Here is a 55,484-nt window from a genome sequence, read left to right as displayed (position 1 = left end):
GCCGCCGTCGCCGGCGAGGCCCTCAAACCGGTCACCATGGAACTCGGCGGCAACGCGGCCCATGTCGTCTTCGAGGACGCCGACCTGGAGAAGGCCGTCGGCGCGATCATCAAGGGCTTCGTCTTCAACACCGGCCAGTTCTGCATGGGCGGCCCCCGGCTGCTGGTGGCGCGGCAGGTCTACGGCACCCTGCTCGGCATCCTCGCCGACGCGGTGCCCGGCGTCCCGGTCGGCGACCCGCGGGACGCCGGGACCGTGGTCGGCCCGATGGCGGGGGAGCGGCATCTGCGCAAGGTCGAGGAGTACGTAGAACTGGCCCGCAAGGAGGGCGGCACCCTCGTCTGCGGCGGCGAACGGCTCGATCTCGACGGCGGCTATTACTACCGGCCCACCGTCATCGCCGACCTGCCGAACGACTCCCGGGTGATCCAGGAGGAGATCTTCGGCCCGGTCCTCACCGTCCAGCCCTTCGACTCCGAGGACGAGGCCGTCGCGCTCGCCAACTCCACGCCGTACGGCCTCGCCTCGGGCGTGCAGACCGGGAACCTGGCCCGTGCCCACCGGGTCGCCGACCGGCTGGACGCCGGGATCGTCTGGGTCAACGACTGGGCGATGCTCGACCCGGCGGTCCCCTTCGGCGGCGTCAAGGACTCCGGCTTCGGCCGCGAGTACGGGCCCGAGGCGCTGGACGCCTACACCACCACCAAGTCCGTCGTCGTCTCGCTCGACTGAGCGCACCGCCGAGGAGATTCACGCGATGTCCATCCCCACCCGCGCCGCCGTCGTCGAGTCGGGCGGCGCCCCCTTCACCCTGTCCGACGTACGACTCGACGAGCCCGGACCGCACGAGGCGATCGTCCGGATGGTCGCGGCCGGCCTGTGTCACACCGACCTCGGTGTGGCGAGCGGAGCGCTGCCCTTCCCGCTGCCCGGCGTCCTCGGTCACGAGGGCGCGGGCGTCGTGGAGGCCGTCGGCGCGGCCGTGACCGGCGTCGCGCCGGGCGATCACGTCGTGCTGTCGTTCACCTCCTGCGGCGGCTGCCGCGACTGCCGGGGCGGCCACCCGGCGTACTGCGCGAGCTGGCTGCCGCTGAACCTCATCGGCGGCCGCCGTGCCGACGGCACCGGCACCGTCAGCCGCGCCGGGGAGGAACTCGGCGGCCACTTCTTCGGCCAGTCCTCCTTCGCCGAACGGGCGTTGGCGGACGAACGCAGCCTGGTCAAGGTCGACCCGGACGTGCCGCTCGCCTCGATCGCCCCGCTGGGCTGCGGGGTGCAGACCGGGGTCGGCGCCGTCTGGAACGTGCTGAAGCCGGTCACCGGCGGCACGGTCGTCGTCCTCGGCGCCGGAGCGGTCGGCCTGTCGGCCGTCATGGCCGCCGCTCTGACCCCCGCCACCGACATCGTCGCCGTCGACCGTGTTGCCGAACGCCTCTCACTGGCAAGGGAGTTGGGAGCCACCCACACCATCGACGCGACCGGCACCGACGTCGCGGAAGCACTCGCCGACATCACCGGCGGCCGGGGCGCCGACGGCGTCGTCGAGACCACCGGCAACGTCGGCGTGCTGCGCCAGGGCGTCGACGGGCTCGCCGCCCGCGGCACTCTGGTCGTCGTGGGTGCCCCGCCGTTCGGCACCGAGGTCGCCCTCGACGTCAACGGACTGCTCGGCGGCAAACGGATCGTCGGCCTCACCCTCGGCGACGCCGAGACGCAGACCTTCATACCGGCCCTGGTCCGGCTGGTGAAGCAAGGCCGGCTCCCGCTGCACCGCCTGATCAGCACCTATCCGTTCACGGACATCGACCGGGCGGTACGGGACATGGGCGCGGGCAAGGCGATCAAGCCCGTGCTCACGTTCTGAGCCGGCCCGCTCCTGCCGCTCAGTCGACCGTCAGGACAAGCTTCCCGGTCGTCCGGCCGGTGTCGCCCAGGGCGTGCGCCTCGGCGGCATCGGCCAGCGGGAAGGTCCCGGCGATCTCCGGGCGCAACTTCCCCTGCTCGACCAGGTCCGCGATCGCCCGCATGTCGGCACGGTCGGCGTCCACCAGCATCCGCACGGCCCGCACCCCGAGCCGCTCGGCCTCCTCGCCGAACTCGTCCGAACCGACCGGCAGGATCGAGACCACGACACCGCCCGGACGCAGCACCCGCAGCGACCGCACCGAGGTCTCACCGCCCAGGGTGTCCAGGACGACGTCCACGTCCTTGACGGCCTCGGCGAAGTCCGTCTCCCGGTAGTCGATCACCTCGTCCGCGCCCAGGCCGCGCAGGAACTCGTGCTTGCCCGCGCTCGCCGTGCCGATCACATACGCGCCGCGCGCCTTGGCGATCTGCACGGCCACATGCCCGACGCCGCCGGCCGCCGCATGGATCAGCACCCGCTGCCCCGGCCGCAGGTCGGAGTGCTCGACCAGCGCCTGCCACGCGGTGAGGGACACCAGCGGCAGCGCCCCCGCCTCGACGTGACCGATCGAGGACGGCTTGTGGGTGAGGGCCCGCACCGGGGCGACGGCGTACTCGGCGTGCGAGCCGTGCCCGAAGGGGTACGGCAGCATGCCGAAGACCTCGTCGCCGGGACGGAAGGCGGCGACGCCGATGCCGACCGCCTCGACCACACCGGAGACGTCCCAGCCCAGGACGAACGGCGGCTCGCCCAGGAAGCCGCCGCTCTCGCGGTGCTTCCAGTCGGTCGGGTTGACGCCGGCCGCGCGGACGCGGACCAGTACCTCGTTCGGGCGCGGCTCCGGGCGCTCGATCTCCACTTTCTTCAGGACCTCGGGACCGCCGAGGACGTCCTGGCTGATGGCTCGCATGGTGTTCACAGTGCTCATGGTGAAACAGCCTGCCGGGGTCCGCCGCTCCAGGAAATGGCATGATTGCCAACCTTCGATAGAATCGTGCCATGCGTGAACGACGTGGTGACCGACAGGTGGAACGGGTCGTGGTGCTGGCCCTGGACGGCGTCTATCCCTTCGAGCTGGGCATCCCCAGCCGGATCTTCGGCGCTGCCGACGGCCGGTACGAGGTGCTGACGTGCAGCGTCGACGGCGAGCCGGTGCGCAGCAACGCCGACTTCACGATCGGTGTCCAGCACGGCCCGGAGATCCTCGCCACCGCCGACACCGTGGTGGTCGCCTCGGTCGGCGTCGCGTACATCCCCGAGGAGCTGCCCGCCGAGGTCGTCGCGGCGCTCGGGCGGATCCGCCCGGACGCGCGCATCGTGTCGATCTGCACGGCCGCCTTCGTCCTGGCGGCGGCGGGCCTGCTGGACGGCCGGCGCGCCACCACGCACTGGCATGTCACCGACCTGTTCCGGCGCCGCTATCCGCAGGTCGAGCTCGACCCGGACGTCCTGTTCGTCCACGACGGCCGGGTCCTCACCTCGGCCGGCGCCGCCTCCGGCGTGGACGTCTGCCTGCACATCGTGCGCACCGACCACGGCAGCGAGCTGGCCAACGCGGTCGCCCGGCGCTGCGTCGTGCCCCCCTTCCGGGACGGCGGCCAGGCCCAGTACATCGAGCAGCCCGTCCCGGAGAGCGGGGCCGCCAGCACCGCCGCCACCCGTGCCTGGGCCCTGGAACGCCTCGACGAGCCCCTCGCCCTGACCGACCTCGCCGCCCACGCCCGGATGAGCCTGCGCACCTTCGCCCGCCGCTTCAACGACGAGGTCGGCCTCAGCCCCGGCCGCTGGCTGATCCAGCAACGCGTCGGCCGCGCCCGCCACTTGCTGGAGTCCAGCGACCTGCCGGTCGACCGGATCGCCGTCGAGGTCGGCTTCGCCACCGGCGCCTCGCTGCGCCAGCATCTGCACGCCGCGATCGGGGTGTCACCGCAGGCGTACCGCCGCACCTTCCAGGCGGCCGAGGTCCGCTAGCGCGGCGGTACGCGCCCTCAGGCCCCCTGCGCCGCGTACACCTGCGTGCCCCCCACATAGGTCCGCGCGACCCGGGTCTGCGCGATCGCCTCCGCCGGTCCGTCGAACGGGTCGCGGTCCAGGACCACGAGGTCGGCCAGCGCACCCACGCGCACCTCGCCCGTGTCGTCGAGGTGATTGGCGTAGGCCGAGCCCGCCGTGTACGCGGCGAGCGCCTCGGCGAGTCCGATCCGCTCGCCGGGCAGGAACACCGGCGTGTCGTCGCTGTCCGGCGCCACCCGGTTGACCGCGACATGGATGCCGTGCAGCGGATCGGGGCTGCTCACCGGCCAGTCGCTGCCCGCCGCGAGCCGTGCGCCGGAGCGCAGCAGGGCGCCGAACGGGTACTGCCACGCGGCCCGTTCGGGACCGAGGAACGGAATCGTCAGCTCGTCCATCTGCGGCTCGTGCGCGGCCCACAGCGGCTGGATGTTCGCGATCGCCCCGAGCCGCGCGAAACGCGGCACGTCGGCCGGCTGGACGACCTGGAGATGGGCCAGGTGAGGCCGCGTGTCGCTGGGCCCGTTGGCGGCCCGCGCGGCCTCGACCGCGTCCAGCGCGTCACGTACGGCCCGGTCGCCCAGGGCGTGGAAGTGGCACTGGAAGCCGAGCGCGTCCAACTCGGTCACGTACTTGGGCAGTTGCTCCGGATCGATGAAGCTGGTGCCCCGGTTGGCGGTGGCGCAGCCGCACTTGTCGAGATAGGGCTCCACCAGCGCGGCGGTGCCGGTCTCGGCGACGCCGTCCAGCATCAGCTTGACGCTGGTCGCGCGGAACCGGCCGTGACTCAACGCCTGACGTCGCTCGACCAGTTCGGGAATCTGCTCGGCACCGCGCTCACGGTCCCACCACAGCGCGCCGACGACCCGAGCGGTGAGCGAGCCGTCCCGCGCGGCCGCCAGATACGCCTGCGCCGGGTCGTCCATGCCGAGGAAGTCCCCGACCAGCGCGTCCTGCCAGGCGGTGATGCCGAGCGCGTGCAGATGCCGCTGGGCGTGCAGCAGCGCCGCCACCCGGTCGGCCTGCGTCGCGGGCGGGGTCAGCCGCCCCACCAGCTGCATCGCGCCCTCCTGGAGCGTCCCGCTCGGCGCGCCGGAGGCGTCCCGGTCGATCCGTCCGTCGGCCGGCTCGGGCGTGTCGCGGGTGATCCCGGCGAGCGCGAGGGCGCGGCTGTTCACCCAGGCCCCGTGATGGTCACGGTTGGGCAGATAAACCGGCCGGTCGGGCACCACCGCGTCCAGCAGCTCCTTCGTCGGCCTACCGCCCTCGAAGGCCTCCATCGACCAGCCGCCGCCGGTGATCCACTCCCGCTCGGGATGCGCGTCGGCGTAGGCGCGCACCGCCGCGAGGGTCTCGTTCGCCGTCCTCGTGCCCGTCAGATCGCACTGGGTGAGCTCCAGCCCGGCCGGCACCGGATGCACATGCGCGTCCTGGAACCCGGGCAGCAGCAGCCGCCCGGCGAGGTCCACCACCTCGGTCCGCGGTCCGGCGAGATCGTGCACCTCCTCCCGCCCTACGGCCGTGACGCGGTCGCCGGTGACGGCCACGGCGGTCGCGGTACGGCCCTCGGGGGTGAGGACGGGGCCGCCGGTGAAGAGGAGATCTGCGTACATGTTCCTTTTCCTGGTCGGGGGTTATCGGGAGGTGACGAGAAGCTGCGGCGCGTCGGCGTCGGTGCCCTTGCCGGTGCGGAAGTACGGCGACCTGCGCACCCACCGGGCCCACGCGGCGGCCACGAAGCCGGACGCGATCATCGCCAGGGGAGTGAACAGCAGGAACCACCCGTTGTCGGCGCTGACTTCGAAGTGGTCGGCGGAGGTGTAGAACGACCAGCCCAGATAGCCGCCGAGACCGAGCAGCGCGAGCGCGCTCAGCGTGGGCAGGACCACCGCGCGCACCCCCTGCCAGAAGTCCTCGCGCAGCAGGGCACGGAAGCGGACGGCGGCCGCGAGCGCGGTGAGGGCGTACGACAGGGCGACCACGATGCCCACGGCGTTCACCGTCGCCATGATCATGTCGGCCAGCCGGGGTATGACGAGTGCGAGGACCGCGACCGCGATGGCCAGCGCGCCGATCAGCATCGTGCCGACGGCCGGAGTGCCGTACCGCGGGCTGACCTTGGACCACACCGGCCCGAGCGTACGGTCCCGGCTCATCGCGAACATCCCGCGGGCCGTCGGGATCACCCCGGCCTGGAGCGAGGCGACGGCCGAGAACATCAGCGCGATCAGGGGCAGCGCCGCCCACGGCTGGGAGGCCAGCCGCTCACCGAAGAAGGCGAGGCCCTCGGGTCCATGGCCCACCAGCTCCTCCTCGGACAGGACCCGTTGGAAGGCGACCGAGCCGAGCAGGAACAGTCCGAGCATGGTGAACAGGGTGATGGTGCCGGCCCGGGACGCGTCGCGCGGGTCGCGCACCTCCTCGTTCACGGTGAACGCGGACTCGAAGCCCCAGTAACAGAACACCGACAGCAGCAGCCCCTGCGCCAGCGCGGTCGCCGACGGGATCTCGAACGGGTCGAACCAGCTCAGGCTGAAGGCGTGCGGGCCGGTGACGATGCCGTAGCCGCAGAAGCCCAGCAGGACGACGTACTCGAAGACCAGCAGTCCGGCCTGGAGCCGCGCGGCGGTGCGGATGCCGGTCACGGCGGTCAGGGTGACCGCCACCAGGACGACGATGCCGACGGCCGTGGTCTGAGCGGTCGAACCGGGGTCCAGCGCGAGGCCGCCCACCCGGTGCAGCCCGGCGTCGCCCGCCAGCTGGAGCAGGGCCGAACCGGTGACCGCGGTGGTGTACGCGAGGAACGCCACCACGGCCACGATGTTCACCCAGCCGACCATGAAGCCCAGCCACGGGGTGAGCGAACGGCCCACCCACACGTAGCCGTTGCCCGCGTTGGGCTCGACCTTGTTGAGCCGGGAGTAGGCGCCCGCGATGCCGAGGACCGGCAGGAACGCCAGCAGCATGATCGCCGGCAGATGCAGGCCGACCACGCCCGCGGTGACGCCGAGGCCGATGCCGATGCTGGTGGTCGCGGCCGTGCTGGACGCGGCGATGGCGACGCCGTCCAGGACACCGAGGGACTTGCGCAGCTCGGGCTGCGCGGGAGGGTCGACGACGCCGGGGGGCTGCTGATCGGACATGGCCGGATCTCCGCTCGCATCGGGGGGCCGGGCGGCCCCGATGAGCGGACATGAAACTGAACGGGGGCTTAACAGGTCAACGGTGTTGTCATAAGGTGCGGGGCACCGGACCGAGGGAGGCAGTCCATGAGCGAGCGAGTAGTCCCGCCCGCCGCCCGGCAGCGCAGGCGCCCCACCAAGCAGGGCGTGGTCCTGTCCGAGGACCTGATCGTCGAGACGGCCCTGCGGCTCATCGAGGAGCACGGCGCCGACGCCCTGTCGGTACGCCGCCTCGGCCGTGCCCTCGGCGCCGACCCCAGCTCGCTGTACCGGTACTTCCGGACCACGGACGACCTGATGCTCGCCATCGCCGACGAACTCATCGGCCGTACCCTGCGCACCTGGCGCCCCACCGGGGACTGGCACGCCGACCTGCGGGACCTGGGCCTGCGTATGCACGCCGGCGCCCTCGCGCACCCCCGGGCCGCGGTGCTCAGCTCGTACCGGGTGACCGGGCGGGCGTACGAGATCCAGGCCGTCGAAACCATCCTCGGCGTGCTGCGCCGGGCCGGTTTCCCCGACCCCGACGCGGTGCGGATCTACCACGTCTTCGTCGACCAGGCCCTCGCGCACGGCGCCCTCGACTCCGCGAGCGTGGCGATGCCGAAGGCCGCGCGGGACGCGGAGGCGGCCGTGTGGCGGGCGACGTACGCGCGCCTGCCCGCCGAGACCCACCCGCACATCGCGGCCACCGCCCGGCATCTCGTGGCCGACATGGCCCGCAGCTCCTATCCGGCGGCCCTGGACCTGCTGCTCGCCGCCGCGGCGAGCCGGCTGGCGGAAATCCGTTCCCGCTCCACGGACCCGGCGGCCACACTGGAGCCCTCCGTCAAGTCCGTCCCGTGAGAAGAGAGTTCGCCGATGGCACCGTCGTCCGCACGCCCCGCCGAGCAGCGCAAACGCGACACCCTGCACCGTCTGGAGCACGACGAGGACGTGTGGGTCGCCACCGCCGACGCGGGCGGCGGAGTGCCGTTCCTCGTGCCCCTGTCCTTCCTCTGGGACGGCTCGGCCCTGCTGCTGGCGACGCCCGCCGCCAGCCCCACGGGCCGCAACCTGAGGGAGACCGGCAGAACGCGCCTCGGCATCGGTCCGACCCGCGACGTCGTCATGATCGAGGGCACGGTCGAGACGATCACGCAGACCGAACTGTCAGCGGAGGAGGGCGACCGCTTCGCGGCGAAGACCGGCTTCGACCCGCGCCGGCTCACCACGCCCTACCTGTACTTCCGCGTCCTGCCGACCCGGGTGCAGGCCTGGCGCGAGGCCGATGAGCTGGCCGGCCGCGAGCTGATGCGGGACGGGAAGTGGCTGGTGGCGGACTGAAACGGCCTGACCTGGACACCCGTGGGGGACAGGGCGGCGGGGCACGACGTCCCGCGCCCAGGACTCCTGCGGAGGAACCATGCCAGTGGTGAAAGCGGGCTTCGTGGTGCTGGACTGCGCCGAGCCCGAGAAGCTCGCCGTCTTCTACACGGAACTCCTGGAAGGCGAGCAGACGGACGCGACCGCCAACCGAGTGGAGATCAGGGGCGCCGACGGGACCCGGCTCGCGTTGCGCCGCGACATGAACGCCACCCCGCCGAGCTGGCCGCGCCCCGAGAACTCCCTCCAGGCCCATCTGGACTTCGTGGTGGACGACCTGGACGAGGCCGAGCGCCGCATCGTCGGCCTCGGCGGCCGTCCCGTGGCGACGAGGGAGCCGGCGGGCCCGTACGAGGAGCGTGGCTTCTCCGACCCGGCCGGCCACTCCTTCACCTTGCGCCGCGTGTCGGCGACGGCACCGAAACAGGGCTGAGCCCGCACCTGGCAGAAGCAGGGTCACCCGCGCCCCGCGGGTGGCGTCCGGGCAGACGGGACTTCTACCCGGACCCCACCCGCGCCCCCCGGGGTCCGGGCAAGACGGACTGCGGCCCGGACCCCGGGGGCCGTTCCTCAGTCGCGGCCGCCCTGGTCCGCGACCGGCCATACGCCCGTCGAGCGTTCGATCGCCTTCGCCCCCGTGCGGTCCGCCAGGCTCCGGGCCACCGCGAACAGGGCGCCCTGGACGGCCGCCGCGAGCAGGATCTCGCCCCAGCCGCGCTCCCGGTCCAGTGCGTCGGGGGCGTCCTCCTCATGCCGGATCGCCATCCAGGTCTTGCGGAAGGCGACCCCCGCCAGCGCCCCGCTCGCCCAGCCCAGGGCGAAACCCAGGGGCTTGTAGGCCAGGGGGAGTTTCAGCTTCTTCGGCTTGTTGCTCTTCTTCGCCATGCGCGCCTGCGCCTCCTTCGTCGATCAGGGTCGCCCGGCCACCGGGACCCGCTCGGCCTCGGGCACCGGCCCGGGCGGCGTCCCGTCGCCGAACGGCCTGCCGCCCAGCTCCTCGCGGTGGTGCGGCGTCAGCCAGCCCGTCGGATCCGGGCCGAGAGGCACGATTCCGGTCGGGTTGATGCCGCTGTGCACCAGGTAGTAGTGCCGTTTGATGTGGTCGAAGTCGACGGTGTCACCGAACCCCGGCGTCTGGTAGAGGTCGCGGGCGTACGCCCACAGCACCTGATTCTCCGTCAACTTCCAGCGGTTGCACTTGAAGTGGCCGTGGTAGACGGCGTCGAACCGGACCAGCGTGGTGAACAGCCGGATGTCCGCCTCGGTGATGGTGTCGCCGACCAGATAGCGCTGCCCGGCCAGCCGCTCCGCCAGCAGCTCCAGCCGCCGGAAGAGCCGGTCGTACGCGTCGTCGTACCGCGCCTGGCCGGTGGCGAAGCCCGCCCGGTACACCCCGTTGTTGACATCCTCGTAGACATCCGCGATCACGGTGTCGATCTCGTCCCGCAGCGCCTTCGGCCAGAGGTCGGGCGCACCCTCGCGGTGCAGGGCCGTCCACTCGGTGGCCAGGTCGAGGGTGATCTGCTGGTAGTCGTTGGTGACGAGCCGGCCGCTGGGCACGTCCACGATCGCGGGGACGCTGACGCCGCCGGGGTAGCCGGTCTCCCGCCGGTCGTACGCCTCGCTCAGATAGCGGATGCCGAGCACCGGATCGCGGTCGCCGGGGTCCAGCGTGAAACGCCAGCTGCGGTCGTCCTGGATCGGGTCGGCGATCGCCAGCGACAGGGCGTCCTCCAGCCCGAGCAGCCGACGGGACACCAGGGACCGGCTCGCCCACGGGCAGGCACGGCTCACCACCAGACGGTAGCGGCCAGCCTCCACCGGCCAGCCGTCCCGCCCGTCCGCCGTGATCCGGTCCGTGAAGTGCGCCCTGGACCGCTGGAACGGCTTTCTGCCGTAATCGGTGTTGCCCCCGCCGCTCATGCCGGCGCTCCTCCCTGCCGTTTGCAGCGACTTGCGGCGTACGCCTCTCCCGGACGCCGCGCCACCGCGGTACCACGAGTCCGGTCCCGAGTCCCCCGATTTCCGCCGAAGGCACGGTGTGATCCCTGTCGATCTGGGGATTCGGCGTTAGATGAGCAGGACGAACGAGGCACCGCGCACGGACCGCAGGACCAAGGTCACCGTGCTGGTGGCGCTCACCGCCAACCTCGTCATCGCCGTCGCCAAGGCCGTCGGCGGGCTCTTCGCCCACTCCCCGGCACTGCTGTCGGAGGCGGCGCACTCCGTGGCGGACAGCCTGAACGAGGTCTTCCTGCTGGCCGCGCTGCGCCGCAGCCGCCGGCCCGCCGACGCCCGCCACCCCTTCGGCTACGGCAAGGAGCGCTTCTTCTGGTCGCTGCTCGCGGCCGTCGGCATCTTCGTGATGGGTGGCTGCTTCTCGTTCTTCCAGGGCTTCGAGGCGTTGCGCGGCGGAGGCGAGGAGCGGTTCAGCGGCTATGTGGCGGGCATGATCGTGCTGGGGGTCGCGTTCGTCGCCGAGGGACTGTCGCTGGTGCGCGCGCTGCACCAGGTGCGCCGGCAGGGCGGCCTCGCCGGCGGCCTGCGGGACCCGGCCCTGCGCACGGTCGTCGCCGAGGACGCCACGGCGGTGCTGGGCGTGACGCTCGCCTTCGCGGGCATGGCGCTGCACATGATCACCGGGCAGGTCGTATGGGAGGCGTCCGCCTCGCTCGCGATCGGCGCGCTGCTCGTCTACGTCGCCTACCGGCTGGGCCGCGACGCCCGCGACCAGCTGATCGGGGAGGCCGCCGACCCCGAGGCCGACGCCAGGATCCGTGCGCTGCTGGCGGCACAGCCGGAGATCGACAGTGTGGAGGCACTGTTCACCATGAAGACGGGCCTGGACACCGCTCTGGTAGCGGCCCGTGTCGATCTGGTGCCCGGTCTCGACAGCGAACAGGTCGAGGAAGTCGCCGTCCGCATCAAGCGGTCCATCGGCGACGAGGTGGCCGAGGCCGATCAGATCTTCCTCGACGTGACCGAACGCTCCGCCCGGGAGGCATACGGAAGCCCCGCCGCGACGGGGGAGCGCGGCGGGGCCTGACGCACGTGTGCCCGGCGTCGGACGGTTCATGCGCACCGGGTGGGAAAAAGTTTCCGGAGCCGGTCAGTCCTCTTCGAAGGGCTCCAGAACGAACAGCGGGATCACCCGGTCGGTCTTCTCCTGGTACTCCGCGTAGGGCGGGTACGCCGCCACGGCCCGCTCCCACCACTCGGCCTTCTCCGCGCCGGTGACCTCGCGGGCCTTCATGTCCCACGCGTGCGTGCCGTCCCTGAGCTCCACATGGGGATCGGCCTTGACGTTGTGGTACCAGACGGGGTGTCGGGGCGCCCCGCCCAGCGAGGCCACGGCGGCGTAGCGGCCCTCGTGCTCGACGCGCATCAGAGGCGTCTTGCGGATCTTGCCGCTCTTGGCGCCGCGGGTGGTGAGCAGGATGACGGGCATCCCCGTGTTCATGAGGGTCGTGCCCTGGGTGCCGCCGGAGCTCTCGTACAACTCGACCTGCTTGCGGACCCAATCGGTCGGGCTGGCCTCGTACTCGCCCTCAAGAGGCATGTCATCGGTCCCATCGTCGTGTCCTGTGCTGACTGACGCCGTCTTCAACACCGGCAGGTGCGTGATTCATCCTGCCGGTCCTACAGCAGCATCCTCACGGCCAGCAGCAGGATCACGCCGCTCGACACCAGCGCCGTCACCAGACGCCCCCGACGCCCCGTCAGCAGTCGCCCCAGCAGCGCCCCGCCCCCGGCGAGCAGCAGCTGCCAGCTGGCCGACGCGGCGAAGGCGGCCAGGACGAACACGCCTTGTTCCGGGAGGGAGACGGCGTCCGCCGCGCGGGTGCCGAGGACCAGGGCCGCGAAATAGATCACGGTGGTCGGGTTGAGCAGGGTGATGCCCAGCAGCGCCAGATAGGCGCGCGCTGGACTCGGGGGCGGGGGAGTGGAGCGGGTGGTGAGCCGCTGGCCGCGGTACTGGCGCACGGCGGTGACCGCGCCCCGGACCGCGAGGACCGCGAGGACCAGGGCGGAGGCCCAGCGCAGCGGCTCCAGCACCGGACGCAGCGCCGCGGCCGGCGCGGAGCCGCCGAGAGCGGCCGCGAGCGCGTAGAGCCCGTCGGCGGTCGCGACGCCGAGCGCGGCGCAGACCCCGGTCCGCAGGGACGTACGGGCGGTGAGGGAGACGAGATAGGTCGCGACCGCACCGACGGGGAGGGCGATGCCGTATCCCGCGAGCAGCCCCGCGACGAGCGCGGCGGTCACGACGTGGGAAGCGAGGGCCTCCACGGTCGGCCGGGCTGCTGCTGGAGGCGCACCGGACGAGCGGCGGCGGTCAGCGGCAAGAAGGCGAGGATCGTAGGCATGGCCGGATTCTGGGGGCGGCCGCGGCCCGCCGACAAGCGAATTTCGCGGGAGAGCAGCGCGGCACCGGTCCGGCGTCCGCCGGACCGAAGCTCTGTGCGACGATCCCCGGCCAGATTGTCCGCGCGCCTGATCTGGCCGAACTTGACGTCGTCAGCTAGATGCCCCAGGCATCTAATGAAGATCGGCACGACGCACTCTTCGTCTGTGAGGTCCTCCATGACGGACATGACGGAACCCCCCACCGTCGCCTTCCCCCAGAACCGCACCTGCCCCTACCACCCGCCCACGGCCTACGGCCCCCTGCGCGACACCCGCCCCCTGGCGCGCATCACCCTCTACGACGGCCGGCCGGTCTGGCTGGTCACCGGACACGCCCTCGCCCGCACCCTGCTCGCCGACCCGCGGCTGTCCTCCGACCGCACCCGGCCCGGATTCCCCGCGCCCACCGAGCGGTTCGCGGGGGTGCGCGACCGGAGGTCCGCGCTGCTCGGCGTCGACGACCCCGAACACCGGATCCAGCGTCGGATGATGATCCCCAGCTTCACCCTGCGCCGCGCCGCCGAACTGCGCCCGCAGATCCAGCGCGTCGTGGACGAACGGCTCGACGCGATGGTCGACCGGGGGGCGCCCGCCGAGCTGGTGAACGCCTTCGCGCTGCCGGTGCCGTCGATGGTCATCTGCGCCCTGCTGGGCGTGCCCTACGCCGACCACGACTTCTTCGAGGGTGAGTCACGACGCCTGCTGCGCGGGGCCACGTCAGCCGAGGTCATGGACGCCCGTGACCGGCTGGAGGCCTACTTCGCCGAGCTGATCGACCGCAAGCAGAAGGACCCGGAGCCCGGTGCCGGTGTCCTCGACGAGCTCGTCCACCAGCAGTTGCGCGACGGCTCCCTCGACCGGGAGGAGGTCATCGCCCTCGCGACCATCCTGCTGGTCGCCGGCCACGAGACGACCGCCAACATGATCTCGCTCGGCACCTTCACCCTCCTCCAACACCCGGAGCAACTCGCCGAGTTGCGCGCCGATCCCGGGTTGTTGCCCGCCGCCGTCGAGGAGCTCATGCGGATGCTGTCGATCGCCGACGGGATGCTGCGGGTCGCCGCCGAGGACATCGAGACGGGCGGCGAGACGATCCGGGCGGGCGACGGCGTGGTCTTCTCGACCTCGGTCATCAACCGCGACGAGTCCGTCTACCCCGACCCCGACACCATCGACTGGCACCGCCCCACCCGCCACCACGTCGCCTTCGGATTCGGCATCCACCAGTGCCTCGGCCAGAACCTGGCCCGCGCCGAGATGGAGATCGCCCTGCGCACCCTCTTCGAGCGCCTGCCGACCCTGCGGCTTGCCGTCCCCGCGGAGGAAATCCCCTTCAAACCCGGCGACACGATCCAGGGGATGCTGGAACTCCCCGTGACCTGGTAAGAGGCTCCGGTCATGCACAACGAAACGCACGAATCAGGCCATATCCACATCGAGATCGATCACGACGTCTGCGTCGGCGCCGGTCAGTGCGCCCTGGCCGCCCCGTCCGTGTTCACCCAGGACGACGACGGCTTCAGCGCCCTGCTTCCCGGCCGGGAGGACGGCGGGGGCGACCCGATGGTGCGGGAGGCCGCCCGGGCCTGCCCGGTCAGCGCCATCACCGTGTCCGAAGGGGGGAGTTGACGGCAGGAGCCCCGTCAGGCGCCCGCGCCCGTGAAGGGGCGCGGGCCCGCCCACGGGCAGGCGCGGGCCCCGCCCCTCGGCGGGCGCTGGACCCGCCCCTCAGCGGGCCGCCGCCACCAGTGCCCGCGCAGCCTCGCGCGCCTCGGCCGCAGGTCGCGTACCGCCCGTTATCCCCGCCGTGACCATCGCGCCCTCGGCCAGCAGATACAGCGGCCCGGTCAGCGCGTCCGGCAGTCCGGCGCCGGCCACCAGTGAGGCGAGGTAGGCGCGGAACGCCCGCTTGTGCGCCCGGACCTGGTCCGCCACCCGCTCCGAGCGGGCGCCCAGCTCGCCGTAGGAGTTGATCCAGGCGCATCCGCGGAAGTCCTCCTCGGCGAACCACTCCTCCAGCCAGTCGAAGACGGCGAGGATCCGCGCCTCGGCGTCCGGCTGCCGCTCCACATATGTGGCGAGGTCGCCGCGCCAGCGCACGTCGCGCCGCTCCAGATACGCCTCGACCAGTTGCTCCTTCGCCGGGAAGAGCTGATAGAGCCGCTTGAGCGAGACCCCGGACGCGCCCCGGATGTCGTCCATGCCGACGGACTGGATGCCACGCCCGTAGAACAGCGTCTCCGCTGCGTCCAGTGCCTGATCCCGGGCGGTTGCGCTGTCCATGTACGACCTCTCCTTGACGCGAGAACGTGCGTTCTCCTACGGTAGCAGCCAACGGGAGAACGTACGTTCTCTGTTCCCTCTCGCTCGCCCGCCGCCGATACACCCCGGAGGAAGACATGGCCGACCGCCCGCCCCTGCCCCCGTTCACCCACGAGACCGCCGCGCAGAAGGTGCAGGCAGCCGAGGACGCCTGGAACACCCGCGACCCGCACAAGGTGTCGCTGGCCTACTCGGAGGACTCGGTGTGGCGCAACCGCGACACCTTCGTCACCGGCCGCGCCGAGATCGTCGAACTGCTCACCGCGAAGTGGGCGCGCGAGCTGGAGTACGCGCTGCGCAAGGACCTGTGGGCCTTCGACGGCAACCGCATCGCGGTCCGCTTCCAGTACGAGTGCCGGGACGCCGACGGCCAGTGGTGGCGGTCGTACGGCAACGAGCTGTGGGAGTTCGACGAGCACGGCCTGATGACCCGCCGCGAGGCGAGCATCAACGACGTGCCGATCGAGGAGAAGAAGCGCCGCATCTTCGGCCCGCGGCCGGAGAACGAGCGCGGGCTCACCTTCCCGGTGCGCTAGGCCGGTTGAGTAGGGTTCCCGGGTGACCGAACAGGCCCGGAAACCCTTCCTCTACGTCGTCGTCTGCGCGGCCGGGATCGCCGTGGACGTCAGCAAACTGATCAGCGCCGCGCAGGAGCGGGACTGGGAGGTCGGGGTCATCGCGACCCCGGTCGCCATGAACGGCTTCTTCGACACCGCCGCCGTCGAGGCCCTGACCGGCCGCCCGATCCGCTCGGCGTGGCGCACACCCGCCGATCCGCGCCCCTTCCCACCGCCGGACGCCGTCGTCGTCGCCCCGGCCACCTTCAACACCCTCAACAAGTGGGCCGCCGGCATCTCCGACACCCTCGCCCTGGGCACTCTGTGCGAGGCGTACGGCCTCGGCGTCCCGATCGCCGTCCTGCCCTGTGTCGCCGACGCGCTCGCCGCCCACCCCGCCTGCGGCGACAGTCTGATACGGCTGCGCGCGATGGGCGTGCGTTTCGGGGACGCGTACACCGGCGAGGCGGGGGAGGACGGCAGGCGTCCGGAGTTCGGCTGGGAACGGGCGCTGGACCTGCTGGAGCGTGGCCCTGCGGCCGCCGGTTGACGAGAACCGGTGGGGCGCCGGACAGGGAATCGGCGGGTGTTGGGCACGACGACGTACGCTCCCCAGGTACCCCACCCCGAAGGCAGGAGCAGCAACGATGCAGTACGTGAAGCTCGGTTCGACGGGCCTGGACGTGTCGCGGATCTGTCTGGGTTGCATGACCTACGGGCTCCCCGACCGCGGCGCGCACGAGTGGACCCTCGACGAGGAAGCGTCGCGGCCGTTGATCCGCCAGGCGCTGGACGCCGGGATCAACTTCTTCGACACCGCCAACGTCTACTCCGACGGCACCAGCGAGGAGATCGTCGGCAAGGCGCTTCGCGACTTCGTGAGCCGGGACGAGATCGTGCTCGCGACGAAGGTCAACGGCCGGATGCGGCCGGGTCCCAACGGCGCCGGGCTCTCCCGCAAGGCCATCATGACGGAGATCGACCACAGCCTGGCCCGCCTCGGCACCGACTACGTCGACCTGTACCAGATCCACCGCTTCGACCCGCACACCCCGGTCGAGGAGACGATGGAGGCGCTGCACGACGTGGTGAAGGCGGGCAAGGTGCGCTACATCGGGGCGAGTTCGATGTACGCCTGGCAGTTCTCCAAGATGCAGTACACCGCCGAGCGGCACGGCTGGACGAAGTTCGTCTCGATGCAGAACCACTACAACCTCCTCTACCGAGAGGAGGAGCGCGAGATGCTGCCGCTCTGCGCGGACCAGGGCGTCGGCGTCCTGCCGTGGAGCCCGCTGGCCCGCGGCCGGCTCACCCGGGACTGGGGCACGGTCACCGACCGCAGCGCCAATGACAACTTCGGCAGCCGCCTGTACGTCGACAGCGACCGGGTCGTCGTCGAGGCCGTCACCCGCGTCGCGCACGAACGCGGTGTCCCGCGCGCGCAGGTCGCCCTGGCCTGGCTGCTGCACCAGGACACGGTGACGGCCCCGATCATCGGCGCCGCCAGGCCGCAGCACCTCGAGGACGCGGTGGCGGCGGTGGAACTGGAGCTGACCGACAAGGAGTTGGAGGAGCTGGAGCGGTCCTACGTGCCACATCCGATCATCGGTCACTGAAGCGCTAGTGGGGCCCGGACGGCGCGAACTCGCTGCCGCACGGGCCCGCCCCTTCACTCTCGCCCAACGGCACACGATCCCCACGCATCGACAACGTCCGGTAATACGCCCCGATCCGCTCGGCCGAACGCCCCACGTAGTGCCCGATGAACGACCGGCGGAAGCGGTCCTGCGTACGGTTCGGCTGCGACCCGTGCACCAGACTGCCGTTGAAGAACAGCACGTCTCCCGGCCGCATGTCGACGGGCACCGCCTCCAGACCGGGAGGCGGTGCGACGTACTCCCGAGCGAAGGACACCTCCTCGTCCGCGACCTCCGGGCAGAACAGGTCCATCGCATGGGTGCCGGGGACGACCTCCAGGCCGCCGTTGTCCCGGTCGATCACATCGCAGGCGATCCACGCCGCCACGCAGGTGCCCGGCTCCACCCGCAGATAGAAGTTGTCCTGGTGCAGGGCCTGGCCCCGGGCCCCCGGCGGCTTGAAGTAGAACATGCTCTGCGCCGCCAGCACCTCCTCCCCGAGCAGTTCCTCCAGCACGCCGCGCAGCCGGGGATCGAGCAGCACCCGCAGCGACAGTTCGTCGATCTCGTGCGGTTGCATCACCCGCGGGTACGCCCGCAGCGGATCGCTCTGCTCCGGCCGCGGCTCGAAATGCCCGGCCACCGGCCCGGCCGCGTGCAGCGCCGCGAACCGCTCGCACAGCAGGCCGATCTCGTCGTACCCGAACAGCCCGCGCACGACGGTGAAGCCCTGCTCCCTGAACCGGCGGAGCCCGGCCTCGGGCAGGATGGGGGCGCCGGCGGCGCCGATGTCCGTGGCTGTCATACGTCCACTCCTCGGTCGGGTGTCCTGTGCCTGTCACGCTAGGCCGAGGGACGTACCGGGAGGATGACCGTGAGCGCTGACGGATTGCCCGAGACTGCTGCCGAGCCCGGTGCCCCCGCCCCGCCGTCCGGCCTGGTCGTGGTCGGGCACTTCGACCAGCCGCCCGGGTACCGGGTCGAGCGGCCGCGCGGCGCGGACAGCTGGCTGTTCACCTGGACGACCGGCGGCCGGGGCCTGCTGCGGCACGGCAGCACCCAGGCGCGGGCCGCGGCGGGCGACCTGGTGGTGCTCGCGCCGGGCGTGCCGCACGGCTACGGGGTCGAACCGACCGCGTCCCACTGGGAGTTCTGGTGGGCGCACTGCCGGGCCCGCCCCACCTGGCGGACGTGGTTGCGCCCGTACGACGTCGGTGCGGGGCTGTACGTCGTCACGCCGACGCCCGACGCGGTGCACGGCCGCGTCGAGGCGGCCTTCCGCCGGATGCTCGCGGACGCCCGCTGGACCGGCGCGGACGCGCCGCCCGCACCGGTGGCGGGGGAGGAGCCGGTCGCCGTGGCGCATGGCACCGCGGCCCGTGAGCTCGCCCTGTGCTCGCTGGAGGAGGTCGTCCTGCTCACCGCCGGCACCGCGCGCAAAGCACCGGCCCAGCCAGGAGTCGATGCCCGGGTGCGGCGGGCGCAGGCCCTGATCGACGCCGACCCGGCCGCCCCGCACTCGGTCCGCTCACTCGCGGAACACGTCGCGCTCTCACCGTCTCGGTTCGCCCACCTCTTCACCGGACAACTCGGTCAGTCGCCGATGCGCGCGCTGCGCGAGGCACGACTGCGGCACGCCGCCCGGCTGCTGGAGAGCACCGGCCTGTCCGTGGACCGGGTGGCGGCCGCTTCGGGGTTCGCCAGTGCCCCTCATTTCAACCGGGCGTTCCGGGAGCGGTACGGAAGGCCGCCGGGGGCGTACCGGTCGGATGGTCCAATGGTTGACAACTGACTTGTGGAGGCCCGGTGAAGGCGAGCGCGTCCGCATGACCAGGCAGGAAAGTGGCAGGGCGGCTGCTCAATGGTTTCCGTCGCCGCCCGGAGCGTGATGAGTGAATACCGTTTCCAATTGTCCCGGCGGTATTTCGAATGATCGAGGCGCACTATTGACCACGCGTCAAATAGTGGTCGGCCCGCATGTAATGCGCAAGAACCGCAGTCGCTTGTTCTCTGCCCCTGACCTGTGCAAAGGTGTGCCTCGCTCCCTTACGTCTCACGCTTCACAAGAGCTGCGCCGGAGCATACCCCTTGGTATGGACCTTTTATACCGCATGCCCTCCGGAGGAATGCCGCCGTGCATGACGCAGGCCTGTCGAATTCCCCGAACGACGCCCGCATCTTTGAAGTCACGGACGCTCAACTGAGCGCCGAACTCAAGAAGTGGACGGGGGTGTCACCGGCGCTGCATCCGGTCGGTGAACTTCTCGACCGGCACTGGGAAGCGGGCTTCGCCTACGCCCGGCTGTGCACCGCGGACGCCCGGTCGGCGGGCATGCTGACCACGGCGGCGTTCACCCGGCTCTTCGGCGAGACCCTGCGGCAGACCGGCCCCACGGCCGCCTGGCGCCCCCGACTGCTCGTCACCGTGCGCCGAATCGCGGCCGAGTGGGACACCGACCGCAGACGGGAGTTGCTCCACCCCGAGCTGCGCTCCGAGGTGGAGGGCGCGGAGCGTGTCGCCGCCCGACTGCTGCCGCCGGCGGACCGCAGGCTGCTGTCCGGCGCCTTCCAGCGGCTACCCCAATCCGCCCGCTGTCTGCTCTGGCACACCGAGGTCGAGGCCGAGCCGCTGTCCGTGCCGGCCGGACTCCTCGGCCTCGACGAGGAATCCGCCCGCCTCGAACTCGACCGGGCCCGCGACCGGTTGCGCGAGGAGTGCCTCCAGGTCCACCGGGAGCTCGCTCCCGAGCAGGAGTGCCGCCAGTACCTGCGGATGCTGGACGTGACCTACCGGCGGGGCGGCATCGACATCGACCCGGATCTGCGCGGGCACCTCAACCGCTGTGCGCATTGCAGCGACACCGCCTGTCAGCTCACCTTCTTCAACGAGGGGCTCGGCGTCGCGCTGGCCGAGGCGGTGCTCGGCTGGGGCGCGCGGGACTACCTCGTGAAGAGAGCCGGCCTGACGGACGGGACGGCCGAGGCGGAGGCCGAGTCCGTGCCGCCGGCTCCGCGGCATGCGGCGGCTGCGCCGACGGCGATCGCGGGCGAGTCCTTCTTCGCCGACGCCGCCCCGCCCACGCGGCCGCGCCATGCGCCCGCGATGGGGCGGCCGCGCCATGCGCCAGCTCCACCGCGCCATGCGCCCGCCGCCGCGGGCGAGGGCCCCGCTCCCGCGGGCGAGTCCTTCGCACCGGGGGCCGAGTCCTTCGCTCCGGGGGCCGACTCCTTCGCGCCCACGGCCGAGGACTTCGGCCACGGGGCCGATTCGTTCGCTCCGGCGGGCGAGGGCTTCGGCCACGCGGGGGATTCGTTCGCTCCGGCAGCGGGGTCCTTCGGCCACCCGGGGGAGTCCTTCGCCTCGGCGGCGGAGTCCTTCGCCCCGCCCACCGAAGCATCCGCTCCCATAGCCGAGCCCTTCGCCCCCGCCGCTGAGGCGTTCGCTCCTGTGGGAGAGGCGCCCGCCCCCGGGGACCAGCCCCTCGCCGCGCCTGCCAGCCAGTCCTTCTTCGCCCCCGCGAACGAGTCTTTCTCCGCCCCCGCCAACGAGCCCTTCTCCGCCCCCGCGAACGAGTCCTTCTCCGCGCCGGCGAGCGAGACTTTCTCCGCGCCCGGGGCCCAGCCCTTCGCCACCTCTGCCAAGCAGTCCCTCTCCAAGACCACGAACCAGTCCTTCGCCACCGCCGGCAACCCCGCCTCGCCCGCGGAGCCCGGTCCCCGGAGGTCGCGCCGGGCAGACCGTCGAACCGAGGGCGGCACGAGCGGCGAAGCGGCCGGCGGCACCACCCGCACCTGTTCCGGCCGCGCCGCCCTGAAGGCCGCCCGCCGGGCCGCCCGGCGCCGCAATCTCACCGCCGCCGTCGCGACCGTCAGTGCCCTCGTCGTCCTGCCGCTGGTCATCTGGTCCGTCGGCGGGTCCGGTGACGACTCCTCGCCGACGGCCGGTGACCGCCCCTCCGAGGCTCCCGACACCGGCAAGGGCACGGCCACCAAGAATCCCTCCTGGGCGGGCGCCGCCGAGGCCGCGAAGGGCGATCTGCGGGGCCGGCTGCACAACATCGGTTCGGGGCTGTGCGTCGGCATCGTCGGTGGCAAGGCCGAGGAGGGGGCCGAGACGGAACTCGCCAAGTGCTCCTCGTCGCCCGGCCAGCAGTGGTCGTACGAGACCGACGGACTGCTCCGCAGCGGCGCCGACCCGGGCCTGTGCCTCGACTCCCACCTCGGCTACTCGGTGCGGCTCGCCCCCTGCACGGGCACCACCGACACCGAGAACGACTACATCCGCTACGACTTCACCCTCCAGGGCACCCTGGTGCCGCGCTTCGACCAGGACCTGGCCCTCACCCCTGCCGCCACCGACGGCTCGGGCGCCCTGGTCCTCAAGACCCGCGAGGACGACGGCGACGCCCAGCACTGGGTCATCGACACATCGCAGACGGAACTCCAACTCGCCGTCGTCAACTGGGACTCGGCGACCGAGACGCCGAAGACGGCCACGCCGGCCCCGACCCCGACTCCCAGGCCCGAGTCGTCGAAGACGCCCTCGGCCACACCGACCCCCTCCACGACGCCGTCGACCGCGCGGCCGGGGACCGTGAGCGCGTCCCCGACCGACGACTCGTGCTCCTACAACCCGTACTCCTGCTCGTGGGACGGCGACGACGGCTGGTCCGGCGGCGGATACGGGGGCGGCTACGGCGGCGGACACGGGCACGGTGACGGCCGTCGCTGAGCGGACGGATCAGCCCCCGGTGCCCGGTTGGACCACCGTCAGGAACACCGACGACTCGTTCCCGGCCACGGGCACCTCACCGGCCGTCCACGCCACCTTGAGCGGATCCCGCTCATCGGGCGGTGTCACCAGCAGCGCCTGCGGCAGCGCCGTACGGGCCCCGCTGATCTCGGGGCTGGCGAAGGTCAGCCCCGCCCAGGCGCTGCTGCCCGGCGTCAGCGTGACGGTCGTGGGTGAGTCGGGGGAGCGCTTGGGGTCCGGGCCGAGCTGTTTGCCGGCGGCGTCCACGAAGGCGGCACCGGGATAGCCGCGCACGGTGCACGTGTGACCGCCGGTGTTGGTCAGCACGATCGGGAAGTTGCGCTGTCCCGCGCCGGGACTGGGGCGGCCGATCGACGCCCGCAACTGGGAGGTGTGGCAGCGCGTTCCGGGGCCGCCCGACTGGGTCGCGGGGCTGGTGGTGTCGACGGACGTCGGCTCGGTGGTCGTCGGTTCGGTCGTCCCGGGCCCGCTGGTCGTCGGCGCGGTCGTCGGGCTGATGGTGCCGGCCGGGGTCTGCCCGGCGCCCGTGGAGTCACCGCCGCTGCCGCAGGCCGTGAGCAGACCCAGCAGCGCCACGGCGCCGAGGAGGGGAGTTGCTCGCTGTAATGACGGGAATACCCGTGAAGGTCCCATGAGTCACAAGTCCCCGTTCTGACGGCGGCTACTCACTCCTCGCCGAGCAGCCCGATCTCCGCCCAGATGGTCTTGCCGTCCGTCGTGTGCCTGCTGCCCCAGCGCTGGGTCAGCTGGGCGACCAGGAGCAGTCCGCGGCCGCCCTCGTCGAAGGTCTTGGCGCGGCGCAGATGCGGTGCCGTGTGGCTGGTGTCGGAGACCTCGCAGATCAGGGTCGCCGCGTCATGGATCAGCCGGAGCCGGATGGGGTGGGTGCCGTAGCGGATGGCGTTCGTGACCAGCTCGCTCACCACCAGCTCGGCGGTGAACGACGCCACGCTCAGGTCCCAGACGGCCAGTTGTTCCACGACCTGCTTGCGGATCGGCGCGACGAGCGCCGGGTCCGCCGGGATGTGCCAGGTCGCCACCCGGGAGGTGGGCAGGCCCTGGGTGCGGGCCAGCAGCAGGGCCACGTCGTCCGCGACGCCGCCGGGCGGGAGCAGGGCGTGCAGGACACGGTCGCAGGTCTCGTCCAGCGTGTCGGACCGGGACGACAGCGCGTCGCACAGGAGCGCGTGGCTGGCGTCGACGTCGCGCTCCCGGGTCTCGATCAGGCCGTCGGTGTAGAGCGCGAGCACCGTGCCCTCGCGCAGTTCGATCTCGGCGGACTCGAACGGCAGCCCGCCCAGGCCCAGCGGCGGCCCGGCCGGCAGCTCGATCTCCTCCGGCTCGCCGCCGGGCGGGACCATGACGGGCGACGGGTGTCCGGCCCGGGCCAGCGTGCAGCGCCGGGAGACCGGGTCGTACACCGCGTACAGACAGGTGGCGCCGACCTCGCCGGGCCCGGCCTCGGTGCCCGCCTCCTCGGACAGCCGTACCACCAGGTCGTCGAGGTGGGTGAGCAGTTCGTCGGGTGCGAGGTCGATGTCGGCCAGCGTGCGCACGGCGGTCCGCAGCCGCCCCATGGTGGCCGACGCCTGGATGCCGTGCCCGACCACGTCCCCGACGACCATCGCCACCCGCATCCCGGACAGCGGGATCACGTCGAACCAGTCGCCGCCCACCCCGGAGCGCGCCGCCGGAAGGTAACGGGAGGCCGCTTCGAGGGCGGCCGTGCGCGGCAGGGAGCGGGGGAGCAGGCTGCGCTGGAGGGCGAGGGCGGTCTCGCGTTCGCGGGAGTAGCGGCGGGCGTTGTCGATGCAGACCGCCGCGCGGGCCGTGACCTCCTCGGCCAGCAGCGCGTCGTCGGGCGTGAACGGCTGACGGTTCCTGAACCGGCTGAGCACGGCGACGCCGAGCGTGGTGCCACGGGCCTGGATCGGAACGGACATCGTCGTGTGGATGCCGTACTTCCCGATCCGCTCGGAGCGCGCCGGGTCCCAGGCCAGCCACTCCTCCAGATCGCCGGTCGACACCGCGGCCACGATGGTGTGGCCGGCCAGCAGCGCGTCGGCCTGGGGCGAGGGGGTGGGGTACACATCGAGATGGCCGGGCTTGACCACCGCCTCGGGGTTGCCCGGATTGATGGAGTTGTGCGCGGCACGGCGCAGGGTGATCGGTGCGGACAGGCGTCCGGTGGGGGCTTCGGCGCCGTGCTCCGGCGGATCCAGCAGATCGACGCTGACGAAGTCGGCCAGGGCGGGGACGCAGACGTCCGCCAGTTCCTGCGCCGTGCGGGTGACGTCGAGGGTGGTGCCGATGCGCACGCTGGCCTCGTTGACCAGCTGGAGCCGTTCCTGGGCCAGGTACTGGTCGGTGAAGTCGTGTGCCGCTACCGACACGCCGTGCACCCGCCCCTTGGCGTCCGTGATCGGGGCCATCCGGGCCAGCCAGGCATGGGTTCTGTCACCGCCGACCGGGATGTACGTCCGTACGTCGGTGCCCCGGCCCGTGGTGAGCACGCGCAGGAGCTGTCGCTCGATGTCGTGGCTCTGCCGCCGGCCGGTGAGTTCGGTCGGCCGCAGCCCGCGCACGTTCTCCTCGGACAGGCTGAGGACCTCGGCCATGACGGAGTTGATCCTGCGCAGCCGCAGCCGGTCGTCGTAGATCGCCATGGCACAGGGGGATTCCAGCAGTCCGACGTCATCCAGCGGATCGTCGGGCGGACGCGGGTCGTCGCCCTCGATCGGCGTGACCACGAGCCAGTGTTCGGGACCGTCCTCCTGCGGACGTACGCGGTGGGCCAGCAGCCACACGGCCACCGTGCCGCCGTCGCGATGGCGCAGGGTGAGGACGCCGTCCCAGCGCTCGCCGACCGGGGTGAGGGACTCGCGGTCGACCTCGTCCGCCAGCAGACAGGCGGCCGGGCGCCCCACGACCTCGTGCGCCGGATGGCCGAGGAGCCGCTCGGCACCGGCGTTCCACTCGACGAGAACGCCGCTGTCGTCGATGACCGCCCGGGCCGTCGCGGCCTCGTCGAACGGATAATCCGGGCTCATGATCGCCACTCCAACGCGCACACACACGGTGAACAAACATGCTCACTCGGGCTCCAGCCTAGTGCTTCGGGGACGTCCAGGTACTTCCAAGCCCCGACGAAGGCAAGGCGTCATGCGGCAGGCCGCGACGGCGCCGCGCTCGAAAGATGACCGTCCGAACCGTTGACGAGTGTCATGTCGCCGACAAGCATGGCAGCTATTCGACTTGGGAGCGCTCCCACGCCTGGGAGCGTCGTACGCACCTCACCCCGAGGAGCCCAGACGTGAAACGACGCAGAACCACCCTGTTGTCCCTGACGGCCCTGCTGGCCGCGGGCCTCACCGCGCTTCCGGCCGCCCCCGCCGGTGCCGAGGAGGTCGAGCAGCTCAAGAACGGCACCTTCGACGCCACCACCGAGCCGTGGTGGACCACCGGCAACGTCACCGCCGCCCTGTCCGACGGGCAACTCTGCGCCGACGTGCCCGGCGGCACCACCAACCCATGGGACGCCGCGGTCGGCCAGAACGACATCACGCTGGTGAAGGGCGAGTCGTACCGTTTCTCCTTCACCGCGAAGGGCTCGCCCGAGGGCCATGCCGTGCGGGCGATCGTCGGTCTGTCGGCGGCGCCGTACGACACCTACTTCGAGGTCACCCCGGAGCTGAGCGTCTCCGGGAACTCCTACTCGTACACCTTCACCTCACCCGTCGACACCCCGCAGGGCCAGGTCGCCTTCCAGGTCGGCGGCGGCGCGGACGCATGGCGGTTCTGCATGGACGACGCCTCGCTGCTGGGCGGTGTCCCACCCGAGGTGTACGAGCCCGACACCGGGCCGCGGGTACGGGTGAACCAGGTCGCCTATCTGCCCGCCGGACCGAAGAACGCCACGCTGGTCACCGACGCCACCGGCAGGCTGCCGTGGCAGCTGAAGAACGCCGCCGGGACCGTCGTCGCCCATGGCTGGACCGTGCCGCGCGGCACCGACGCCTCCTCCGCGCAGAACGTCCACTCCCTCGACTTCGGCGCCTATCGCAAGCCGGGCAAGGACTTCACGCTGGTCGCCGACGGCGAAGCGAGCCGCCCCTTCGACATCGGGGCGGCCGCGTACGAGCGGCTGCGGCTCGACGCCGTGAAGTACTACTACACCCAGCGCAGTGGCACAGCGATCCGCGACGACCTGCGCCCCGGCTATGCCCGCCCGGCCGGACACGTCGACGTCGCACCCAACCAGGGCGACGGCGCGGTGCCCTGTCGGCCCGGCGTGTGCGACTACGAGCTCGACGTGACCGGCGGCTGGTACGACGCGGGTGACCACGGCAAGTACGTCGTCAACGGCGGCATCTCCGTGTGGGAGCTGCTGAGCACGTACGAGCGCGAACTCCTCGCCCGCACGGGGGAGTCGGAGCGGCTTGGCGATGGCACGCTCGCCATCCCCGAGAGCGGCAACAAGGTCCCCGACATCCTGGACGAGGTCCGCTGGGAGCTGGAGTTCCTGCTGAAGATGCAGGTCCCGGCGGGACAGCCGCTGGCCGGCATGGCGCACCACAAGATCCACGACGAGCAGTGGACCGGTCTGCCGCTGCTGCCGAGCGACGATCCGCAGAAACGCGAACTGCACCCGCCGTCCACCGCCGCGACCCTGAATCTCGCGGCGACGGCCGCGCAGGCGGCGCGCCTGTACCAGCCGTACGACCGGCAGTTCGCGGCGAAGGCGCTGGCCGCCGCCCGCACGGCATGGTCTGCGGCGCTCGCCCACCCCGACCTGTACGCCTCGGAGAGCGACGGCATCGGCGGTGGCACCTACGCCGACAACAACGTCACCGACGAGTTCTACTGGGCCGCGGCCGAGCTGTATCTCAGCACGAGGGAGCGGCAGTTCGCGGACCACGTACTGAACTCGCCCGTCCATACCGCCGACATCTTCGGCGCCCTCGGCTACGACTGGGCCAGGACGGCCGCCGCGGCCCGGCTGGACCTGGCGACCGTGCCGAGCAAGCTGCCCGGCAGGGACAAGGTCCGCCAGTCCGTGATCAAGGGCGCCGACCGCTACCTCGCCACGCTGAAGGCACAGCCGTACGGCATGCCGTACGCCCCCGACGGCAACCTCTACGACTGGGGCTCCAACCACCAGATCCTGCACAACGCCGTCGTCATCGCCACCGCATACGACATCACCGGAACCTCGAAGTACCGTGACGGCGCCGTGCAGAGCATGGACTACCTCTTCGGGCGCAACGCGCTGAACATCTCGTACGTGACCGGCTACGGCGAGGTCAACTCTCATAACCAGCACGCCCGTTGGTACGCCCACCAGCTCGACCCGAGCCAGCCGAACCCGCCGGCAGGCACCCTCGCCGGCGGGCCGAACTCGAGCATCCAGGACCCCTACGCACAGAGCAAGCTCCAGGGCTGCGTGGGCCAGTTCTGCTACATCGACGACATCCAGTCCTGGTCGACGAACGAGCACACGATCAACTGGAACTCCGCCCTGACCCGGATGGCCTCCTTCGTGGCCGACCAGGGATGAGGACAGCCCCGGTCAGGGAGTGACGTTCTTGACCGGGAGGTCCTGGCTCGCGCCCGCCATGTAGTAGTCCTTGGGCGCGGAGAAGATCACGAACTCGTTGTCGTAGTCCCGGATCTTGGCGCGCACGGTGAAGTTGCCGCGCGCGTCGGTCGTGGTCTGCGCGTTGGAGGAGCTCTCGTAGTACGTCCGCAGGAACACCCGGGTGCCGGCGATCGGGCCGTGCCCGGCGGGCCAGGTGATCCGGCCCATGACGACGAGCGTGTCGCCCTCGCGTACCCGCGTCTTGTTGACGTGGTAGGCGAGGGCGCTGGTGACGGGCTTCACCTTGACCGTGGTGTCCGCGAACGCCATGTGGTTGTCGGTCGGGTCGGTGTCGTAGATCGCCCGGAACATCACCTCGTGCCGCGGGAACAGATACGGGCTGGGCGTGCTCTCCACCCGGTCCGCGGGGACGTCCTCCAGGGTGAAGTGCCCCCCGGCGTCCGTCCGGACGGTGCCCAGGCCGCGGGTCTCCCACTCGGTCGGGTCGATGGGGTCGCCCCACGGGTTCCAGGTGTCGAACAGCACCGATTCCTCGAGCTGGACCGGTGCGTCGGCGACGGGTGTTCCATCGGTGCGGGTCAGGGTGCCGGTCAGGTCGACCGTGCGGTGCGTGTAGTCCGTCGTGGCGGTGCTGGTGTCGAGCGTCACCACGTACTCGTCGCCGTCCGCCCCGTGGGCGGGCGGCACGACCACGGCCGTGGCCGCCAGGAGCAGGCCGGAGACGGCGGTCGATCGGACGGCCGTTGAGCGCATGAACACGTGAACTCCCTTGGTGTGATGGGCCGTTGTGTCGGTATCTGATGTGACAGCGGCGCATCACCGGGGGTTGTAGGGGCCGCCGGACGTTACGGCCCCGGTACACGTCGTTCAGCTGGTCGTCGTCCGCTCGTTTCCCCGCGGTTCGCGTTCGACGAGCTCGGCCGGCCGCTCATGAGCCGTGAGAGTGTGCAGCCGGGCCTGACTCAGCCGCTCGTGCACCTCGACGTACTCGCCGTGCGGCAGTCGCTTGATCACGCCGGTCTCCCTGCCGTGCAGCACCAGCTCCCTGTCGCTGTGTTGGAGGCCCAGACAGATACGGCGGGTGACGATGAAGACGATCACCGGGACCATCAGCACCGCGATCCGGATCGCCCAGGTCACTGTGTTGATCGACAGATGGAGCCGGGTCGCCACGATGTCGTTGCCGCCGCCCGCCAGCAGCACCAGATAGAGGCTGATCCAGGCCGCGCCGAGCCCGGTGCGGACGGGGCGGTTGCGGGGACGGTCGAGCAGATGGTGTTCGCGCCTGTCGCCCGTGATCCTGGCCTCCAGGAAGGGATACACGCCGATCGCGACCAGCAGGAGCGGGAAGACCACGACCGGGATCAGCACCCCGAGGACCAGCGTGTGGCCCCACAAGGTGATCTCCCAGCCCGGCATGATCCGGACCAGGCCCTCGGCGAAGCCGAGATACCAGTCCGGCTGGGCGCCGGTGGAGACCTGGTCGGCACGGTAGGGGCCGTACGACCAGACGGGATTGATCGTCGCCACGGCCGCCATCAGGGCCAGGGCGCCGAAGACCAGGAAGAAGAAGCCGCCCGCCTTCGCCAGGTACACCGGCATGAACGGCGCCCCGACGACATTGCGTTCGGTGCGCCCGGGGCCCGCGAACTGTGTGTGCTTGTGGTACACGACCAGCAGGATGTGCGCGACGACCAGCGCCGCCATGATGCCGGGGATCACCAGGATGTGCAGCGAGTAGAAGCGGGCCACGATGTCGTGGCCCGGGTACTCGCCGCCGAACAGGAACATCGACAGATACGTCCCGACGACCGGGACGGACAGCAGCGCCCCGTTCACGAACCGCATGCCCGTGCCGGACAGCAGGTCGTCCGGCAGCGAGTAGCCGAACAGGCCCTCGAACAGGCCGAGGAACAGCAGGGTCCAGCCGAACAGCCAGTTGATCTCCCGCGGCTTGCGGAACGACCCGGTGAAGAAGTGCCGCATCATGTGCGTGAGCATCCCGGCGACGAAGACCAGCGCCGCCCAGTGGTGCACCTGCCGCATCAGCAGGCCGCCGCGCACGTCGAAACTGATGTCGAGCGTGGAGGCGTACGCCTCGGACATGCGGACGCCGTTCAGCGGCACATAACTGCCGTGGTACGTCACCTCGTTCATCGACGGATGGAAGAACAGGGTCAGGTACACGCCGGTCAGGATCAGTACGACGAAGCTGTACAGACAGATCTCACCGAGCAGGAAGGACCAGTGGTCCGGGAAGACCTTGCGCAGATACTTCCGGCCCAGTGTGTGGATGCCGAGCCGGCCGTCGAACCAGTCCGCGACCCGCTCGCCTCTGCCGGGCAGCTCCCGGGTGGCGCTCATGCCTCCCCCCGGTGCACATGCGTGAGCTTCTCGGGGTTGCTCACCACGTAGACGCCGGACACCCGCTCACCGTCCGGTGTGAGGTCCAGGACCAGGACGGCGTACGGCTCCTCGCCCTGGAACAGCACCGCGGCGTCGTCGCCGTTGACCCGCCGGTAGCGCAGGTCCAGGTGGCCGCCCTCAGCGCCGCCCCGGCGGGCGAACGAGTCGAAGAGCCGGGCCGCCTTGTCCCGGCCGTGCACGGGCCGCAGCCCCGCCCGCTTCCGCTTGCCGCCGCCGTCCGTCCACACGGTCACGTCCGGCGCGAGGATCTCCATCAGCTCGGCGATGTCCCCGCCCACCGCCGCCCGCACGAACCGCTCCGTCGCCTCCCGCCGCACTCTCGGGTGCGCCTCGTACAACGGCCGCCGGGCGTGCACGTGCTCGCGCGCGCGATGCGCCAGCTGCCGTACGGCCGCCGGGCTGCGCTCGATAATGTCCGCGATCTCCGTGTGCGGGTAGCCGAACACCTCGTGCAGCACGAACACCGCGCGCTCCAGCGGGGTCAGCGACTCCAGGACCACCAGCATCGCCAGCGACACCGACTCGGTGCGCAGCGCAGGGTCCTCGACGTCGGCCGCCTCGCCCTCCGCGACCAGCGGCTCGGGCAGCCACGGGCCGACGTAGGTCTCGCGCCTCCGGCTGATCGCGGCCCGTCGGGTCAGGGCGTGGTTGACGGCGATCCGCACGAGATACGCCCGCGGGTTCTCGACACCGTCGAGCGGCGCGCCGCCGCCCCGCGCCGTCCACGACAGCCAGGTCTCCTGAAGGACGTCCTCGGTGTCGGCGACACTGCCGAGCATGTTGTAGACGACGCCGAACATCAGCTCACGGTGCTGGACGAAGACGACGGTCGCGTCGTCGGTGACGGTTGCGGGGATGTCGGACATGCGTGGGGCCTCCCGGTGCGCGCGCTCACTACTGCGAGGGCGGGCGGCGGCCGGAATGTGACATCCCTCGGCGGAATGTGACCCACGTCTCGGGCAGAGCGATCCACGGTCGGGCGGCCCGGCGGGTCTGATGAGGCGCCTTTGGTACCGGCGTACATGACACTTGACCTGCTGGTATTTACGCGTAAGTACCCGAGCGGTACCGTGAGGAGCATGCCAGCTCTCAACGTGGAGTTCAGCGACCGCGAGCTAGAGGACCTGCGGCAGATCGCCAAGGAACGCGGTACGTCGATGAAGGCGCTCGTGCGGGAGGCCGCAGCGGCGGACATAGCCCGGCACCGGGCGCTACAGGAAGGCGCCGAGGCGTTCCGCCGGTTCTTCTCGTCGCACGCCGACGAGTTCGCGGCCGCCTTCCCCGACGACGAACCGCCCGCCAAGGGCGAGGGACGAGCCGCCTGACCGATGGCACCCGTCATCCACATCGACGTGCCCTGGCTGCTCCAGCGGCACGAAGAGGTCCTGCCCGACCAGCCCACGATCAACGACTTCTCGGCGCTGGTCGCCGCCGTCGCCCGCCATCGCGTGGATCCGCCCCGACTGGGCATCGACTCCGACCCGGCTTGGCGGGCCGCCGCGCTGCTGCACACCCTCGCCCTGCTCAAGCCGTTGCCCTCGGCCAACGCCCGCTTCGCCTGCTCCGCCGCGGTGGCCTACATGTTCGTCAGCGGCGTCGGCATCGACCCGCCCTACGGCGCCCTCGTCGACCTGGCCCGTGACCTGATCTCCGGCAAGGTCGACGTGTACGGCGCGGCGGACCGGCTGCGGTCCTGGCAGATCTAGGGCCTGTCTGACAGGCCCTAGAGGCTCGCCCGCCGCCACGCGACGCCGCCCGGCCCGGCGGTCCCCGTTCCTTCCGCCCCGGGGCCGCCGACCGAGGGCGGGAGGAACGGGGTCGGCGGCCCATGGCGCGCAGGAGAGCCGCCGTCCTGCACGGGGCCTTCCGAGAGGGCCTGCTTCAGTGGACTACGCCGCTGGGTGCGCCGGGGAGCGTGCGTGGTGCCCCGGCGTGTGCGTCGGTTTCACACGGGGTGCATGGAATGCCTAAAGGTGGCGCGGGTGCGGCGAGTTGCCGCCGTATCTGACTTTCTTTCAATGGGGCTGATGTTGCTCAAGTGCCTTGTTGGTCATCAGTGCGCTGTGCAAGGGTGAAGTACCCGTGGGGGGTGGAAAATCCGTAGCTCATTCGTTCCGCGGGGGAACCGGTGCGGATGGGCGTCGGTGAATTCGTGCTCCCCGCGCACGCGTCGAAGAGGTACACACCAAGTCACCGCTCCTTTTCGGCGATCAGAACTTCTGTGTCTTGCGCGTGGGAAGGAATCCGTTCAGTGCCCACCCCCCACCCCCCTCGCCCCCCTTACCCCCCGCCCGGCGGCGTTCCCGAGGAATCCGACGAAGGGCTCGCCGCCAGACTTCGGGGCCGGCCGGACGGTGAGGCCGCCCCGTCCGTCGCGCTGCTCATGGCTCGCCACTGGCAGCCGGTCCATGAATACGCGGTGATCTGTCTCGCCACTCCGGCCGATGTCGTGGACCTGGTCACCGCGGCCGCGTTCCATCACGTCCTCGACCGTCTGGCGCTCGGCGAACCGGCCGTCGCGCTGCGTCCCCGGCTCCTCGTCGCCGTCCGCGACACCGTCCGGCAGTGGTCGTCCGACGATCGAATAGCGGGCGTTCTGCCGGAGCTGGGGAAACCCGCGGGCGGTCGCGGTATGCGTACCGCGAAGTCCATGACGCCCGAAAATCGGAAGCTTGCCGATCAGTCATTCCAGGCGCTTCCGGGACTTGCCCGATGTCTCCTCTGGCACACCGAGGTCGAAGCCGAGCCGATTGGCGTCCCCGCCGGACTGCTGGGCATGGATACCGTCACCGCCTCGGCCGCGCTCGAACAAGCGCGTGATAAATTCCGAGAAGGTTGTGTACATGCCCATCGGGAACTCGCGCCCACGAAGGATTGCCGGTTCTACAACCGTCTCCTCGACGTCCCGATTCGCCGCGGCGGGGCCCTGCTGCCGGATGTCCAGCAGCATCTGACGGAGTGCCGCTACTGCCGCAACGCCGCCGAACAACTGAGTCATTTCGAGGGCGGGTTGGGCGTCCTCATCGCCGAGTCGGTGCTCGGCTGGGGCGCACGCCGCTATCTGGACACCCGGCCGGGCCGCAACCCGGACGCCTCGGCCCGGGCGCGCGGCGCGGCCCGGCACGGCGCCGGCCGCCGTCGGCTGCTGCCGCGCATCCCCGCACAGCTGCGTCGGCCGCCGGGCGGGGCGCGCTCCTCACGGACGCTGCTGACGGGGGTGGGGCTGGCCTCGGCCGGCCTCATCGCGATCATGCTGGCCTCCGGCCTGCTGTCGGACGACGACGGCGTCGACCCCGCCGCCTCGGCCACCGGAGGCGGCACGGCGACCCAACCGCCCCCCACGGTGTCCACCTCGCCCCCCGGCACGGCCCAACTCCCCAACGCCCCCCGGCAGACCAGGCTGCGCAACGCCGAGGCCGACCTGTGCCTCGACATCAGGGGCGCTGCCGAGGCCGGGGCCGGGACGGAGCTGGCCAAGTGCTCGGACGACGACACCCAGCGGTGGTCGTACGAGAAGGACGGCCTGCTGCGCAGCGTGGCGGAGCCCGATCTGTGCCTGGACTCGCACGCGGACGCGGGTGTGGTGATCCTGGGCACATGCGTCGACGCCGACTCGGAACGGGCCGACGACGTGCGCTACGACCTCACCGTCCAGGGCGAGTTGCTGCCCCGCTGGGACGAACAGCTCGCCCTGGCGGCCACCACCGCCGACGCGGGCGCCGACATCGTCGTCAAGGTCCGCGACGGCTCCGAGGGGCAGCGCTGGCTGACCGATCCGGCGACGTCGGCGAGCCCCGGGTCGCTCTCCGGCGCCGAGGTGGAGACCCCGGGGGCGCGGGCGGTGCGGCTGAGGGAGGAGGACGCCTAGTCCGAACGGCCACGGCATCTTGTCGGGCGAACTCGACTGCGGTTCGGCAGCGCCGGTCAGGGGCGCGGGGAACTGCGCGACCAGCCACGACGGCGCCGCGAATGAGGGAGACGTGATGCGGCACCCGTAGCGGAGCGCTCAGTTCACGACGTCCCGAGGTGTCCCGCCGGCCAGGAAGTCGGTCACGTTCTGCACGGCGGCCAGGGCGATACGGACCAGGGTCTCGCGGGTGACACCGCCGGCGTGCGGGGAGAGCACCACGTTCGGGGCGCGCAGCAGACGCAGGGCCGGGGTGGGCGGTTCGGGGTCGAAGACATCGATGCCCGCCCCGGCCAGGGCGCCCTTCTCCAGTGCGTCGGCGAGAGCGTCCTGGTCGATCAGCGCGCCGCGCGCGGTGTTGATCACGAACGCCGTCGGCTTCAGCAGCGCCAGTCGCCCGGCGTCGAGCAGGTGCCGGGTCTCGTCGGTGAGAGGGGTGTGCAGGGAGACGTAGTCGGCAGTGCTCAGGAGTTCGTCGAGCGGGACGTGGCGGGCCGGGCCGAATGCGGCCTCCGTCTCCGGCGGCAGCCGGCGGCGTCCCGCATAGACGACGTTCATGTCGAAGGCGACCGCACGCCGGGCGACCTCCCGCCCGATCTGGCCCAGGCCCACGATGCCGAGCGTTTTGCCGCACAGCTCCGTGAGCGAGTTCTGGAGGCGGGGGAGCGCCCAGTCGGCCTCGACAAGTGCGCTGTGCGCGGGGACCAGTTGCTTGGCGAGAGCCAGCATCAGGGCGAAGGTCTGCTCGGCCACGTTCTGCGCCTCGGCGCCGCTGGAGCCGATGTTGCACACCCGCACGCCGCGCTCACCGGCGGCGTCCACGTCGACGTAGTCGAAGCCGTGGCTCGCGCACTGCACCAGCCGCAACTCCGGTGCGGCGGCGAGGTGTTCGGCGGTCACCGACGCGAGCGCGGTGATGACGACATGCGCCGAGCGCAGGGCGGCCGGGTCCTCGTCCGCGCTCTCCACGACGGTGACGTACGCGTCCGCGGGGAAGAGGGTGGCGAGGCCGGCGCCGATGCCACGGCCGCCGACGTGGGGCGAGACGACGGCGAGGACGTTCTGCTGGGCGGTCATGCGGTTTCCTCGATGAGGTCGGCGGGGCCGAGCGTGGCGGGGCCGGAGTGCCCGGAGAGGGCGAGGGTGAGGTCGAGTTCGGCCAGCAGACAGCGGATGACGTGCTCGACGCCCGCCTGACCGTCCAGGCCGAGGCCGTAGGCGTACGGCCGTCCGACGAGCACCGCCTGCGCGCCGAGGGCGAGCGCCTTGAAGATGTCGTCGCCGGTGCGGATGCCGCTGTCGAACAGCACGGTCAGCCGGTCACCGACCGCCTCCACGACGCGGGGCAGGGCGTCGGCCGCGCCGACGGAGCCCGCCACCTGACGGCCTCCGTGGTTGGAGACGACGACCCCGTCCATCCCGGCGTCGGCGGCGGCGCGGGCGTCGTCGGGGTGCAGGATGCCCTTCAGGACGATCGGGCCGCCCCAGTTCTCCCGCAGGAACGCCAGGTCCGGCCAGGTCTTCGCGGGATCCGAGAACATGCCGACGAAGTGCATCACGGCCGCGTTCGGATCCTCGTGCACCGGCTTGGCCAGGCCCGCCCGGAAAGCCGGGTCGGAGAAGTAGTTGGCCGTGCCCACGCCGTGCAGGAACGGCAGATACGCCTGGTCGAGATCGCGGGGCCGCCAGGCCAGCATGGGGGTGTCCAGCGTGACGACGAGCGTGCTGAACCCGGCCGCCTTCGCCCGGTTCAGGAAACTGCGGGCCACCTCCCGGTCCTTGGGCCAGTACAGCTGGAACCAGCGCTCGGCGTCGCCCATGGCCTCCGCGACCTGCTCCATGGGAGTGCTGGAGGCGGAGGACAGGGTGAACGGCACACCCTGCGCGGCGGCGGCGCGGGCTGCCGCGCACTCCGCGTCCGGGTGCATGATCGACAGCACGCCGATCGGTGCCAGGGCCATCGGGGCGGGCAGGGCGCGGCCCAGCACCTCGACGGACAGATCGCGTTCGTGCACGTCCCGCAGCATCCGAGGCACTATCCGGCGCCGCCGCAGGGCCGCCCGGTTGGCGCGGGCGGTGCTGCCGTCACCCGCGCTGCCCGCCACGTAGCCGACGGGGCCCGGACCGAGGCGCTGCTCGGTGAGCTCCTCCAGCCGCGTCAGATCGGTGGGCAGCCGGGGTACGGCTCCCGACATCCCGTTCAGATAGATCTCGTACTGGAAGTCCGCCCAGTGCTTGCCCATGCGTAGGCCCCGCCTCTCGTCAGTGAGAACGCGCTGTACGCCGACCATACCGACCGGTAGGCGGGGGAGTGGATCAGGGTGCGGTGACCGTGCCGTGCAGGATGCGGGCCAGTTCGCGCGGCTGGGAGAACATCGGCCAGTGACCGGTGTTCATGGTCACCAGTTCCCAGCGGTCGCTCTTGAGGAGTTCGGCGACGTCGTCACTCGGCTCGGGCCAGTCCAGCAGACATTTGACGTAGGTGGACGGGAACTCGGCGAGCGGGCGGGTCAGGACGGCCGGTTCGGTGAGCGAGGCGCCGGGATGGGGCGTCGCGTCACGAACGATCCGGGCGATCTGCTCGTCGGTGAGGTCCTGCTCCGCCAGGTCCTCGGCCGAGAAGGACGGCCAGAAGCCGTCGTTCGCCTCGATCGCCGCCCGGACGCCGTCGCTCGGCCACCCCCACAGGAACGACTTCCCGTCGGTCGGGACGCTCGCGTCGACGTACACCACCCGTGCCAGCCGGCCGCCGATGTGCTCGGCGGCCTGCCCGACCGGTATGCCCGAGTAGCTGTGCCCGACCAGCACCACGTCCCGCAGGTCGAGACGCTCCACCTCCTCGACGATGTCGCGCACATGGGTCTGCTGCCCGGCCGGTGTGCCCCGCTTGTCGGCCAGGCCGGACAAGGTCAGCGCATGCGCCCCGTGTCCGGCCGCCCGCAACTCGGGCACCACCTCGTCCCACGCCCACGCGCCCAGCTTCGCACCCGCCACCAGAACGAATTGAGTCATGAGAGCAAGCTAGCCGGTGGCACCGACAACGCTCTCGGCCCGCTGATCGGCGGCACCGGCACCTCGACGGTCCGCGCCAGCCGCGCACCCTCGGGCCCGTACACCGCCCGCGGTTCGGGGAACAGCCACAGCAGCGCCACGAACAGGGCGGCGGCCACGGCCAGCGACAGCGGAAGGCCGATGTCCACCCCGTTCGCCAGGTCGCCCAGCGGGCCGACGAACTGCCCCGGGATGTTGGTGAACAGCACACCGACCACGGCCGCCACCCACCACGCGGTCATGCCCCGCCAGTTCCAGCCGTGCGCGAACCAGTAACGGCCGCCGCGCTGACGGCGGTTGAAGACCTGAAGGGCGTCGGGGTCGTACCAGCCGCGCCGGGTCCAGTAGCCGAGCATCATCACGACCATCCACGGCGTGGTGCAGGTGATGATCATGGTGGCGAAGGTCGAGATCGACTGGACCAGGTCGAGCGCGAACCGCCCCACGAAGATGAACGCGATCGACAACACGCCGACCAGAACGGTGGCCTGCACCCGGCTGAGCCGCGGGAAGACCGAGGAGAAGTCCAGACCGGTGCCGTACAGCGCGGTCGTGCCCGTCGCCATCCCGCCGATCAGGGCCAGCAGGCACACTGGCAGGAAGTACCAGCCGGGCGAGATCGCCAGAAGCCCGCCCACGAAGTCGGGGGCCGCCGGATCGACGTACTCGGGGACCTTCGTGGCGATGATGCTCGCCGTCGCCAGGCCGAAGACGAACGGCAGCAGCGTCGCGATCTGCGACAGGAACGCGGCGCCGATCACCCTGCGGCGCGGGGCGGACGCCGGGATGTAGCGGGACCAGTCGCCGAGGAACGCCCCGAACGAGACCGGGTTGGACAGCACGATCAGGGCCGCGCCGATGAACGACGGCCAGAACAGCGACTGGGTCTGTGCGTCCGCGGAATCGGTGAACACCCCGGCGTAGGACGGGTCGAAGTCACCGGCGAAGGCGATGGCGCCGATCAGGAACAGCACGCTCGCCGAGGGGACGGCGATCTTGTTGACGAACAGCATGAAGCGGAAGCCGTATACACACACCGCGAGGACCAGCCCCGCGAACAGCGCGTACGCGACGACGTAGGAGAGGTTGCCGCGGTCCAGGCCGAAGAGCCGGTGCGCGCCGCCGACCAGGGCGTCGCCGGAGCTCCACACCGAGATCGAGAAGAACGCGATGGCCGTGAGGAGTGAGAGGAAAGAGCCGATCACGCGGCCGTGCACACCGAGGTGTGCGGAGGACGACACGGCGTTGTTGGTGCCGTTGACCGGTCCGAACACGGCCATGGGGCACAGGATCAGTGCGCCCACGACGACTCCGAGCAGCGTGGCGGCGAGACCCTGCCAGAAGGAGAGGCCGAACAGGATCGGGAAGGCACCGAGAACGCAGGTGGAGAAGGTGTTGGCGCCGCCGAAGGCGAGGCGGAACAGATCGAGCGGGGTCGCGGTGCGCTCGGCGTCGGGGATCCGGTCGACGCCATGGGACTCGACCTCCGTCAAGGAGGGAGCGGGGGAGGGAGGTTCGGGCTGAGGGGACACGGGGGCTCCAGCGTGGACGGGGCGGTGGAGCGCGTTGTGGCGCGGCGAGGGCGACGGACGGTGCCTGCCGCTGGGGTGTGCGAGCAGCGCGGATGCCGTCCTCTCGGGGATCAGCAGACCGTATGGCTGTGGGCAAGGCCCTCACCAGAGGACGGTTCATCCATCTTTGGTGCCGTAGGTGTACGGATCCTCCATCAGTCGGTGTCCGAGGATGTGTCCTCCGGCTCGCCGTCCGGCCCCTGGGCCCGCACCCGCTGGACGTTCTCCAGGGACTCGCGCAGCTCGCTCAGCCAGTCGTCCGTGTGCCGCTGGACCAGCCGTACACACCAGGCGAGGGCCTCGCTGCGGCTGCGCGCGACCCCGCCGGCGATCAGTGTGTCGAGAACCTGACGTTCGGGCTGGCGCAGCCGGGTCATCACGGGGGCGGCCACATGTGTGAACAGGGCCCGCTCCCCGCCGCACTCCACCCCCCAGGACACCTTCCGGCGGAACCGGTGCTCCGCCTCGCGGGCCACCTCGATCCGGGACTCCCGGGTGCGCTCCCGGAACTCCTGGATCCGGCCCTCCACGGCCGCCTCCCGCTCGGCGGCCGAGGCGCCCTCGGCCGTCTGGGGTGCGGGGATGCGGCCGATCACCGTGATCTCCTCGCGGTCGACCGTCACCTCGGTCAGCTCCTCGAAGAGGTCGTCCGGCAGGCGGCCGGAGAACCAGCCGCGCAGCTTCTCTCGTTGTTCACTGGTAATCATGTAATCACAATTACTCGACGACGAGGTGAACGCAAGGGTGTGGGGGCGTGTCAGCCGAGGGCTCAACCGGAATGTTTCAGGCCGATTAATCAGTGCGCGAAATTCGGCCACTTGGCCACTTGGAACGATCAAGAGGCGCCAAGTTCCGGCGTTGGAACGTTCGAACTCCGTTACTTCACGCCACTGATTCAATACGCAAGGTTACCGAAACCGGTGGTGTCGATGTGAGTTTCGGAGCCGGACTCGGCAGACTCCCGCTCGTCGTCCGGCACCGATCGCGCCGGATCGGCACACCCCCGACTCAAGCGGAAGGATGCACACAATGCGGAACACCGCGCGCTGGGCAGCGACCCTCGCTCTCACGGCCACCGCCGTCTGCGGACCCCTCACCGGATCCGCCCTGGCCGCCCCCGACGCCGCCCCCGCCTCTCTCTACGCCCCCTCGGCCCTGGTGCTCACCGTGGGCTACGGCGACAGCGCCGCCCTGTCCTCCCCGGCACGTGCGGTGACCCTGAGCTGCGCCCCGACGGCCTCGGGCACGCACCCCGCGGCGGGCTCGGCCTGTGCCGAACTGCGTGGAGTGAACGGGGACTTCGAGGCCTTGAGAGCCAGAGAGGGCGCACTGTGCACCAAGCAGTACGACCCGGTGGTCGTCACGGTGGACGGTGTCTGGCAGGGGCAGCGCGTCTCCTATGAGCGCACCTTCGCGAACGAGTGCGTGAAGAGCTCCTACGGAGCGAGCCTCTTCGCGTTCTAGGGACCGGGATCGCACGGTCCCCGAGCAGTTCGGCACGGGCTCGCGGATGGGGAGTGCGAGTCGAGCCGAGGAGACTCCTGCGATCTCGTATCGGGGGTCGGCCGGGCGGAGTGGGGCCGCCCGGCCGACACCTCGTTGCATCGCGTCAACGCACGTCCTCCCCGGGGATCCCGGGGAGGAGCGGGAAGCGGCCCAGTAGGCCGGCGCCGCGCAACAGCCGCCGTATCCGCGGCGCGTCCGAGACGATGCGCAGGCGACCGCCGTGGTTCCTGGCCCGTGTCTCGGCCCGGCAGAGCGCACGCAGCCCCGAGCAGTCGAAGAAGACCACCTGCCGCAGGTCGACCAGTACGTCCGCCTCCGGTTCGACGGCCGCGGCGTTCAGATGCTCGGCGAGCAGGGCCTCCGAGGCCAGATCGATCTCGCCCAGGACCTCGACGACCGTGAACGGCCCCCGTCTGCGGGTGCGGGCATGAGGATTCGCCGAGGGTGGCGTGGACCGGGTGGGGTCCATGGCGGGATCCTCGGTCGGATGGGGGGCGCGGTCGTCGGCGTCCGGCGTCATGTCCGCTCCACCTCGGCAGGGGCGCATTTGATCCGGGTTGTTACCCGTGGGCGGGGTTGAGCATCCCTGCGACGCTCCGCGCAAGATCTAGTTCACTCGACCAGGTGAATTTCGCCCGCAGGAGATTGACTCCCTCATGTAGGGCGGGGTGACCTCCGCCCCCGCCCGAGCTCCATATTCCTTGACGGACATATAACCGGCGAGGCATATTGGACTCATGTCCGACGACGCCTCCCTCTGGAGCGCCCTCGCCGATCCCCACCGGCGGGCCATCGTCGCGCTGCTCCTGGAGCGGCCGCGGTCCGTCGCGGAGATCGTGGAGGAATGCGGGCTCAGCCAGCCGAACACCTCCAAACATCTGAAGGTGCTGCGGGAAGCCGGCCTGGTGCGGGTGCGGCAGGACGCGCAACGCCGCGTCTACGCCCTCGACCCCGCGCCGATCGCCGCCCTCGACGCCTGGCTCGCCCCGTACCGGACGCTGTGGAACCGCAGCCTGGACGCCCTGGGCAGCCGTCTCGACGAGACGGCGCGACAGGCGCCGGAGGACACCTCGTACGACCCCGAGGGACCCACCACGAAGGACTGATCCACCATGACCGCCGACCTCACCGGCACCTACCTGACCCTCGACGACGGCCGCCCGGCCATCCGCTTCAGCCGCACCTATCACCACCCCGTCGAACGCGTCTGGCGGTTCGTGACCGACGCCGACGAACTGACCCACTGGTTCCCGTCCCGCGCCGAGATCGAGCTGCGCCCCGGCGGCACGATCAAGTTCGGCGGTGACCCGAACATGGAGGACTCCACGGGGCGCGTCATCGCCGTCGACGAGCCTCGCCACCTGTCCTTCGAGTGGGGCGGCGACGAGCTGCACTTCGACCTGGAGGCGCTGGACGCGGGCCGCACCCGCTTCACCCTCACCAACGTCCTCGACGCCGAGAACACCGCAGCCCGCAACAGTGCCGGCTGGGAGGTGTGCCTCACCGCACTCGACGCGCACGCGCGCGGTGAGCGCTTCGAGGGACCGCACGCCGGTGCCGAGGCCCCCTGGAAGGGGCTCTACGACGGCTATGTGGCCGCCGGATTCCCCTCCGGTGCCCCCATCCCCGGCGTGGACGCCTGACGGCTCAGGCCATCTGACGCCGCACCAGCTCGTGCAGCCGCCCGCCCGTGTCCGCGAGCAGCTGTGCCGGCGGGCCCTGCTGGGCGACCTTGCCGTCCTCCATCACGATCACGCGGTCGGCGTCCAGCACCGTGGACAGGCGGTGCGCGATGACGATACGGGTGGCGTTGAGGGCCCGCGTGGACTCGATGACGGTGCGCTGCGTCTCGTTGTCGAGGGCGCTGGTCGCCTCGTCGAAGAACAGGATGCGCGGCCGGCGGATCAGCGCCTGGGCGATCATCAGGCGCTGGCGCTGCCCGCCGGAGATCGCGCCGCTGCCCGAGACGATGGTGTGCAGCCCCATCGGCATCCGCTTGATGTCCTCGGCCAGACCCGCCATCTCGGCCGCCGCCAACGCCTCCTCCGGCGTGTACGGCTCGGTACCGCAGATGACGTCCAGGATCGACCCGGTGAACGGCTGGGCGTGCTGGAGCACCACCCCGCACTGCCGGCGCACGGCCGACTGGTCGAGCGCCGCCAGGTCCTGCCCGTCGTACAGCACACTGCCCGAAACCGGCTTGTCGAAGCCGATCAGCAGCCTCAGCAGCGTCGACTTGCCGCAGCCGCTGGGGCCGACGATCGCCACGAACTCGCCCGGCCGGATGTCGAAGGAGACGTCGTCCAGGACGAGGGGACCGTCGTCGGAGTACCGGAAGGACAGGCGGCGCGCCTCGATCGAACCGGTCAGCGGGCCCGGCCGGGTGCTCGCCGTGCGCACCTCCGGCGTGGCCTCCAGGACCGGCTTGATCTCCTCGAACAGCGGCAGCGCGGCCACCGCTGAGACGAACGCGCCCGTCAGCTGGGTGACGGAGGTCAGCAGCATCGTCACCGAGGTGTTGAAGGTGAGGAACGCCGCCGCCGACATCGTTCCGCGGGCCGGCCCCGCCAGCAGCATGAACATCAGCAGGGTGCACAGCGGCAGATACACCGCGCCCATCACCGTGGTGAGGTTCTTGATCCGCCCCACCTTCTGCTGGAGCTCACGGCTGTGCGCGAACTGCGACGCCCACGCCGCGTAGGCGTAGTTCTCGGCCGCCGCGACCCGCAGCTTCGGCAGTCCGCGCAGCGTCTGGAACGCCTGGTTGTTGAGCTTGTTGTTCAGCACCACAAGGCGTCGCTGCCAGCGCACCTGCCACAGTCCCAGCCCCAGGAACACGGCGGCGATGACGACGAGCATGCCGATCGCCGCCAGCGCCATCGGCACGCTGTACCAGAACAGCAGCGCCAGGTTCATCGCGCCCACCGTCACCGACGAGGCGACCACGGGGCCCACGCCGGCCATCAGCCGCCGTATCGCACTGATGCCCATGGCCTGGCTGGCCAGCTCACCGGTCGAGCGCTGGGTGAAAAACTTCGTGGGCAGCCGCAGCAGCCGGTCCCACAGGGCCGGTTGCAGCGTCGCCTCGATACGGCCCTCGAGACGCAGGATCGTCAGGTTCTGCAGCAGCATGAACGCCGCCGCCACCACACTGCTGATCATCACGGCCAGACAGAACTGCACGATCAGCCCGGTCTGCGCCTTCGGCACGAACTCGCCGAGCACCTTGCCGGTCGCGATCGGCACCAGCGCACCGATCGCGACGGTCACCAGGCCGCTGACCATCAGGTTGGTGAGGTCGCCGCCCGTGCCCCGCATGCTGAACCGCAACAGCCTCAGGGGGCTCAACTCACGGTCGGGCAGCGGGCGGTAGAACATCACCGCACGCGGCTCGAACTCCTCCGCGTTCGCCTTCTCGATCGGCGTCTCCCTGCCGGTCGCCGGATGCACGGCGACATAGCCGCTCCGCCGCCACAGCAGCGCGACCGGAGCACCCGAGAGCGCCCGGTGACCCACCAGCGGCCCAACGTTGTCCCGCCACCAACGTCCGTCGAGGCGTACGGACCGGGTCCGCACCCGTGAGGCGATGGCCACCCGCTCCACCGGGTCCAGCCGATCGCTCTCGGTCCCGCTCTGCGCGGGCTCGGACAGGGTGATCCCGGCCGCCTCGGCGACCAGCTTGCAGGCGGCATAGCTGGCGTCCGCGTCGGCGGCCGTCGTCCGCTTGTCGCCGCGCTTGCCGATGGACGCCAGCAGCGTCCGGTCGGCCTGCGCACGCACCGCCTCGCCCGCCTTGATGCCCTCGGCGGTGCGGTTCTCGTGGGTGCGCTCCAACTGCTCGATCCAGCGGTCCAGCGTGGTCAGCAGGCGGTACTGCTGGTCCACCATGGACTGCCAGACCGCCGGGTCCATCAGCAGATCGGCGGCCGCCTCCGCGCCGTACAGCGAGCCGTACTGCACACTCCCGGGCGGCACCTGCATCCAGAAGACGTCGTCGTCGGTGACCTCCGCCGCCCGCTCGGTGGCCATCGGCGCCTGGAAGAGGATGGTGAGGCTGCGGCCGACGCCGAGGGCGAGGGCGTACTCCAGGGGGCTCGTCTGCGGTGGGACGTACTGCGGGTTGCCGTACTCGTCGTAGGACCAGGTCTGGGTGTTCGCGGGCTGGTACAGCTCGCGCAGCCCGATGCGGTGCACGACGCAGTCCCTGAGCGGACGGGCGACCAGCGTGTGCTGCGGCCCCGGGACCGGGCCGAGCAGCAGCGAGCCCGCCTCCAGGCGGCCGAGGTGGTGCCAGTGGCCCTGCTGGCCGGCGTCGACGGCGAACAGGTCCACCGCGCCGGACGCGACCAGCCACAGCACCTGCGGGCCTTCGAGATCGATCCGGTTGAAGCCGGTGCAGTCGATGCGCGTGCCCATCCGGCCGAGCGCGTCGAGGACGAGGTCTCCCCCGTGTTCTCCTGCGTGGACGGAGGTCATCTCACCGCTCCCTGACCAGAGCCGCGTACGCGCCGCCGCGCGCCACCAGCTCCTCGTGCCGCCCGCGTTCGACGATCGTGCCGTGCTCCAGTACGACGATCTCGTCGCTGTCGCGCACGGTGCTCAGCCGGTGCGCGATCACCACACAGGCACAGCCGCGCTTGCGCAGGTTGTCCATCACGACCAGCTCGGTCTCCGCGTCCAGCGCGCTCGTCACCTCGTCGAGGACGAGGATGCTGGGGCGGCGCACCAGCGCCCGCGCGATCTCCAGGCGCTGGCGCTGCCCGCCGGAGAAGTTGCGCCCGTCCTGCTCGACCCTGCTGTGGATGCCGCCGGGGCGGCGCGTCACCACGTCGTACAACGCGGCGTCGCGCAGCGCTTCCACCACCGCGTCGTCGGGGATCGACGGGTCCCACAGCGCCACGTTGTCGCGGACGGTGCCCTCGAAGAGGAACACCTCCTGGTCCACGAAGGAGACGGAGGAGGCGAGGGCGCCGCGCGGGATGTCGTCGATGCGCTGGTCGTCGATGCGGATGACGCCCTCCCAGGGGGCGTACAGGCCCGAGATCAGCCGGGAGACGGTGGACTTGCCGCTGCCGGAGCCGCCGACCAGGGCGACCTGCTGGCCGGGGCCCACGGTCAGGTCGAAGCCCGTCAGCAGGGGCTTGTCGAGAGGGCTGTAGCCGAAGGTGATGTTCTGCAGCTCGACGTGGCCGTGCAGGCGACGCGTCGACTCGCCGGTGCCGGGGCGGCCGTAGAGCGGGTCCGCCTCGAAGTTCTCGACGTCCTTGAGACGGGCCACGTCGGCGGCGAAGTCCTGGATGCGGCCGGCGACTCCGTTGAGGCGGGTGATCGGGGCGGTGAAGCGAGTGACCAGGGCCTGGAAGGCGACCAGCAGACCGACGGATATGCCGCCCTCGACCGCGCGCATCCCGCCGATCCAGAGGATGAGGGCGCTGTTCAGCGTGGCGAGGGTGGGGGCGACGACGCCGAGCCAGGCGCTGGGCACGCCGAGCCGCTGCTGTTCCTCCAGCGTGGTGGCGTGCTGCCCGGCCCACTTGCGGAAGTAGCCGTCCTCACCGCCGGTCGCCTTCATCGTCTCGATCAGCTGAAGGCCGGTGTACGCGGTGTTGGTGAGCCGGGCGTTGTCCGCGCGCAGCTTGGCGGTGCGGGTGGCGCGCAGGCGGATGACGACACGCATGGCGACCACGTTGAGAAGCGCCACGCCTATGCCTACGAACGTGAGCTGCGGGTCGTAGGTGTAGAGGAGGATCGCGTAGAGGATGACGACCACCGCGTCCACGCCCGCCGCCGCGAGGTCGCGGGCCAGGGTCTCGGCGACGGCGTCGTTCGACTGGAGGCGCTGCACCAGGTCGGCCGGGCTGCGCTGGGAGAAGAACGTCACCGGCAGCCGCAGCAGATGGCGCAGGAACTTCGCGCTCGACAGGGTCGAGGAGATGATGCGGCCGCGCAGCAGGTTCGCCTGTTGCAGCCAGGTCAGCACCACCGACAGCGCGACGCAGGTCCCCATCGACGCGAACAGCACGCCCAGCAGGGAGGTCTGGCCGCCGATGAGGAACATGTCGATGTAGGTGCGGCTGAGCGCGGGCACCGCCGCGCCGACCACCACCAGGAGCAGGCTAGCCAGGACGGCGGCGGGCATCGTGCCGGCGGTGCCGCGCAGCCGGGCCGGCATCGCGCCGAGCACGCCCGGCTTGCGCCCGCCCTTGGTGAAGTCCTCGCCGGGCTCCATCACCAGGACGACACCGGTGAAGCTGCCGTCGAAGTCCTCCATGGGCACGAAGCGGCGGCCCTTGGCGGGGTCGTTGATGTAGACGCCGCGACGGCCGAACCGGCGGCCCATGCCGTCGTAGACGACGTAGTGGTTGAACTCCCAGAACAGGACGGCCGGCGTCTTCACGTCGGCGAGGGCGGCCGTGTCCATCTGCATGCCCTTGGCCGTCAGACCGTAGCTGCGGGCGGCCTTCAGCAGGTTGCTGGCGCGCGAACCGTCGCGGGAGACACCGCAGGCGATGCGCAGTTCCTCCAGCGGGACATGGCGGCCGTAGTGGCCGAGCACCATCGCGAGGGAGGCGGCGCCGCACTCCACTGCCTCCATCTGGAGGACGGTGGGCGTACGGACCGTCTTCGCCTTCCCCTTGGGGACCGGGCGCTTCGGCGGGGCGGCGCGACGCCTGCTGCGCGTCTCCTGTGCGGGGCTCACGGCAGCAGCCAATCGACGGGACGCTCGTCGGCCAGCCGGATCGAGGCGTCGGCCATGGTCATGGAGGTGAGGGAGAACGGCGGCCCGTCCGCGGACGACCACTTGTAGCCGCTCTCGGTGCTCGCCTTCTTGTCCAGCTTGACCAGGACGGCGACCGGCCTGCCGTCCTTGGTGAACTGCTCACCCAGCTGGCTGTCCCCGAGGAACGCGGCGATCTGCTGCGCCGACTGCGCGGAGCGGTCCACCGACTTCACATGGCCGCGCAGCACGCCGTACTCCTGAGTGGGCACGGAGGAGACCGTGAGGTCGACGGCCGCCTTGTCGGGGATGGACGCCGCGTTCTCGGCGGGGACGTACACCGTCGCGTACAGCGGGTCCTCGGTGCGGGCGACCTTCTCGATGGCGGCGACGTTCGCACCGGTGGAGATGATCTGCCCGATGGTGGCGGCGAGCCCGGTGACCCGGCCCGCGGCGACCGTGCGTACGACCGTCTCGCCCTCGGCGGTACGGACCTTCAGCACGGGGGCGTCGGCCGGCAGCTGCTTGCCCTGCTTGGCGAGGACCGCGGTGACCTGGCCGGCGACCGGGCTCTGGAGGATGTAGCTGCCCTGGCCGTGCGTGAGGATGGCGGGCGCGCCGACCGTGGAGGAGACCGAGCCGGTCACCGCCCACACGGACGCGGCGGCCATGACGACCACCGTCACGAAGAGGACCAGCCAGCCCTGCGGGCGGGCGAAGCGCACCGGAAGGTCGAGCTCCTCCGGTGACTGGAGCTTGGCGAGGGCCTGTTGGCGGAACTGCACGGAACTTTCCCTCACCTGAGGATGAGTGGAGACCGGCGCGCGGCGGCCGGTCGTGCTGCGGAGCGGTGCCTGGCTGTCCCACGGCACCCGAAGAGCCCCGGAGCCGGGGAACGGCTCCGGGACTCAGCGGTGACAAAAGGTGCGATCAGAGACCGGCGACCAGGCCGGAAACCGGGGCGGTGTTCAGGCCGGTGACACCCTCCACGGTGCCGACGACCGTGTCGACCAGGCCGGAAACCGGGGCGATGCCGTTGACGGCGTCGAGGGCGCCGTTCACGGCGTTGACCTGCAGGCCGCCGGAGACGTTGTCCAGCTCGGCGTCGGAGATCTCGACGGTCGCAACCTGGGGGGTGGAGTTCATGATGGAACTTCCCTTCCTAATGGGTATTTCACAAGGGGGAGCGGCCCCCTCTGGGGACAGATGACGGCCGCGACCGCGGGCGTCCGGCGCCCGTTTCCGGGAACCGTTCGTGGCCCCCGCGGTGCGATGGATCAAAGCACGCTGCGGGTGCGGCCTTCCAATCAAACGTAGGCCCCACCAGGGAACTTGAGCCCCAGGGGCCCCGATCCGTGCAGACGCGGGCACGTCTTGTCGGCGACTTCTTCACATGCGTCACAGCATCGGCTCGGACGAGCTGTTGCCCCGCCCGGGGAACCTCCCGTCGATGCGGTGGCGAATCCGACACTCCCGCCTCAAGGGGGTGACCGTCGGTAGCCCCCTTGTGCAGAACCTCGGCGCCCGGTGACTTGGTTGAGTATTGAATGTGCAGATTCCCTGAAGCCAAGATTCCGCTCGGGATTCTCCACCGACCGTTACTGACCGGTGGCAGATCGTGTCAGCCCAGAAGGGCGTACACCGTGCTGGCGCGGGCCGCGATTTCCCCTGAACTCTCGTCCGTCATCGCGATGTCGGCGAACGCCATACGGCGGCCCAATTTCGTCACGACCGCTTCGATCAGGACATCCGAACCGAGCACCGCGCGCTGGAACGACGTCGACTGCTGCACCGTCGTCATCGGCCCGTAGGCCCCGCGTGCCGCCGACACGGCGATCACGGTCGCGGTGTCGGCGGCGGCCATCAGCGCCTGCCCCGACAGCGCGCCGCCCTCCCGGGCCAGCCCCTGTGACCAGGGCATGCGCAGGATGACGCGGTTCTCCTCCACCGCCTCGACGGACAGCCCGAGCTGGAGCACCCAGGGGGCGAAGTTGGCGGAGAGGATCTTGTCGGCTTCGGCGCTGGTCATCGTCATATGAGGGATTGTTCCCGCCGCCGGACCCGGGGACGCGGTCCTTGGCCGATTCGGTGTGCCGAGTCGGCTGCGCGTAAACGGAATTGAACGCCCCACCCGGCCCGTGCGTACCAACTGCCAACCAGGCGCCCCGAAGAGTTGCCGCACAGACGGCGGCACAGACCCCGTCCCCCAGGAGGTCGAGAAGTTTGAGTCACAAGCGAATCCCGAAGCGCAAGGCCGCGATAGCGGCGGGCAGCGTGGTGGCGCTCGGAGCGGCGGCGATCCTGCTGCCGAACGCAAACGCATCGCAGGACGGCGCGTCGGACGACGCCGCGGCCCCCAAGACCCTCAAGTCGGCGGACGCGTCGGATCTCGCCTCGCAGCTGTCGGGACTGCTCGGCGACGCCTTCGCCGGTTCGTACTACGACGCGGAGAGCCAGCAGCTCGTCGTCAACGTCATCTCCGGTGACGACAACGACGTGATCGTCCAGGCGAAGAAGGCCGGCGCCAAGGTCCGCGAGGTCGAGAACAGCCTGTCCGAGCTCGCGTCCGGCGCGCAGACCCTGAAGTCCGAGGCGACCATCCCCGGTACGGCCTGGGCGGTCGACCCCAGAACGAACAAGATCCTCGTCACCGCCGACAGCACCGTCACCGGCGACAACTGGGACACGCTGGAGTCGACCGTCAACAGCCTCGGCTCGGGCATGGCGACCATCAAGAAGTCGGCCGGCACCTTCAAGACGTTCCTCTCCGGCGGCGACGCCATCTTCGCCGGTGGCGCACGCTGCTCCGCGGGCTTCAACGTCACCGCGGGCGACGGCACCCCCGCCTTCCTGACCGCCGGCCACTGCGGGGTTGCGGCCGAGCAGTGGTCCGACGCCGAGGGCGGCCAGCCCATCGCCACCGTCGACCAGGCCACCTTCCCCGGCGACGGTGACTTCGCCCTCGTCAAGTACGACGACCCGGCGACCGAGGCCCCGAGCGAGGTCAACCTCGGCGACCAGACCGTCGCCATCAGCCAGGCCGCGGACGCCGAGGTCGGCCTCCAGGTCTTCCGGATGGGCAGCACCACCGGGCTGAGCGACGGTCAGGTCCTCGGACTCGACGCCACCGTGAACTACCCGGAGGGCACGGTCACCGGGCTCATCCAGACCGACGTCTGCGCCGAGCCCGGCGACAGCGGCGGCTCCCTGTTCACCCAGGACGGGCAGGCCATCGGCCTGACCTCCGGCGGCAGCGGCGACTGCACGGTCGGCGGTGAGACCTTCTTCCAGCCGGTGACCACCGCCCTGGAGGCGGTCGGCGCGACCCTCGGCGACGCCGCGGGCGGCGGCGCGGGCGCCGGTGACGAGGCGGGTGCCGGCGAGGAAGCCGGTGCGGGTGAAGAGGCCGGAGCCGGCGAGGAGGCCGGTGCCGGTGAGGAGGCCGGTGCCGGTGAAGAGGTCGGCAACGGCAACGCCGACGGCACGGGCAACGGCCTCGGCGAGATCGTCGGCAACGGCGTCGGGAACAACTGACGCCCTGACACCGGCACACGGATCCCCGTGATCCGGGCTCATTCCGAGTGACGCGGACGCACGTGGTCCGGCCCCCCGGCGGGAGGGCCGGACCGCTCCGCTGTGTGGGGCCCTCGGCTCGGCATCTCTCGGGCCGCTCAACCCCGCGCACGCAACAGCAGCAGCGCCACATCGTCGACCCGCTCATGCACCGACGTGCTGTGCCGCACCAGCAGATCGGCGAGTTCGTCCAGCGGACGGTCACCGGCCTGCGTGAGCAGTCGGCCGAGGTCGGCGAGCGCGTCCTCGATGTCGACACCCGGGGACTCGATCAGCCCGTCCGTGTACAGCACGAGCACACACCCGGGCGTGAGGTCCACCTCCGCCGTCGGATAGGCGGGCGACCCGTCGATGCCGAGCAGCGGGCCACCGGCGAGGTCGAGCACCCGCACCCGCCCGTCCGGCCGCCTCAGCAGCGGCGGCGGATGCCCGGCACGGGCCATCACCGCCCGCCCCCGCGCCGGATCGAGCCACAGATACAGACAGCTGGCGAACAGATCGGAGCCGAGGTCGATCAGCAGCCGGTTGGTGCTGCGCATGACCTCCTCGGGAGAGTGCCCCTCGGTCGTGTACGCCCGTACGGCGGTGCGGATCTGGCCCATCAGCCCGGCCGCCGTGACGTTGTGGCCCTGCACATCCCCGATCACCGCCGCCGTCGGGCCCACTTCCGTCGCCACCAGGTCGTAGAAGTCGCCGCCGATCTCCATGCCCTGGGTCGCGGGCAGATAGCGCGCGGCCGCCTCGATGCCGGGCAGCTCCGGCAGCGAGTGGGGGAGCAGGGCGGCCTGGAGTCCGTGCGCGAGCTGGTGCTTGGCGTCGTAGAGCTGGGCCCGCTCCAGCGCCTGTGCGATGAGCCCGCCCAGACTGGTCAGGACCGCGCGTTCGTCCGCCGGGAAGGGATGCGGCTCGGCATAGGCGAGCACACAGGTGCCGACCGGCCGGCCGGAGGCGATGAGCGGCAGATACGCCCATGCCGCGAAGCCGTCGGGGGCCGCGTACCGCGACGGATACAGCCGCTCCAGCTGCTGCCGTGAGTCGAAGAACGCGGGCACGCCGGTGCTCAGGGCCTGGGTGCCCGGGGTCCGCTCGGCCAGCGGCAGCCCGTCGAACCGCTCCACGACATGCGGGTCGGGATAGCCACGATGGCCCAGGACGTGCAGCCGCCCCGACCGCGATCCCAGGACGACCAGCCCCTGGCTGCCGACTGCCGGGACGATCTCGTCCGCGACGAGCTGCACCACGTCCTGCACGCTCGCCGCCTCGGTGAGCGCGCCGGCCAGGCTCAGCACCTGGGAGATGGTCACCAGCCGGGACGGAGTGTCGCCGGGCTGGGGTCCGCGGCGCGCCATCTCCGCCACCGCCCGCGCCCTGCTGATCCGTACGCTCAGTCCGGTCGTGCTCGGATACATCCGGAAGGACAGCCAGTCGCCGGGCGGGCGCAACGCCACGAACGACGTGGTCTGCTGGCTGAACAGCGCGGCCCGGTAGCGGTCCTCGTAGACGGGGTCGTTGAGCCAGGGCACCGCAGCCCACAGCTGGTTGCCGAGCAGCCGGCTGACGGGGAGGCCGATCAGCTCGGCGGCCGCCGGATTGGCGAAACCGACCCGCCCGTTCAGATCGAGCGAGCACAGCCCGTACGGCAGCCGCGACACCATGCGCGCCGCCTCCACCGTGCCGAACAGGCCGGCCGAGCCGCTGAACGCGGGCCCCGCGATCAGATCGGGCTCCGGCAGGGGCGGGCGGCTCGCCTCGAAGGCCCGCTCCAGCCGCACCGCGAGCCGCCGGCAGGCGGCGGTCAGGTGGTCCCGGTCCCGGTCCGACAGCTCCGGCTTGTGCGAACCCGGCCAGGTCACGAAGATCGCGCCGTAGGCGGTGGTGTCGGTGGCCACGGGCAGTGCGGCCAGCGCGAACGGATACGGCAGCACGACGGCGATCCGCGGGAAGCGGGCCGCCATGTCCTCCTCGCCGGCGATCCAGACGAGCCGCCGCTCGCGCACCGCCTCGGCGACCGGGATCGGCGCGCTCAGGCCGACCCGCTCCCACGGCGCCGCGAACGCCCTCGGCAGCCCCGCCATCACCGCCATCTCCAGCACGGGCTCGTCGGCGGCCAGCAGATATACGCCACCGGAATGCGCGTGCACCTCGTCCATCATCGAGGCCAGCGCAAGCGACAGCAGCGGCCGGCCGACCCGCGTCCGCGCGGCCGCCGGCGCCTGGGCGGGTGTCTGCCCGTCGGACACGCCGACCACCTCCTCCGCGGAGCCGCGCGACGGGTCTCAGGGCTCAAATCTGCCTCCAGAAGGCCCGCGGCGCACGGCGAGCGGCGCCACGCGGGCCGCAGCGGGCCCGCCCATACCCCAGGGCCGTGTGCTCATGCCCCCACAGTCGATGCGCGAAGCGGCGTGCGGGCGCCTCGCGTGCGCCCCCGCGCATCCTGATGGCCGGATCTTCGTGCCCACAGCCGGTCGCAAACGCCAACAATGGGGCACGCGCTCAACACCATGAAAGCGACGGAAACGGCGATCGGCGAGCTGGAGGGGCGGCAGTGATCCGTGTCCTTGTGGTGCACGACGCGTGTCTGGTGCGTTCGGTGCTGGCGGAGTGGTTACGAAGAGAACCCGACCTGGAGGTCCACGACACCTCCTGGCGCAGCGCCCCCGCACGGGTGCGATCGGTGCGTCCCGACGTGTGCGCGGCGGACCTGGAGTACTCGGACACGTACGGCATTCCGCCGCTCGGTGAGCTGCGGGTCCGGGAGATCGGCCGCACGCCGCCGCACCTTCTGGTGCTGGCCTGCGCGAAGCGGCCGGGGCTGCTGCGGCGGGCCCTGGAGGCGGGGGCGCTCGGTTACGTGGACAAGGAGGGCTCGCCGGACCACCTCGTGAGCGCGATCCGCCGCGTGGCTCAAGGGGAACGTTTCGTCGACGACTCGCTGGGCTTTGGCTTCCTCAAGGCCGCCGAGATGCCGCTGACCCGGCGCGAGCTCAGCGTGTTATCCCTCGCCGCGGAAGGGGCGTCCGTCGCGGAGATCGCGGGGAGCCTGCACCTGTCCCACGGGACCGTGCGCAACTACATGGCGGCCATCACCCGCAAGACCGGCGCCCGCAACCGCATCGACGCCATCCGGATCTCGCAGGGCGAGGGATGGCTCTGAGCACGCGTGCGGTCCGGGCGTCCAGGCACCGACGAGCTCGCGGTAGCGCGCCGAGCAGTGCACCAGCTCGTCGTGCGTCCCGTACGCCGTGTCGCGGCCGTCCATCATCAGGACCCGGCCCGCGCGCCGGGCCGAGGTGATGCGGTGGGCGACGACGACCAGGGTGCCGCCGGGTCGGGCCGCGAAGGCGCGTTCCGCGCGTTCCTCCGCCCCCGGATCCAGATGACAGGTCGCCTCGTCCAGCAGGGCCAGCGGGGCGTGCGACAGGTAGGCCCTGGTCAGCGCGATCAACTGCCGCTCGCCCGCGGAGAGCGCCATGGGATCGACCTCGCCGTCGGGCCCACCCAGCGCTTCGAGCAGCGGTACGAGCCCCACGGCGTCGGCCGCGGCGAGGAGCTCCGCCTCGGGGACGGGGTCCGGCCGCAGCAGGGTGAGGTTCTCGGCGAGGCTGCCGGTGAACACGTACGCCTCCTGCGGAATGAGCACCCGCCGCGCGAGGGCGCCCGCCCCGGACACGGCCGCCCCGCACACCCGCACCGTGCCGCTGCGCGGCTGCAGCAGCCCGGCCACCAACGCCGTCAGCGTCGACTTCCCGATCCCGCTCGGTCCGACGACGGCCAGGTGGGAGCCGGAGGGGAGGGTGAGGTCGAGGCCGTCGATGACGGGGACGGCGGTGGGGCCGTAGGCGAAGGTGACGGAGCAGAGGGCGAGGGCGGCCGGGGGAGGAGCGGTCGATGCGTTGTCCCCCGCCGGGCGGACCCGCGCGCCGGGCACTGTGGCGTCCTTGGACTCGGCCGCCCCGGTCCCGTCGGCCCTGCCCCACCCCGGCTTACTCACCACGTCGGCCCGCCGAGTTCCGCCCCCCTCCGGCGCCAGTCGCCGTAGCACCACCGTCAGGCGTGAGCCGCTGGTGCCCAGGCCGTGGACGAGGTTGTGCAGGGCCGGGAGGAGGGACTGGGTGACGTAGGAGAGGGCGCCGACCAGGGCGCCGGTGGTGACACCGTGACGGAGGAGCCAGGGGGCCGTCGCGAGCAGCAGCACGATCGGGAGCTGACCGCCGAGGGCGAGGGCGGCCACGCGTACGACGCCGAAGCGGGCCAGGGAACGCGCGGCCCGCTGCTCGGCGTCCACCAGGTGACCCACGTCGGCGGCGGTCCGGCTCTCCGCACCGCACGCCGTGATGTCCCGCACCCCGGGGCAGACGGCACCGAGCCGGTCGGCCAGGGCCTCGTCGGCCGCGAGGAACGTCTCCTGCCGGCGAGCCAACGGCCGTAGCGTCGCCGTGAACAGGCCGACGCCGGCGGCGAGCGGAGGCAGAACGACGAGCAGCAGCAGCGGGGCGAGCGAGAACAGTCCCGCGAGCGCGCCGAGGGCGGTGAACACGAACGACCGCGAGACCATCACCAGCCCCGCGAAGGTGTCCCGCGCGATCTCCACCTGCTGGGTGAGCCCGGACAGCGCCCCGCGGTCCGCCTCGCGCACCCCGCGTCCCACGACCCGCCGCACGAGCAGGTCCCTGAGCGGTTCGACCAGCGCCGCGACGGCCGCGTACACGCGAGCCGTGCCGTACGCGCCGACCACGACCCCGAGCCCGGCGACACCGAGCCACGCGAGCCCGGTCGCCGTACGCCCCGGCAGGAACCCGTCGTCGAGTGCGCGGGCCGGGGCGTACCCGATGAGGAAGCTCTGCCCCGTCTCCAGCACCGACCACAGGCCGAGCCGTACGACGACCCGCCACCGCTTACGCAGGAACCGCACTCCTCGTGAGGGGAGGTGGCCGGTCATGGGTGGGCCCTCCCGGTCGGGCATGGGACGGCCTGC

50 protein-coding genes and 2 pseudogenes (1 of these 52 running past the window's edge) are annotated in these 55,484 nt (G+C 71.4%); 24 read left to right on the top strand and 28 right to left on the bottom strand.

Going from position 1 to position 55,484, the window contains the following annotated elements; all coding sequences use genetic code 11:
- Together ACFPQ9_RS07535 and ACFPQ9_RS07530 are read left to right on the top strand one after the other, a co-directional pair.
- Positions 1–732 carry the 3' portion of an aldehyde dehydrogenase family protein gene (locus tag ACFPQ9_RS07535; protein WP_380848639.1) on the top strand. Its footprint begins 720 nt before the window's first position, so the window shows 732 of its 1,452 coding nt (coding positions 721–1,452); its start codon lies beyond the left edge, outside the window; it ends in the stop codon at positions 730–732.
- 25 nt (positions 733–757) lie between these two features.
- On the top strand, positions 758–1,864 hold the full coding sequence (locus ACFPQ9_RS07530; protein WP_380848636.1) for an NAD(P)-dependent alcohol dehydrogenase: 1,107 nt from the start codon (positions 758–760) through the stop codon (positions 1,862–1,864).
- Between the two features lie 19 nt (positions 1,865–1,883).
- Here the strand turns inward: ACFPQ9_RS07530 and ACFPQ9_RS07525 are convergent, their stop codons facing one another.
- Positions 1,884–2,834 carry an NADP-dependent oxidoreductase gene (locus tag ACFPQ9_RS07525; protein ID WP_380848633.1) on the bottom strand — a complete coding sequence of 317 codons (951 nt, stop codon included), beginning with the start codon at positions 2,832–2,834 and terminating at the stop codon, positions 1,884–1,886.
- 71 nt (positions 2,835–2,905) lie between these two features.
- Here ACFPQ9_RS07525 and ACFPQ9_RS07520 point away from each other — a divergent pair, with 71 nt between their 5' ends.
- Positions 2,906–3,877: a GlxA family transcriptional regulator gene (locus ACFPQ9_RS07520; RefSeq protein WP_380848630.1), complete on the top strand. Its 972-nt coding sequence runs from the start codon at positions 2,906–2,908 to the stop codon at positions 3,875–3,877.
- A gap of 17 nt (positions 3,878–3,894) precedes the next feature.
- On the opposite strand, the gene ACFPQ9_RS07515 is transcribed toward ACFPQ9_RS07520, so the two are convergent.
- A complete protein-coding gene (locus tag ACFPQ9_RS07515; RefSeq protein ID WP_380848627.1) occupies positions 3,895–5,529 on the bottom strand; it encodes an amidohydrolase in 1,635 nt (544 codons plus the stop codon).
- Between the two features lie 21 nt (positions 5,530–5,550).
- On the bottom strand, positions 5,551–7,059 hold the full coding sequence (locus ACFPQ9_RS07510) for an APC family permease (protein ID WP_380848624.1): 1,509 nt from the start codon (positions 7,057–7,059) through the stop codon (positions 5,551–5,553).
- A gap of 126 nt (positions 7,060–7,185) precedes the next feature.
- On the opposite strand from ACFPQ9_RS07510, the gene ACFPQ9_RS07505 reads away from it, so the two are divergent.
- From ACFPQ9_RS07505 to ACFPQ9_RS07495, 3 genes are all read left to right on the top strand, one after another.
- Positions 7,186–7,944 (top strand): TetR/AcrR family transcriptional regulator, encoded by a 759-nt coding sequence (locus ACFPQ9_RS07505; protein WP_380848621.1) that lies wholly within the window; start codon positions 7,186–7,188, stop codon positions 7,942–7,944.
- A 15-nt stretch (positions 7,945–7,959) separates the two neighbouring features.
- Entirely contained in the window at positions 7,960–8,424 is a 465-nt protein-coding gene (locus tag ACFPQ9_RS07500) for a pyridoxamine 5'-phosphate oxidase family protein (protein ID WP_380848619.1), read from the top strand.
- Between the two features lie 79 nt (positions 8,425–8,503).
- Complete coding sequence (locus ACFPQ9_RS07495; RefSeq protein ID WP_380848616.1) at positions 8,504–8,896, top strand: VOC family protein; 393 nt, start codon at positions 8,504–8,506, stop codon at positions 8,894–8,896.
- Between the two features lie 137 nt (positions 8,897–9,033).
- Here the strand turns inward: ACFPQ9_RS07495 and ACFPQ9_RS07490 are convergent, their stop codons facing one another.
- Complete coding sequence (locus tag ACFPQ9_RS07490) at positions 9,034–9,348, bottom strand: DUF4235 domain-containing protein (RefSeq protein ID WP_380848613.1); 315 nt, start codon at positions 9,346–9,348, stop codon at positions 9,034–9,036.
- Positions 9,349–9,372: 24 nt separating this feature from the next.
- Positions 9,373–10,386 carry a glutathione S-transferase family protein gene (locus ACFPQ9_RS07485; RefSeq protein WP_380848611.1) on the bottom strand — a complete coding sequence of 338 codons (1,014 nt, stop codon included), beginning with the start codon at positions 10,384–10,386 and terminating at the stop codon, positions 9,373–9,375.
- A 151-nt stretch (positions 10,387–10,537) separates the two neighbouring features.
- On the opposite strand from ACFPQ9_RS07485, the gene ACFPQ9_RS07480 reads away from it, so the two are divergent.
- On the top strand, positions 10,538–11,509 hold the full coding sequence (locus tag ACFPQ9_RS07480) for a cation diffusion facilitator family transporter (RefSeq protein ID WP_380848608.1): 972 nt from the start codon (positions 10,538–10,540) through the stop codon (positions 11,507–11,509).
- 63 nt (positions 11,510–11,572) lie between these two features.
- Here the strand turns inward: ACFPQ9_RS07480 and ACFPQ9_RS07475 are convergent, their stop codons facing one another.
- The 3 genes from ACFPQ9_RS07475 to ACFPQ9_RS07465 all read right to left on the bottom strand — a co-directional run bounded on the left by ACFPQ9_RS07475 (position 11,573) and on the right by ACFPQ9_RS07465 (position 13,055).
- Positions 11,573–12,022 (bottom strand): nitroreductase family deazaflavin-dependent oxidoreductase, encoded by a 450-nt coding sequence (locus ACFPQ9_RS07475; protein WP_380848605.1) that lies wholly within the window; start codon positions 12,020–12,022, stop codon positions 11,573–11,575.
- An 80-nt stretch (positions 12,023–12,102) separates the two neighbouring features.
- The gene (locus ACFPQ9_RS07470) at positions 12,103–12,726 is read right to left on the bottom strand and encodes a LysE family transporter (RefSeq protein ID WP_380848602.1); all 624 of its coding nucleotides are present in this window, start codon (positions 12,724–12,726) and stop codon (positions 12,103–12,105) included.
- Positions 12,723–13,055, bottom strand: coding sequence for a hypothetical protein (locus ACFPQ9_RS07465; protein WP_380848599.1), 333 nt, complete (start codon positions 13,053–13,055; stop codon positions 12,723–12,725). Before ACFPQ9_RS07465 ends, ACFPQ9_RS07470 begins: the two co-directional genes overlap by 4 nt.
- Here ACFPQ9_RS07465 and ACFPQ9_RS07460 point away from each other — a divergent pair.
- Both ACFPQ9_RS07460 and ACFPQ9_RS07455 read left to right on the top strand, forming a co-directional pair.
- The gene (locus ACFPQ9_RS07460; protein ID WP_380848596.1) at positions 13,045–14,253 is read left to right on the top strand and encodes a cytochrome P450; all 1,209 of its coding nucleotides are present in this window, start codon (positions 13,045–13,047) and stop codon (positions 14,251–14,253) included. The genes ACFPQ9_RS07465 and ACFPQ9_RS07460 overlap by 11 nt on opposite strands.
- Positions 14,254–14,295: 42 nt before the next feature.
- Positions 14,296–14,496, top strand: a complete 201-nt coding sequence (locus ACFPQ9_RS07455; protein ID WP_380849091.1) for a ferredoxin — start codon at positions 14,296–14,298, stop codon at positions 14,494–14,496.
- Between the two features lie 99 nt (positions 14,497–14,595).
- Here the strand turns inward: ACFPQ9_RS07455 and ACFPQ9_RS07450 are convergent, their stop codons facing one another.
- Positions 14,596–15,150, bottom strand: a complete 555-nt coding sequence (locus tag ACFPQ9_RS07450) for a TetR/AcrR family transcriptional regulator (protein ID WP_380848593.1) — start codon at positions 15,148–15,150, stop codon at positions 14,596–14,598.
- Positions 15,151–15,266: 116 nt separating this feature from the next.
- Here ACFPQ9_RS07450 and ACFPQ9_RS07445 point away from each other — a divergent pair, with 116 nt between their 5' ends.
- From ACFPQ9_RS07445 to ACFPQ9_RS07435, 3 genes are all read left to right on the top strand, one after another.
- Positions 15,267–15,725 (top strand): nuclear transport factor 2 family protein, encoded by a 459-nt coding sequence (locus tag ACFPQ9_RS07445; protein WP_380848590.1) that lies wholly within the window; start codon positions 15,267–15,269, stop codon positions 15,723–15,725.
- A 22-nt stretch (positions 15,726–15,747) separates the two neighbouring features.
- Positions 15,748–16,296: a flavoprotein gene (locus ACFPQ9_RS07440; RefSeq protein WP_380848587.1), complete on the top strand. Its 549-nt coding sequence runs from the start codon at positions 15,748–15,750 to the stop codon at positions 16,294–16,296.
- Between the two features lie 97 nt (positions 16,297–16,393).
- On the top strand, positions 16,394–17,362 hold the full coding sequence (locus ACFPQ9_RS07435) for an aldo/keto reductase (protein ID WP_380848584.1): 969 nt from the start codon (positions 16,394–16,396) through the stop codon (positions 17,360–17,362).
- 4 nt (positions 17,363–17,366) lie between these two features.
- On the opposite strand, the gene ACFPQ9_RS07430 is transcribed toward ACFPQ9_RS07435, so the two are convergent.
- On the bottom strand, positions 17,367–18,188 hold the full coding sequence (locus ACFPQ9_RS07430) for a phytanoyl-CoA dioxygenase family protein (RefSeq protein ID WP_380848581.1): 822 nt from the start codon (positions 18,186–18,188) through the stop codon (positions 17,367–17,369).
- Between the two features lie 63 nt (positions 18,189–18,251).
- On the opposite strand from ACFPQ9_RS07430, the gene ACFPQ9_RS07425 reads away from it, so the two are divergent.
- The 3 genes and pseudogenes from ACFPQ9_RS07425 to ACFPQ9_RS44605 all read left to right on the top strand — a co-directional run bounded on the left by ACFPQ9_RS07425 (position 18,252) and on the right by ACFPQ9_RS44605 (position 22,115).
- Positions 18,252–19,175, top strand: a complete 924-nt coding sequence (locus tag ACFPQ9_RS07425) for a helix-turn-helix domain-containing protein (protein WP_380848578.1) — start codon at positions 18,252–18,254, stop codon at positions 19,173–19,175.
- A 342-nt stretch (positions 19,176–19,517) separates the two neighbouring features.
- Positions 19,518–20,561: pseudogene (locus ACFPQ9_RS44610) on the top strand (RNA polymerase sigma factor); the annotation flags it as partial.
- 270 nt (positions 20,562–20,831) lie between these two features.
- Positions 20,832–22,115 carry a ricin-type beta-trefoil lectin domain protein gene (locus ACFPQ9_RS44605; RefSeq protein ID WP_417803270.1) on the top strand — a complete coding sequence of 428 codons (1,284 nt, stop codon included), beginning with the start codon at positions 20,832–20,834 and terminating at the stop codon, positions 22,113–22,115.
- A gap of 9 nt (positions 22,116–22,124) precedes the next feature.
- Here ACFPQ9_RS44605 and ACFPQ9_RS07415 read toward each other — a convergent pair whose 3' ends face one another.
- Positions 22,125–22,790 (bottom strand): DUF4232 domain-containing protein, encoded by a 666-nt coding sequence (locus ACFPQ9_RS07415; protein ID WP_380848573.1) that lies wholly within the window; start codon positions 22,788–22,790, stop codon positions 22,125–22,127.
- 32 nt (positions 22,791–22,822) lie between these two features.
- Positions 22,823–25,207 (bottom strand): SpoIIE family protein phosphatase, encoded by a 2,385-nt coding sequence (locus ACFPQ9_RS07410; protein WP_380848570.1) that lies wholly within the window; start codon positions 25,205–25,207, stop codon positions 22,823–22,825.
- A gap of 263 nt (positions 25,208–25,470) precedes the next feature.
- Here ACFPQ9_RS07410 and ACFPQ9_RS07405 point away from each other — a divergent pair, with 263 nt between their 5' ends.
- Positions 25,471–27,714, top strand: a complete 2,244-nt coding sequence (locus tag ACFPQ9_RS07405; RefSeq protein WP_380848567.1) for a glycoside hydrolase family 9 protein — start codon at positions 25,471–25,473, stop codon at positions 27,712–27,714.
- Between the two features lie 12 nt (positions 27,715–27,726).
- On the opposite strand, the gene ACFPQ9_RS07400 is transcribed toward ACFPQ9_RS07405, so the two are convergent.
- The 3 genes from ACFPQ9_RS07400 to sigJ form a co-directional block, all read right to left on the bottom strand.
- Positions 27,727–28,509 carry an acyl carrier protein gene (locus ACFPQ9_RS07400; protein ID WP_380848564.1) on the bottom strand — a complete coding sequence of 261 codons (783 nt, stop codon included), beginning with the start codon at positions 28,507–28,509 and terminating at the stop codon, positions 27,727–27,729.
- Positions 28,510–28,623: 114 nt separating this feature from the next.
- Positions 28,624–30,120 carry a cytochrome bc1 complex cytochrome b subunit gene (qcrB, locus tag ACFPQ9_RS07395; RefSeq protein WP_380848561.1) on the bottom strand — a complete coding sequence of 499 codons (1,497 nt, stop codon included), beginning with the start codon at positions 30,118–30,120 and terminating at the stop codon, positions 28,624–28,626.
- Positions 30,117–31,049: an RNA polymerase sigma factor SigJ gene (gene sigJ / locus ACFPQ9_RS07390; RefSeq protein WP_380848558.1), complete on the bottom strand. Its 933-nt coding sequence runs from the start codon at positions 31,047–31,049 to the stop codon at positions 30,117–30,119. Before sigJ ends, qcrB begins: the two co-directional genes overlap by 4 nt.
- A 213-nt stretch (positions 31,050–31,262) precedes the next feature.
- Here sigJ and ACFPQ9_RS07385 point away from each other — a divergent pair, with 213 nt between their 5' ends.
- The 3 genes from ACFPQ9_RS07385 (at position 31,263) to ACFPQ9_RS07375 (ending at position 34,051) form a co-directional block, all read left to right on the top strand.
- Positions 31,263–31,508, top strand: a complete 246-nt coding sequence (locus tag ACFPQ9_RS07385) for a hypothetical protein (RefSeq protein WP_015655829.1) — start codon at positions 31,263–31,265, stop codon at positions 31,506–31,508.
- Positions 31,509–31,511: 3 nt separating this feature from the next.
- Positions 31,512–31,889: a hypothetical protein gene (locus ACFPQ9_RS07380; protein WP_030950043.1), complete on the top strand. Its 378-nt coding sequence runs from the start codon at positions 31,512–31,514 to the stop codon at positions 31,887–31,889.
- A gap of 545 nt (positions 31,890–32,434) precedes the next feature.
- Positions 32,435–34,051, top strand: a complete 1,617-nt coding sequence (locus ACFPQ9_RS07375) for an RICIN domain-containing protein (RefSeq protein WP_380848553.1) — start codon at positions 32,435–32,437, stop codon at positions 34,049–34,051.
- A 138-nt stretch (positions 34,052–34,189) separates the two neighbouring features.
- Here ACFPQ9_RS07375 and ACFPQ9_RS07370 read toward each other — a convergent pair whose 3' ends face one another.
- The 5 genes from ACFPQ9_RS07370 to ACFPQ9_RS07350 form a co-directional block, all read right to left on the bottom strand.
- Entirely contained in the window at positions 34,190–35,167 is a 978-nt protein-coding gene (locus tag ACFPQ9_RS07370; RefSeq protein WP_380848550.1) for a 2-hydroxyacid dehydrogenase, read from the bottom strand.
- Positions 35,164–36,333, bottom strand: coding sequence for a lactate 2-monooxygenase (locus ACFPQ9_RS07365; RefSeq protein ID WP_380848548.1), 1,170 nt, complete (start codon positions 36,331–36,333; stop codon positions 35,164–35,166). Before ACFPQ9_RS07365 ends, ACFPQ9_RS07370 begins: the two co-directional genes overlap by 4 nt.
- 73 nt (positions 36,334–36,406) lie before the next feature.
- The gene (locus ACFPQ9_RS07360) at positions 36,407–37,102 is read right to left on the bottom strand and encodes an alpha/beta fold hydrolase (protein ID WP_380848545.1); all 696 of its coding nucleotides are present in this window, start codon (positions 37,100–37,102) and stop codon (positions 36,407–36,409) included.
- Positions 37,099–38,673: a purine-cytosine permease family protein gene (locus ACFPQ9_RS07355; protein WP_380848542.1), complete on the bottom strand. Its 1,575-nt coding sequence runs from the start codon at positions 38,671–38,673 to the stop codon at positions 37,099–37,101. Before ACFPQ9_RS07355 ends, ACFPQ9_RS07360 begins: the two co-directional genes overlap by 4 nt.
- Positions 38,674–38,867: 194 nt before the next feature.
- The gene (locus ACFPQ9_RS07350; protein ID WP_380848539.1) at positions 38,868–39,419 is read right to left on the bottom strand and encodes a hypothetical protein; all 552 of its coding nucleotides are present in this window, start codon (positions 39,417–39,419) and stop codon (positions 38,868–38,870) included.
- Positions 39,420–39,741: 322 nt separating this feature from the next.
- On the opposite strand from ACFPQ9_RS07350, the gene ACFPQ9_RS07345 reads away from it, so the two are divergent.
- On the top strand, positions 39,742–40,176 hold the full coding sequence (locus ACFPQ9_RS07345; RefSeq protein ID WP_380848536.1) for a protease inhibitor: 435 nt from the start codon (positions 39,742–39,744) through the stop codon (positions 40,174–40,176).
- A gap of 145 nt (positions 40,177–40,321) precedes the next feature.
- Here ACFPQ9_RS07345 and ACFPQ9_RS07340 read toward each other — a convergent pair whose 3' ends face one another.
- Positions 40,322–40,738 carry an STAS domain-containing protein gene (locus ACFPQ9_RS07340; protein WP_380848533.1) on the bottom strand — a complete coding sequence of 139 codons (417 nt, stop codon included), beginning with the start codon at positions 40,736–40,738 and terminating at the stop codon, positions 40,322–40,324.
- Positions 40,739–40,955: 217 nt separating this feature from the next.
- On the opposite strand from ACFPQ9_RS07340, the gene ACFPQ9_RS07335 reads away from it, so the two are divergent.
- Both ACFPQ9_RS07335 and ACFPQ9_RS07330 read left to right on the top strand, forming a co-directional pair.
- Positions 40,956–41,324, top strand: a complete 369-nt coding sequence (locus ACFPQ9_RS07335; RefSeq protein ID WP_380848530.1) for an ArsR/SmtB family transcription factor — start codon at positions 40,956–40,958, stop codon at positions 41,322–41,324.
- A gap of 6 nt (positions 41,325–41,330) precedes the next feature.
- Positions 41,331–41,861 (top strand): SRPBCC family protein, encoded by a 531-nt coding sequence (locus ACFPQ9_RS07330; protein WP_380848527.1) that lies wholly within the window; start codon positions 41,331–41,333, stop codon positions 41,859–41,861.
- Between the two features lie 4 nt (positions 41,862–41,865).
- Here ACFPQ9_RS07330 and ACFPQ9_RS07325 read toward each other — a convergent pair whose 3' ends face one another.
- The 5 genes from ACFPQ9_RS07325 to ACFPQ9_RS07305 form a co-directional block, all read right to left on the bottom strand.
- Entirely contained in the window at positions 41,866–44,694 is a 2,829-nt protein-coding gene (locus ACFPQ9_RS07325; RefSeq protein ID WP_380848524.1) for an NHLP bacteriocin export ABC transporter permease/ATPase subunit, read from the bottom strand.
- 1 nt (position 44,695) lies between these two features.
- Complete coding sequence (locus ACFPQ9_RS07320) at positions 44,696–46,918, bottom strand: NHLP family bacteriocin export ABC transporter peptidase/permease/ATPase subunit (protein ID WP_380848522.1); 2,223 nt, start codon at positions 46,916–46,918, stop codon at positions 44,696–44,698.
- Positions 46,915–47,721 carry an HlyD family efflux transporter periplasmic adaptor subunit gene (locus ACFPQ9_RS07315; RefSeq protein WP_380848519.1) on the bottom strand — a complete coding sequence of 269 codons (807 nt, stop codon included), beginning with the start codon at positions 47,719–47,721 and terminating at the stop codon, positions 46,915–46,917. Before ACFPQ9_RS07315 ends, ACFPQ9_RS07320 begins: the two co-directional genes overlap by 4 nt.
- 145 nt (positions 47,722–47,866) lie before the next feature.
- The gene (locus tag ACFPQ9_RS07310) at positions 47,867–48,082 is read right to left on the bottom strand and encodes a hypothetical protein (protein ID WP_030052098.1); all 216 of its coding nucleotides are present in this window, start codon (positions 48,080–48,082) and stop codon (positions 47,867–47,869) included.
- A 475-nt stretch (positions 48,083–48,557) separates the two neighbouring features.
- Positions 48,558–48,971 (bottom strand): PaaI family thioesterase, encoded by a 414-nt coding sequence (locus tag ACFPQ9_RS07305; protein WP_380848515.1) that lies wholly within the window; start codon positions 48,969–48,971, stop codon positions 48,558–48,560.
- A 188-nt stretch (positions 48,972–49,159) separates the two neighbouring features.
- Here ACFPQ9_RS07305 and ACFPQ9_RS07300 point away from each other — a divergent pair, with 188 nt between their 5' ends.
- Positions 49,160–50,470 (top strand): S1 family peptidase, encoded by a 1,311-nt coding sequence (locus ACFPQ9_RS07300; protein WP_380848512.1) that lies wholly within the window; start codon positions 49,160–49,162, stop codon positions 50,468–50,470.
- A 137-nt stretch (positions 50,471–50,607) separates the two neighbouring features.
- Here ACFPQ9_RS07300 and ACFPQ9_RS07295 read toward each other — a convergent pair whose 3' ends face one another.
- Positions 50,608–52,758 carry a SpoIIE family protein phosphatase gene (locus ACFPQ9_RS07295; RefSeq protein WP_380848509.1) on the bottom strand — a complete coding sequence of 717 codons (2,151 nt, stop codon included), beginning with the start codon at positions 52,756–52,758 and terminating at the stop codon, positions 50,608–50,610.
- A gap of 296 nt (positions 52,759–53,054) precedes the next feature.
- Here ACFPQ9_RS07295 and ACFPQ9_RS07290 point away from each other — a divergent pair, with 296 nt between their 5' ends.
- On the top strand, positions 53,055–53,663 hold the full coding sequence (locus ACFPQ9_RS07290) for a LuxR C-terminal-related transcriptional regulator (RefSeq protein WP_380848506.1): 609 nt from the start codon (positions 53,055–53,057) through the stop codon (positions 53,661–53,663).
- Positions 53,664–53,903: 240 nt separating this feature from the next.
- Here ACFPQ9_RS07290 and ACFPQ9_RS07285 read toward each other — a convergent pair.
- Positions 53,904–55,064, bottom strand: a pseudogene (locus tag ACFPQ9_RS07285) (ATP-binding cassette domain-containing protein); the annotation flags it as partial.
- Between the last annotated feature and the right edge of the window lie 420 nt (positions 55,065–55,484).

It is taken from the genome of Streptomyces coerulescens, from assembly GCF_042657965.1.
In the GTDB taxonomy this organism is placed as follows: Bacteria; Actinomycetota; Actinomycetes; order Streptomycetales; family Streptomycetaceae; genus Streptomyces; species Streptomyces coerulescens.
This window is presented reverse-complemented; position numbering and strand designations above follow the sequence as displayed.

Excerpts from the sequence above, each read along its gene's own strand:
- ACFPQ9_RS07530 (WP_380848636.1), top strand. The coding sequence starts at position 758 with ATGTCCATCCCCACCCGCGCCGCCGTCGTCGAGTCGGGCGGCGCCCCC.
- ACFPQ9_RS07525 (WP_380848633.1), bottom strand. The coding sequence starts at position 2,834 with ATGAGCACTGTGAACACCATGCGAGCCATCAGCCAGGACGTCCTCGGC.
- ACFPQ9_RS07520 (WP_380848630.1), top strand. The coding sequence starts at position 2,906 with ATGCGTGAACGACGTGGTGACCGACAGGTGGAACGGGTCGTGGTGCTG.
- ACFPQ9_RS07515 (WP_380848627.1), bottom strand. The coding sequence starts at position 5,529 with ATGTACGCAGATCTCCTCTTCACCGGCGGCCCCGTCCTCACCCCCGAG.
- ACFPQ9_RS07510 (WP_380848624.1), bottom strand. The coding sequence starts at position 7,059 with ATGTCCGATCAGCAGCCCCCCGGCGTCGTCGACCCTCCCGCGCAGCCC.
- ACFPQ9_RS07505 (WP_380848621.1), top strand. The coding sequence starts at position 7,186 with ATGAGCGAGCGAGTAGTCCCGCCCGCCGCCCGGCAGCGCAGGCGCCCC.
- ACFPQ9_RS07500 (WP_380848619.1), top strand. The coding sequence starts at position 7,960 with ATGGCACCGTCGTCCGCACGCCCCGCCGAGCAGCGCAAACGCGACACC.
- ACFPQ9_RS07495 (WP_380848616.1), top strand. The coding sequence starts at position 8,504 with ATGCCAGTGGTGAAAGCGGGCTTCGTGGTGCTGGACTGCGCCGAGCCC.
- ACFPQ9_RS07490 (WP_380848613.1), bottom strand. The coding sequence starts at position 9,348 with ATGGCGAAGAAGAGCAACAAGCCGAAGAAGCTGAAACTCCCCCTGGCC.
- ACFPQ9_RS07485 (WP_380848611.1), bottom strand. The coding sequence starts at position 10,386 with ATGAGCGGCGGGGGCAACACCGATTACGGCAGAAAGCCGTTCCAGCGG.
- ACFPQ9_RS07480 (WP_380848608.1), top strand. The coding sequence starts at position 10,538 with ATGAGCAGGACGAACGAGGCACCGCGCACGGACCGCAGGACCAAGGTC.
- ACFPQ9_RS07475 (WP_380848605.1), bottom strand. The coding sequence starts at position 12,022 with ATGCCTCTTGAGGGCGAGTACGAGGCCAGCCCGACCGATTGGGTCCGC.
- ACFPQ9_RS07460 (WP_380848596.1), top strand. The coding sequence starts at position 13,045 with ATGACGGACATGACGGAACCCCCCACCGTCGCCTTCCCCCAGAACCGC.
- ACFPQ9_RS07465 (WP_380848599.1), bottom strand. The coding sequence starts at position 13,055 with ATGTCCGTCATGGAGGACCTCACAGACGAAGAGTGCGTCGTGCCGATC.
- ACFPQ9_RS07450 (WP_380848593.1), bottom strand. The coding sequence starts at position 15,150 with ATGGACAGCGCAACCGCCCGGGATCAGGCACTGGACGCAGCGGAGACG.
- ACFPQ9_RS07445 (WP_380848590.1), top strand. The coding sequence starts at position 15,267 with ATGGCCGACCGCCCGCCCCTGCCCCCGTTCACCCACGAGACCGCCGCG.
- ACFPQ9_RS07435 (WP_380848584.1), top strand. The coding sequence starts at position 16,394 with ATGCAGTACGTGAAGCTCGGTTCGACGGGCCTGGACGTGTCGCGGATC.
- ACFPQ9_RS07430 (WP_380848581.1), bottom strand. The coding sequence starts at position 18,188 with ATGACAGCCACGGACATCGGCGCCGCCGGCGCCCCCATCCTGCCCGAG.
- ACFPQ9_RS07425 (WP_380848578.1), top strand. The coding sequence starts at position 18,252 with ATGACCGTGAGCGCTGACGGATTGCCCGAGACTGCTGCCGAGCCCGGT.
- ACFPQ9_RS07415 (WP_380848573.1), bottom strand. The coding sequence starts at position 22,790 with ATGGGACCTTCACGGGTATTCCCGTCATTACAGCGAGCAACTCCCCTC.
- ACFPQ9_RS07410 (WP_380848570.1), bottom strand. The coding sequence starts at position 25,207 with ATGAGCCCGGATTATCCGTTCGACGAGGCCGCGACGGCCCGGGCGGTC.
- ACFPQ9_RS07400 (WP_380848564.1), bottom strand. The coding sequence starts at position 28,509 with ATGCGCTCAACGGCCGTCCGATCGACCGCCGTCTCCGGCCTGCTCCTG.
- qcrB (WP_380848561.1), bottom strand. The coding sequence starts at position 30,120 with ATGAGCGCCACCCGGGAGCTGCCCGGCAGAGGCGAGCGGGTCGCGGAC.
- sigJ (WP_380848558.1), bottom strand. The coding sequence starts at position 31,049 with ATGTCCGACATCCCCGCAACCGTCACCGACGACGCGACCGTCGTCTTC.
- ACFPQ9_RS07385 (WP_015655829.1), top strand. The coding sequence starts at position 31,263 with ATGCCAGCTCTCAACGTGGAGTTCAGCGACCGCGAGCTAGAGGACCTG.
- ACFPQ9_RS07380 (WP_030950043.1), top strand. The coding sequence starts at position 31,512 with ATGGCACCCGTCATCCACATCGACGTGCCCTGGCTGCTCCAGCGGCAC.
- ACFPQ9_RS07370 (WP_380848550.1), bottom strand. The coding sequence starts at position 35,167 with ATGACCGCCCAGCAGAACGTCCTCGCCGTCGTCTCGCCCCACGTCGGC.
- ACFPQ9_RS07365 (WP_380848548.1), bottom strand. The coding sequence starts at position 36,333 with ATGGGCAAGCACTGGGCGGACTTCCAGTACGAGATCTATCTGAACGGG.
- ACFPQ9_RS07360 (WP_380848545.1), bottom strand. The coding sequence starts at position 37,102 with ATGACTCAATTCGTTCTGGTGGCGGGTGCGAAGCTGGGCGCGTGGGCG.
- ACFPQ9_RS07350 (WP_380848539.1), bottom strand. The coding sequence starts at position 39,419 with ATGATTACCAGTGAACAACGAGAGAAGCTGCGCGGCTGGTTCTCCGGC.
- ACFPQ9_RS07345 (WP_380848536.1), top strand. The coding sequence starts at position 39,742 with ATGCGGAACACCGCGCGCTGGGCAGCGACCCTCGCTCTCACGGCCACC.
- ACFPQ9_RS07340 (WP_380848533.1), bottom strand. The coding sequence starts at position 40,738 with ATGACGCCGGACGCCGACGACCGCGCCCCCCATCCGACCGAGGATCCC.
- ACFPQ9_RS07335 (WP_380848530.1), top strand. The coding sequence starts at position 40,956 with ATGTCCGACGACGCCTCCCTCTGGAGCGCCCTCGCCGATCCCCACCGG.
- ACFPQ9_RS07330 (WP_380848527.1), top strand. The coding sequence starts at position 41,331 with ATGACCGCCGACCTCACCGGCACCTACCTGACCCTCGACGACGGCCGC.
- ACFPQ9_RS07325 (WP_380848524.1), bottom strand. The coding sequence starts at position 44,694 with ATGACCTCCGTCCACGCAGGAGAACACGGGGGAGACCTCGTCCTCGAC.
- ACFPQ9_RS07310 (WP_030052098.1), bottom strand. The coding sequence starts at position 48,082 with ATGAACTCCACCCCCCAGGTTGCGACCGTCGAGATCTCCGACGCCGAG.
- ACFPQ9_RS07305 (WP_380848515.1), bottom strand. The coding sequence starts at position 48,971 with ATGACGATGACCAGCGCCGAAGCCGACAAGATCCTCTCCGCCAACTTC.